Raw genomic sequence first — 57,671 nt, forward strand, 5'->3', positions numbered from 1 at the left:
CGCTGATCCCGGAGCATGTGCGGATGGTGCCGGTCGGCAAGCGATCGGGGCGGCATTCGAAGGATCAGTGCTCGATCAACGACCTGCTGGTCGAAGCGGCGCTCGACGGCGAGCGCGTGGTGCGGCTGAAGGGCGGCGACCCTGCGGTGTTCGCGCGGTCGATGGAGGAAGTCGCCGCGCTTGCCGAAGTGGGCGTGACGGCGCGCATCTGCCCGGGCATCACCGCGGCAAGCGCGGCAGCGGCATCGGCAGGCGTGTCGCTGTCGCTGCGCGGGCTGGGCCGGCACGTGCAATTCGTGACTGCGCATGTCCAGGCGGGCGAACCATTGGCGCTTGACTGGTCGCGGCTGGCCGATGCGCAGGCGACCACCGCCTTCTACATGGGGCGCTCGGCCGCGAGCGAGATCAGCCGCGAGCTGATCGCCGCCGGGCTCGATCCGGCAACGCCGGTGCTCGTCGCATGCGACGTGAGCCTCCCGAGCGAACGCCTGTTCCGCACGCGGCTCGATCTGCTGCCGATCGCGGTCAAGGCCGTGGCGGAGGACAAGCCGACGCTCATCCTGATTGGCGAGGCAGTCGCGGGCGGTGCAATACGCGAAGCGCGGCAGGCGATGCGCGCGCTTGGAACGACCTAGCCAGCCCAACCTTTTCCCCTTAGCGGTCTCTCAGTGCTCCTGCGAAAGCAGGAGTCCAGGATAGCGGAGCACTGCACTACCCTGGGCTCCTGCTTTCGCAGGAGCGCGAAGACTTGGCAGCTCACCACCGCTTCCCGCCACGGGCACCTGCGTCCCTCAATTCCGCGCGCCAGGCTCGATCTCCCGGTTGACATCGCGCACCCTTCCTCACAAATCATCAGACAATTACACGAGGGAGGATGCGAGTGTCGGGTGTGACGCTGGCGGACGTCAGCAAGGCCTATGGCGCGCAGAGCGTAGTCGATCGGCTCTCGCTCGACGTTGCGCCGGGCGAGTTCGTCGTTTTCCTCGGTCCCTCGGGATGCGGCAAGTCCACGCTGCTGCGCATGATCGCCGGGCTCGAGACGGTCGACTCCGGCGAGATCCGCATCGGCGAGCGCCGCGTCGATACGCTGCCGCCGGGCGAGCGCGGCGTCGCAATGGTCTTCCAGCATTATGCGCTCTACCCGCACATGAGCGTGCGCGAGAATATGGCGTTCGGGCTGCGCAATGCGCGCGTGCCCGCGGACGAGATCGCCGAGCGGATCGCCGCTGCCGCCGCGAGCCTCGAGATCGAGCCGCTGATCGATCGCAAGCCGGGTCAGCTTTCGGGCGGGCAGCGCCAGCGCGTCGCGATCGCGCGCGCGATCGTCAAGCAGCCGGAGGTGTTCCTGCTCGATGAGCCTCTCTCGAACCTCGATGCGGCACTGCGCGGACGCACGCGAGTCGAGCTCGCCCAGCTCCATCGGCGGCTGAATACGACGATGATCTTCGTGACGCACGACCAGGTCGAGGCGATGACGCTCGCCGATCGGATCGTGGTGCTCAACAAGGGCGGGATCGAGCAGATCGGCACGCCGATGGAAATCTATCGCCGCCCGCGCACCGAATTCGTCGCGACCTTTGTGGGGTCGCCACGGATCAACCTCCTTCCCGTCGCGGCCGAAGCCAATGCCGGCGGCGCGGCGCGGGTGCGACTGGGGGACGGGACCGAGCTCGATACCGCGGTGCCCCTCCCCTCCACCGGACCGCTGACACTGGGATTGCGTGCCGAATGCGTGCGCATCGCGGCACCCGAGGGCGCGTCGGCTCAGGGCACCGCCGAAGTCGTCGAGCGGCTGGGCGAACGGACGCTGGTGCACGTCTCGCTGGGCGATGGTTCGCGGCTGGTCGCCGAGGATTCGGGCCTGTCGACGGTGCGCGCGGGCGAGCGCGTGGGGCTGGCGATCGACGGGCGCTCGGCGCACCTGTTCGATTCGCAGGGCCTTGGCCACCACGCACGCCAGGCTGCCTGATGGCGACGGTCGCTGCCGCCACGCCTGCGCTCGCTTCGGGTACGCGGCCACTCCGCGCCCGGCGCACCGGCGAATGGCGCAACCTCTGGTTCGTGGCACCCTATCTGGTGGTGTTCGTGGTGATGCTGGTGGTGCCTTTGCTCTGGGGCATGTGGCTCTCCACCACCAAGAGCGACCTGTTCGGAACCGAGGCCGGGGTAGGTGCCCGCAATTTTGTCCGACTTATTCGCGATCCGTTCTTCCTCCAAACCGTGGGCAACACCTTCTATTTCGTGCTGCTCACCGTCCCCGCGCTCACCCTCTCCGGCCTCGGCCTCGCGCTGGTGCTCAACCGGCAGGAGCGCTGGGCGGCGGTGCTGCGGACGATCTTCTTTGCCTCCACCGTGCTTTCGGTGACCGTGGTCACGCTAGTCTGGCGGCTGATCTTCCTGCCCGACGGCGGGCTGCTCGGAGTGACGGCCGAAGCGCTGGGCAGGACGCCGCTCGCCTTCCTCAACAACGAAGACCTCGCGATGCCGGCGATCGCGATCACCACGATCTGGTGGTGCATCGGGCTGCCGATGGTGCTGTTCCTGGCGGCGCTCCAGCAGGTGCCGCGCGACCTCTACGAAGCCGCGGCGCTCGACAATGCCTCGCGCTGGACCACGCTGACGCGGATCACCTTGCCAGCGATCCGGCGGACCTTCTTCCTGGTGATCATCATCGAAGTGATCCTGCAGTTCCAGCTGTTCGGCCAGCCGCAGCTGATGACGCTCGGCGGACCGAACAACGCCACGCGGCCGATCGTGCTGTTCATCTACGAGACCGGCTGGCGGCAATGGGAGCTGGGCTATGCCGCCGCCGCCGCGCAGGTGCTCTTCGCGATGATCCTGGTCGCGGCGATGATCCAGTACCGCATCTCGGCGCGGAAGGACGCGGCATGACGCGCAGCCGCTTTGCCATCGCGCTGGTCGTGCTCGCGGCGGTGCTGATGCTCGTGCCCTTGCTGTGGGTGCTCGCACTCTCGCTCAAGGCCAATGCCGAGCTGATGACCGACACCGCATCGGTGTTCAACGGCCGCTACACGCTGGAGAATTACCGCAACCTGTTCGGTAACGGCGATGTGTTCCGCTGGATCGCCAACAGCCTGATCGTGTCGCTGGGAATGACCGCGGGGGTGCTCGCGCTCGCCTCGCTCGCGGGCTACGGCTTCGCGCGGCTCGAATTCCCCGGGCGCGACGTGCTGTTCGTCGTGGTGCTGCTCGGGCTTGCGGTGCCCGAGCAGGCCGTGATCATCGCGCGGCACCAGATGTTCAGCCTCGCCGGCATGCACAACAGCTACCCTGCGCTGATCCTGCCGGGCCTCTCGGCGCCGTTCGGCGTGTTCCTGATGACGCAATATTTCCGCGCTATCCCCAAGGAGATAGACGAGGCCGCGCTGCTCGACGGAGCCTCGCGCTTCCGAATCTTCTGGAAGCTGCTGCTGCCCCTCACCATCCCCGCGCAGGCGACTTTGGGCATCTTCACCTTCCTTCACGGCTGGAACGACTATTGGTGGCCGCTGATCTCGGCGACCAACAAGGACATGTTCACGCTGACGGTGGGCATCGCCTCCACCCAGATGAACTTCGCCCAGACCGAGGGGCTGGGCTTCCTGATGGCGCAGGCGGTGTTCGCGGGCGCGCCGATGCTGATCGTGTATCTGTTCTTCCAGAAATACATCGTCCAGGCAGTGGCGGGAGCGGCAGGTCGATGAGGGCGCTCTGGCTCCTCCCGCTGGCGCTGCTCGGCTCGTGCACCCAGCCGGGGCCCGAGAAGACGCGGCTGGTGATCCAGCGCTTCTTCGGCGCGTGCGAGGCGCAATACGGCCGCGCCACCGACATCGCCAGGGCAGAGGGCGAGTGCGGGATCATGACCACGATGATCAACCGCTTCGAAGCCGAGAATCCGGGCATCGAGGTGGTCGAGAACATCGTCTTCTGGCCCGGCTACGACCAGCTCACCGCGCAGCTCGCCGCCAACGACGCGCCCGATCTGGTGACGATGCACGGCTCGGTGATCCCGGACTATCAGGCGCGGAACCTGCTCGAGCCGCTCGACGGCGACCTCGCGGCGATCGGCGCGCCCGCCGCCGGCTTCACCAATGCAGCGCGCGCGGCGGTGAGCGTCGACGGGCATGTCTGGGGCCTGCCGATCGATACCTGGGCCCCGCTGTGGCACATCAACATGAACCTGTTCCGCAAGGCCGGGCTGGTGCGCGGCGGCAAGCCCGTGCTGCCCCGCTCGCCCGAGGAGCTCTACGCCCAGGCGCAGCAGTTCCGCGAGCGCACCGGCAAGCCCTATCTCGTCCAGGGTGCGGCCAACGAATACGCCGGCTTCACGCGCAACTTCTACACCTTCGTGATGCAGCAGGATGCGCCCTTGTTCGCCGGCGATCCGCTCCGCGCCAATTTCCGCACCGATGCCGGGCGCAACGCGCTCCAGCTGTTCAAGACGATCTACGATCGCGACTTCACCACCAAGAACCAGGATTACAGTGCAGCCGTCGCGGGGTTCCTCAACGGTGACGGCGGCGTGTTCCTCGTCGGCACCTGGATGGTCGGGACCTTCGACGCAAAAGCGCGCGAGCGCGAAGGCACGCTCGCGAACGGCGGCTATGCGGTGGTCCCCTACCCCAGGCTTTTCCAGAAGGACGCGACCTTCGCCGACGGGCACAATTGGGTGATGCCGCGCGATTCGAAACGCTCGTCCGAAGAGCGCGCAGCGGCACTCAAGTTCCTCAAATTCTTCGCCGGCAACGCCGCGCACTGGGCGCGCACCGGCCACCTCCCTGCCTTCCAGGCGATTATCGACAGCCCCGAGTGGCGCGCGCTGCCGCACCGCGAAGGACTCGCTATCCTCGCCACCACCGGCCAGCCGCTGCCCAAGGGCGTTCGCCGCCAGTTCCCGCTCGAGACGATCGTCGGTACCGAGGCCGCTTCGGCGATCTCGGGCGCCAAGCCGATCGACCGCACCCTTTCCGACATGGAGCGCCGCGCGAACGCCGTGCTCGAAAACCTCTAGCCCTCCCAGGAGCCCCAATGCTCAAGTCTCATGTGATTGCCGACCGCGACTTCGTGATCGCCCCGCTCGACCGCCGCGTGTTCGGCACCTTCGTCGAGCATCTCGGCCGCTGCGTGTACGGCGGCATCTACGAGCCCGGCCATCCGACCGCCGACGAGAACGGCTTCCGCGGCGACGTGCTCGCGCTCACCCGCGAGCTGGGCGCGACGATCGTCCGCTACCCCGGCGGCAACTTCGTCTCCGGATACAATTGGGAAGACGGCGTCGGCCCCAAGGACCAGCGCCCGGTGCGGCTCGATCTCGCCTGGGGATCGACCGAGACCAACCAGTTCGGCACCAACGAGTTCATCACTTGGTGCCGCAAGGCCGAGATCGAACCGATGTTCGCAGTCAACCTCGGCACGCGCGGCCCCGCCGAGGCCCAGAACCTGCTCGAATATTGCAACCACCCCGGCGGCACCCACTATGCCGATCTGCGCATCGCACATGGCTATCCCGAGCCGCACAACATCAAATTCTGGTGCCTGGGCAACGAGATGGACGGCCCGTGGCAGACCTGCGCCAAAACCGCGCAGGAATATGGCCGTGTCGCCAAGGAAACCGCCAAGGTGATGCGCTGGACCGACGGCGGGCTCCAGCTGGCGGCGTGCGGATCGTCGTTCCGCGACATGCCGACCTATGGCACCTGGGAATACACCGTCCTCGATCATTGCTTCGAGGAAGTCGATTACATCTCGCTCCACCAGTATTTCGAGAATTACGAGGACGAGGTCGATCGCTTTCTGACCGTGATCGACAAGCTCGAGCGGTTCATCGTCGAGGTTGCCGCGATCGCCGACGCAGTCGCCGCCAAGCGCCGCTCCCCTAAGCGGATCATGCTCTCGCTCGACGAATGGAACGTCTGGTACCGCGCCCGCGCCGGCGAGCAGCTGCGCGGCGTCGGCTGGCCGCAGGCACCCGCGCTGCTCGAGGAAATCTATAATTTCGAGGATGCGCTGGTCGTTGGCGGCGCGCTGCTGACGATGATGAACAATGCCGATCGCGTGAAATCCGCGTGCATCGCGCAGCTCGTCAACGTGATCGGCCCGATCATGACCGAAACCGGCGGCCCGGCGTGGCGCCAGACGATCTTCCACCCCTTCGCCCAGGCCTCGCGCCACGGCCGCGGCAACGTGCTGCGCACCAAGGTCCAGACCGGCAGCTTCTCGGCGGGCGGCGTGGAGGATGCGCCGCTGCTCGTCACGTCGGTGATCGAGGACCCCGAAACCGGCGAAGCCACCGTCTTCGCGCTCAACCGGAGCCAGGACCAGGAAATGGAACTCACCGTCGAGCTGCGCGGAATGGGCGATCGGGTGCTCGGTGCCGCCGAGGAGCTCCACCATGCCGATCTCAAGGCGATCAACAGCAAGGATACGCCCGATGCCGTCGCGCCGGTCGCCCATCCCGCTGCCCGCATCGACGGCAGCACCCTCACCGCCACGCTCAAGCCGCTTTCGTGGAACGTCTTCCCGACGCGCCGCGCATGATTGTCTAAAGCCGAGAGGACGCTAAACATCTAGCATGAGCACCAAGCCCATCAAGAAAGCGCTCGATGCCCGCGCCCGCCGCAAGTCGCTGCGGCTGCACGGCACGATCGCGCGCGACCTGGGCATCCTGATCGTCTCGGGGCGCTATCACCCGGGCGAAGTGCTCAGCAACGAAGTCGCCGCGAGCGACCGGCTCCACGTCTCACGCACCGCCTATCGCGAGGCGCTGCGCATCCTGGCCGCCAAGGGTCTGGTGGAATCACGTCCCCGCGCTGGCACCCGGGTGAGCGAGCGTGCCAAATGGCATCTGCTCGATCCCGACGTGCTCTCATGGATCTTCGAGTTCGAGCCTGACGACGCGCTGCTCGCCAGCCTGTTCGAGCTCCGGAAGATCTTCGAGCCGGAGGCCGCGCGCCTGGCGGCCGAACGCCGCACCCAGGACCATCTCGATCGCATGGCGGAGGGGCTGCAGGGCATGGCCGAGCACACGCTGGCAGTGGAGGAAGGCCGAATCGCCGACCAGAAGTTCCACGCCGCGCTGCTGGAAGCTTCGGGCAACCCCTTCCTCGCGACGCTCACCACCAGCGTCGGTGCCGCCGTCGCCTGGACGACGATCTTCAAGCAGCGCAACAGTCCCCTGCGCCGTGATCCCGTTCCCGACCACCAGCGCGTCTATGACGCGATCGCTGCGGGCGATGCCGAGGGAGCGCACCACGCGATGGCCGAGCTGGTCGACATGGCCTTCCTCGACACCGCCAATTCGCGGACGTCCAAAGGTAGCCGGGCGAAGAGGACGGGCTAGCGGGCGTCGGCGTTCGCGAATGCCTGAACCCGCAGGCGGGGAAAAACTTCCTCGATCGGCTTGGTGTCGGGCAGCACGTAAACATACCCGCCCTTCTTCTGGAAAAGCGGACGCACGCTCTTGCCATAGAAGGCCCTGGGCACGTTGATGCAGCCGAATGTTATGCGGTTGTCGTCCGAAGTCGGTGACAGCATCCGCTCGCGGCGCCGTTCCTTCTTGCTCGCCCCCTTGGGGATCGGATGGAGCGCCACGGATGTGGCATAATCGACCCAGAGTACTTTCTCGTTTCCAGCGGCCAGTCCGTATTTCGCAAGGAACCGTCCCGCAGGTGTCGTCTTCTCCGCGGGCCCGATCTCGGCAAGATTTTTGCTGCCGATCCCGGGAGTTGCATCATCGCCGGCGGCAACGCCGATCAATACCGGGACCTGGCCTAGCGGCTTCCCCTTTGCACTGAACAGCAAGAGTGAAGCAGTCGTCTTGTCGACAATGATATACGGCAGGGAGCCGTTGTCGCCTGACGCGCCGATCCAGTCCGCAACGCGCATGGCGGCCGCCGAAGGGCCCGGCTTCGCTCCGGCTTCCGCAGTTCCAGTCTGCGATTGGGTTGGCACCAATGCCGGCCCCGGCGGTGGCGCGCTCTCCGCTGCCGGAACCATCAGCGCGAGTCCGGCAAGCGCCACGAAGATATCGATCATTGCTCAAGGCGCTCGAAATGAATTGGCGGCCGCACGGAGACGGCCGCCACGGGAAATCACGGTTCGATCAGCATCTGCTGCCTTGCGGCATCAATTGCGCGGCCGCTTCGGCTGCTTCTCCTGCGCCTGCATCCGCTGCTCGATGCCATCCACCCGGGCATTGAGCTGATCGATGCGCTGACCATTGTTCTGCGCCTCGCCGGACGCGGCCTGTGCTGCTGCCAGTGCCGATTTGGCCGTGTTGTCAGTTTCCTGCAATCTCGCCTCGAGCGCATCGACGCGCTGGCTCACAGGAGCGATCTGCTCTCTGACATAGGATTTGGAGGCGCAGCCGCCCAGGCCCACTGCGCCCACCAAGATCACAACCGCCGGAGCAAGCTTCGTCACAGATGGCGTCATCGCATCCTCTTCTAATAGTTAACCAAGTGGAACAACCCAAGCCGAGCGCTGATGTTCCAACAATCCCGATTGTGCCCGGCTGTGCATCTGCTCGGCCCAGTGGATGGCTGGATCGCCCGAATGGTCTGAAATGACGGGGGTCGGGTGGATATTGCCGAACGGCAGATCGATGCTTCCGCGCGCGCTACGCCGGTCACCGCTCGGCAAACGGGTCCTTCGGTATGGGGGTGGAGCGCCCCTTATCGAGCACGCGGTCCGCGGGATTCGTCCTGTAGAAGGCGACGCATCGGCGCAGCTCTGCGACTGCCGCGCTGCTTCCAGCCAGACTCAGCTGGTCGACCGGCACCTTGCCGCGATAGATGTGGAGAAACCTGGACGCGGCGAAATAGGTGGGGAACTTCGCTTCGAAATTCGTGACGAACCCCTTCTTCCCTTTCGACACCATGCCCACGGCGGCATGGTTGGAATAGCCGCCGTTGGAGAGGCGGAAATTCAGCTTCAACCGGTCCTTTGGCTTGATCGACCAATTGTCGTTCAGAACCGAGAGATGGTTGGTGCCGTCGATATCGAGGCCGAGAAGGAGCGTCGTTTCCCCGTCCCCGTCATATTCGGTCGTAATGAAGCAGCCCCTTTTGTCGCTGCTTGCCGCCACCGTCCAACCGCCTACCTCCCGCGCAGCATAGTCCTGGGCGGACGCATGCGCGCTCGCGAACAGCCCGGCGGCGAGAGCCGACCGGAAGAAGGCTCGCCGGACCCCCGCCGGAACCCGGGCGTGGAGCGACTCACGCATTCGGTACGAGCTCGATATCGGTAGCAGGCGCAGAAGCAGGTTCGGGCGTATCCGCCAACCTTGCGCAATCGGGCTCGCACGTTCGACCGGCTGTCGCGACATTGCCATGAGCTCCATTCTCCACGACGATTTTAACCGACGGCTACACCGTTGGCCGCGGCTCGCAAACCGGGTCGATAGCGGACACGCAGCCGCCGCCTGAACGAATGACCGACATCGGCGCACATTCGCCGCCACAAGCCAGGCCGTCGTGCCCCGCCTTCTTCCTTGCAATGTAGGATTTCGCCTGCTCCACATCTCTCCCCGGCCAGCCGGGTGCGCTCTTTGACATTGCCGCGACACTTGCATCGCAGGCGCAATAAAGTTGCGAGATGAATCGCGTTTCCGTGAAAAGAGTCAAAACTGGCGCAGCGGAATTTGGCCGTCAGAGCGCCACCGGCCATCCGTCTTCGCTCCATCCGAGCGGCTGGATGCGCAGCGTCGGGACGCCGTCCTTCTTCACGTCATAGGCGTGATAGACGATATGGTGGCGCCCGCCCTGCTCCAGGATCGCGGGATGGCCGGGGCCGGCGAAGCGGCCGGTCTTGTCCAGGCTAGCATGCAGCACCGGGAAGCCGCCGCCGTCCATCATGTCCTTGCCCTCGCGGTCCTTGTACGGACCGGTAGGCGAGCTGGAGCGGCCGACGACGGTGGAGTAGGTGCTCTTCGCCCCGCGGCAGCAGAAGTCGAACGAGACGAAGAGATAATAGTAATCGCCGCGCCGGATCACGAACGGCGCCTCGACCGCGCCGGGGCTTCGCCGGCGCGCGAGCGAATAGACCTTGCCGTCCTCGGTCGAACGCATCCCCGTAGCCCGATCGAGCCGGACCAGCTTGATCCCCGTCCAGAAGCTTCCGAACGCCATCCACTGGCGCCCCTCGGCATCCTCGAAGGCATTCGGGTCGATCGCGTTGAAATCGTTGCGACTGTCCGATCGGACCACCGCGCCCTTGTCGGTCCACACCGGCTTCTCGAGCGATGGCGTGGTGACCAGCCCGATCGCAGAGCGGTTCTTTCCGAAGGTCGAGATCGAATAATAGAGGCGATATTCGTTGCCCGTTTTCGAGATATCGGGAGCCCAGATGCCGCGCGTGCCGGGCACTGCCTCACGCGCCCAGCCAGGCATCGCCGCGAACACCGGGTCCGCGCGCGCCCAGGTCGCCAGATCCTTGGAAGTGCGGACATGGATCAGCCCCTTGCCCTCACGCTCCTGGCTGGTGCTGAAGAGATAATAAGTGTCACCCTGCTTGATGATCGCGGGGTCGTGAACCGGCGAGATGTCCCCCGCGATCCGATCGCCCGGCGGCGACGCCGCCGACTGGCCCCAGCCGACGCCGCCCGCCGCGAGCGCAGCGAGCAGCGAGACGGCAAGGAGCGCGGCAGCCCGCACTCGTATCACTCGAACGAGTAGCGCAGACCGACCGCGAACGTGCGGCCGATGATCGACGAACCGAAGTTGTGCGTGTCCGGACCACCGGCGTCGTCGAAGGCATAATAGGACTGGCTGAGCTCGTCGGTGAGGTTCACAGCGTCGAAGGTCACCGCGAAACGATCGGTGAGCTTGGCGGTGAGCTGGAAGTCGAGGCTCTTCTCCGGTCGGCGCCAGATGCCGATCGGATTGGCGAAGAGCGAAGCCTCGTTGTTGTTGAGGAACTCCTTGCGCCAGACATAGGAGAGGCGCGCGCCGAGCGGGCCGTTATCATAGGCGAGCGTGACGTTGTACGAGAGGTCCGACACGCCGAAGAACGAAGTCTCGACCTCGCCGGTGATGTTGCCCGCGGCGTCCTGGATCGGGATATTCTGCTTCGAATCGAGGAAGGTCACGCTTCCCTGCACGCCGAGACCGTTCAGCGCGCCGGGCAGATTGGGAAAATAAACCAAGCCGATCTCGGCACCCTGCAGGACGCCGTCCGAAGCGTTGGTGGGGCGGTTGATGATGAAGGTAGTGGTGTTGAGCCCAGTGTCCGCGACCTGCTCGATGCTGCGGAATGGTACCACCAGCCCGTCGATCTCGCGGCGGAACAGCGTGGCGTAGATCGCGCTGTCGTTCTGGAAATACCATTCGAGCGCGACATCATAGTTGGTCGCCTCTGTCGGCCTGAGGCTGGGATTGCCACCGCTGCCCGAGCCGTAGCCAACATTGGTGAGATCGCCGGTCAGCGTCAGATTGGGGTTGAGATCGACGAAGTTGGGACGACGCAGCGTCTTGCCGAAATTGAAGCGCAGGCGGAGGTCGTCGGTGATGTCATAGCGCAGCGTCGCACTCGGCAAGAACTTGTCGGTGCTCACCGAATCCGAGCTTGCGGTGCCCGTGATCGCATCGAGGAAGTTCATGTCGGTCTTGACGTTGACGTAGCGCACCCCCGCCTGGAGCCGCAGCGGTTGGCCGAACAGCGGCACTTCGAAGTCACCCTGGAGATAGGCTGCCCAGGTCACTTCATCGATGTTGAAATTCTCGTTGAGCTCGAGCGCATCGCTGGTCTCGATGCCAGGATCGACGGTGTCCTGATAGAGCGAGCGCACCTCGTCGGCATGGTCGAAAAGATAATAGCCGTTGGCGACTACCCAAGAGCGCGGCACGTTCGAGCGGGCGTCGAAGAAAGGCTTGTTGTAGAATTGATATCCCCGATCCAGCGAGGCGAAGGGCCGGTTCAATGCCGGGGCGTCCTGCGCGCGTGAGGCTTCGCTGGCGTTGCGGTCATCGTAGCGCGCGCCGAAACTGATGGTCCTAAGCCAAGTGCCCACTTCGTAATCGCCGTCGACCGAGACGGTGAACGCCTTGCCCTTGTTGCGATTGGCGTTGTCGTAGAACTCGCCGACGGTCCACTGCCCGGGATCGCGCAGCAGGGCGTTGTTGTCGAATTCGAAGGCAGTGAGACCGCCGCCCTGATTGAAATCGACGAACACCGAGTTCGCCACTCGCGTCGTCCGCATCGCCAGGAACTGGGTGTTGAACTCGCTGATCTGGTAGGAGGCGTCCGCCGCGAGCTTGAAGCTGTCGCCGATGTTCCACTTGCCGTTCAGCGCATAGACGAAGCTGTCGGTGCTCTGCTTGGTCGCATCGCCGCTGTTGAACTCGAACGGCGCACCGACCGTGCGGGTCTTCATGATGTTAGTGTCAGGGTAAAGAGTGAAGGTGGTGCCCGGATTGGGGCCAAGGTTCCCCCACCAGTCGACGAAGGTGAAGAACAGGTTGTTGAACGTCGTGTTGCGATAGCCGTCCCAGAAGAATTCGAAGGTATATTCCGAACTGTCGTTGGGCGCCCATTGCAGCGCTGCATTCACCGCAGGCCGCTCCCGCTCGCCATAGAGGTCGCTCATGAACACGGCGTCGCGCGAAAGATAATAGGGAACCTGCGCGCCGTTGATCGTGAGCGTCGAGCCTGCCTCAGTCGGAAGCCCGGGCTGGAGACCGGGCGTCCAGAGCTGCTGTCCAGGCGCACGGCCATCGGTCGGTTGAATGCGTTCCAGCGGCGTCCAGCCGGCAGGCGGATTGTCCGCGGTCGCGAAGGGCACCATCGCGCCCGCGGTCACACTCTGGTCGCGGTATTTGGTCTTGGCGTAGCTGAAGTTGACCAGCGCTCCGATGTCGCCAGCGCCGGTTTCCCAACGGTTGCTGATCAGCGCGCTGAGGTTGGGATTAATCTCGTCGGCCTGCTCGTTGTAGATGCCGCGGGCGACTGCTGAGAAGGCGAAGCCGTCGAAGTCGAGAGGCCGGCGCGTGAAGACGTCGACCTGGCCCGCGATTCCGGTCTCGATCTGCTCGGCGGCGCGCGTCTTGTAGACGTCGATCCGCTTGACGAGGTTGGCCGGAATATCGGCCAGTGCGAACTGGCGGCCCGACGCGGTGAAGATATTGCGGCCGTTCCAAGTCGTGGTGATGTCGGGCAGGCCGCGGATCGAGATCGCGGCGGCCTCACCGCCAGAGCGATTGGTCACCTGCACGCCGGTGACGCGCTGGAGCGCCTCGACCACGTTGTTGTCGGGAAGCTTGCCGACGTCCTCCGCGACCACCGACTCGATGATCTGGGTGGCTTCGCGCTTATTCTGAAGACCTTCGATCAGGCTGGCGCGCACGCCCGTGATGATCACTTCCTCATCCTGTGGCAGCGACGCATCGGCCTGATTGGCTGCGCTGTCCTGCGCCCAGGCGGGTCCGGTGAGCGCCATCAGCGCGACGAGCGACACCGAGCACAAAGATGGAATCCTGGCGGCCATTGCTATCTCCTCTCCCGATTTCCCCTCTTCGCCATCGCGGAGGGTTTTTATTAGTCAGACAAAAACTACTTCGAGCTTCGCCCGATGCAAGCGCTTTGTTTCAGGAGAACGCAGCTGCGACGTTATCCTTTGGATAGTAATGAATTTTTCTAACGCTCTAATTAGTCGGACCAAATTGCCACTCGTGCCGCGAGCCAACGAATCGGGCTTTTCACGCGATATAAGTCTGACTAATGGTGTGCCGATCAACTGAGGAGAGGATATGGCGGTTCGCCTTGTGCAGCTTCGCGGCCCGAACGGGGACCGTATGGTCGCAACCATCGGGGAAGACGGGGCAACTCGCCGAGTCGACGGCGTCGATACCAGCTACGCGCTTGCGCTCGCCGCGATTCGCGAGGGCGTGACGCTGGCCGAAGCCGCAAGCAGCCGCGCTTCCGATCCCGTGGATCTGGCCGCGGCCGAAGCCGAAGGGCGGCTGCTCGCGCCGATCGACCACCCCGATCCCGCCCATTGCCATATGACCGGCACAGGCCTCACCCACCTCGGCTCGGCCGAGGGCCGCGACAAGATGCACAAGGCGGCAGCGGGCGGCACGCTCACCGATTCGATGCGGATGTTCCTGATGGGCGTCGAGGGCGGCAAGACCGCGGACGGCACCCCCGGAGTCCAGCCCGAATGGTTCTACAAGGGCGACGGATCGGGGCTCGTGGGCACCGGCGCGCCCCTCGCCTCCCCCGATTTCGCGCTCGACGGGGGCGAGGAGCCCGAGATAGCCGGTATCTATGTGATCGACGACCAAGGCCGCCCGCGTCGGCTGGGCTTCGCGCTCGCGAACGAATTCTCAGACCATATCACCGAACGCGGCAATTACCTGTGGCTCGCCCACTCGAAGCTGCGCCCCGCGGCGCTGGGCGCAGAACTACTGATCGGCGCGCTGCCGGAGGACGTGCGCGGCACCAGCCGGATCGTCCGCGACGGCACGGTGCTGTGGGAGAAGCCCTTCCTCTCGGGCGAAGCGAACATGTCGCACTCGATCGCCAACCTCGAGCATCACCACTTCAAGTATGATCTGTTCCGCCGGCCCGGCGATATCCACGTCCACTTCTTCGGCACTGCGACGCTCTCGTTCGCCGATGGTGTGACCACCCAGGAAGGCGATGTGTTCGAAGTCGAGGCAGCGCCCTTCACCATTCCGCTGCGCAATCCGCTCGCACGCATGGCCCCTACTGACGCGACGGTGCTGCCGCTGTGAGCAGGACGCGGATCGCACTGGCCGGTATCGGCAAGATCGCGCGCGACCAGCATGTACCGACGATCGCCGCGAGCCCGGATTTCGAGCTGGTGGCCGCGGTGACCGGGCACCAGCCGCCCGAGGGCCTCCCCGGTTTCCGGACCATCGCCGAGATGGTGCAGGCAGTCGAGGTGGATGCCATCTCGATCTGCACACCGCCGCGCGGCCGGCTCGCGCTGGTGAAGGAAGCGCTGGCGCACGGGCTGGACGTGATGATCGAGAAGCCCCCGGCGGCGACGCTGACCGAGGCCGAGGGCTTCGCCGGGCTCGCGCACCGCGCAGGCCGCGTGCTCTACGCCACCTGGCACTCGCGCGAAGCGGCGGGAGTCGAGCCTGCGAGGCGCTGGCTGGAAGGCAAGCGCATCACCCGCGTCACCTGCAATTGGAAGGAGGACGTGCGCGTCTGGCATCCGGGACAGGCGTGGATCTGGGAGCCTGGGATCGGCGTGTTCGATCCGGGCATCAACGCGCTATCGGTGCTCACGCGCATCCTGCCGCGGCCGATGCTGCTCCAGGCGGCCGAGCTGCGCTTCCCTTCGAACCGTGACGCGCCGATTGCTGCGGACCTGGACTATGACCATGACGGCATTCCCGTTCGCGTCGAATTCGACTTCGACCAGCGCGGGCCCCAGACCTGGGACATCGACGTCGAGACCGACGGCGGGCATCTAAAGCTCTCGCTGGGCGCGTCGAAGCTGGCGATCGATGGTGCTCCGGTCGATGTGGGCGACGAGCCCGAATATGCCCGGCTCTACCGCCATTTCGCCGATCTGCTGGGGCGCCGCGAAAGCGACGTCGACCTCGCGCCCTTCCGCCATGTCGCCGATGCGTTCCTGCTCGGTCACCGGCGCGTGATCGGACCGTTCGAAGAAAACAGCTGATAAAAAAGGGGAGAATGCCATGAAGCTTCTGAAGCGATTTGCGCTGCCGATTGCTGCAGCGGTTGCGGCAGTGCCCGCGCAGGCACAGGCGCCTGTCGAGGCCACGCTGACCGTCGATCTCCAGAAGGCGGGTCCGAAGATCGAGCGCGCAGTCTACGGCCAGTTCGCCGAGCATCTCGGTACCGGAATCTACGAAGGCGTGTGGGTGGGGCCGAACTCGTCGATTCCCAACACCAACGGCTATCGTAACGACGTGCTCGCCGCGCTCAAGAAGCTCGACATCCCCGTGATCCGCTGGCCCGGCGGCTGCTTCGCCGACGAGTACAACTGGCGCGACGGCATCGGCCCGCGGGCGCAACGGCCCAAGCGGATCAACCATCACTGGGGCGGCGTGATCGAGGACAACAGCTTCGGCACGCACGAGTTCATGAACTATAGCGAGATGCTGGGCGCCGACGCCTATGTCGCGGGCAATATGGGTTCGCTGAGCCCGCTCGATATGGGCTATTGGTTCGAATATATGACCTACAGTGGCGACTCCACGCTCGCCGCCGAGCGCCGCAAGAACGGCCGCGACAAGCCGTGGAAGGTCAAATATTTCGGCGTCGGCAACGAAAGCTGGGGCTGCGGCGGCAACATGCGTCCCGAATATTCCGCCGATCTCCACCGCCGCTACCAGACCTTCGTCAAGACGCAGCGCGGCAACGATCCGGTGATCAAGGTCGCGACCGGCGCCAACGTTGACGACTATAAGTTCACCGAAGTGCTGATGCGCGAGGCGCGTCACACGATGCAGGCGGTGAGCATCCATTATTACACCTTCGCCAATAACTGGGACAACAAGGGCCGCGCACTCGGTTTCACCGAGGACGAATGGGCATCGACCCTAGCCAACGCGATCCGCATGGACGAGCTCGTCGCCAAGCACAGCGCCATCATGGACAAATATGATCCCGAGAAGCGGATCGGGCTCTATGTCGACGAATGGGGCACCTGGTGGCAGGACGAACCGGGTACGACCCCGGGCTTCCTCCACCAGCAGAACTCGCTGCGCGACGCGCATGTCGCAGCGCTGACGCTCAACATCTTCCACCGCCACACCGAGCGGGTGAAGCTCGCAGCGATCGCGCAGATGGTCAACGTCCTCCAGGCGATGATCCTCACCGACAAGGAGAAGATGCTGCTGACGCCGACCTACCACATCTTCGACATGTACAAGCCGTTCCAGGGCGCCAGGCCCTATGCGGCGAGCGTGCAGGGGCCGGAGTATGGCCGCGGCAAGTTCAAGATGGCGGCGGTCGATGCGTCGGTAGCGCGTGGGGCTGACGGCAAGCTTTATCTGTCGCTGGTCAACGTCGATCCGAACCGCCCGGCGCGGGTGACGACGAGCCTCAGCGGCCGCGCGACCGGGCGGCTGCTCACCGGCCCGGCGCTCGATACGCACAACAGCTTCGATCGGCCGAATACGATCCAGCCGGTCGCCTATTCGGGCCGGAACGTGGGGGGCAAGCTGGTGTTCGACCTGCCGGCCAAGTCAATCGCGGTGGTCGCGGTCGAATAGGTGCTGAGCCGGCGCGCCTTCCTGGGTTCGGCGAGCCTATTGGCGCTCGCCGGCCCGGCTATTGCCCAGGTCCGGGTCGAGGAGGTTCCGATCAAGGTTCGGCCACTGCCGCTCTCCGCGGTGCGGCTGAAGCCATCGGTGTTCCTCGACGCGGTGGAGACGAACCGGCATTATCTGATGGGGCTTTCGCCTGAGCGGCTGCTCCACAATTTCTACAAGAGCGCGGGGCTCCCCACCAAAGGCCCGAGCTATGGCGGCTGGGAGGCACGCGGGATCGCCGGGCACACGCTCGGCCATTATCTCTCGGCGCTGTCGCTGCTCTTCGCCCAGACCGGGGACGCCGCGGTGCGCGAGCGGCTGCGCCACACGATCGCCGAGATGGCGCGCATCCAGGCCACGCACGGCGATGGCTATGTCGGCGGGACCACGGTCGAGCGCGACGGCAAGGTGGTCGATGGCAAGATCGTCTTCGAGGAGATCCGCAAGGGCGACATCCGCACCAGCGGGTTCGACATCAACGGCGGCTGGGTACCGATCTATACCTGGCACAAGGTCCACGCCGGGCTGATCGACGCGGTGCGACTGGGCGACGTGGCGGAGGCGATGCCGGTGATGCTGGGCATGGCCGGCTATCTCGCCACGATCCTGGAAGGACTGAGCGATGCGCAGATGCAGAAGCTGCTCGCCGCCGAGCACGGCGGGCTGAACGACAGCTATGCCGAGACCTATGCGCTGACCGGCAACCCGCGCTGGCGGCGGATCGCCGAGCGCATCTATCACCACAAGGTGCTCGACCCGCTTGCGGCTGGGAGGGACGAGCTCGAAGGGCTCCACGCCAACACTCAGATCCCCAAGCTGATCGGCCTGGCACGGCTCTACGAGCTGACCGGCGAGCAGCGCCACGCCGATGCGGCGCGCTTCTTCCACGAAACCGTCGTCGCGCATCACAGCTATGTGATCGGCGGCAACAGCGAGCGCGAGCATTTCGGTCCGCCGGGCCAACTCTCGACGCGGATCACCGAGCGTACCTGCGAGGCGTGCAACAGCTACAACATGCTCAAGCTGACGCGGCACCTCTACGGCTGGAAGCCCGATGCGGCGCTGTTCGACTATTATGAGCGCGTCCACCTCAACCATCTGATGGCACACCAGCATCCCGAAACGGGGATGTTCGTCTATTTCATGCCGCTCAGCGCCGGTGCGCGGCGGACCTATTCGACGCCCGAGGACAGCTTCTGGTGCTGCGTCGGATCGGGGATGGAGACGCACGCCAAGCACGGCGAGAGCATCTGGTGGCACGACGATGCTACGCTGTTCGTCAACCTGTTCATTCCCTCAACTGCCGAGTGGAAGGAACGGGGAATGAAGGTGGCGCTGGAGACGCGTTATCCTTTCGGCGAGCAGGTGTCGCTGCAGGTCATGCAGGCTCCGCGCTCGGCTACCACGATTGCGCTGCGCCTCCCCGGCTGGTGCGATGCGCCGGCGCTGCGGGTGAACGGCGCCGCCGTCCGGGCTGAAAAGACGGAAGGTTATGTCCGGCTGACGCGGCGCTGGAAGGCGGGCGACCGGATCGAGCTCGACCTGCCGATGCAGGTACGGGTGGAACCGACCCCGGACGATCCGCGGACCGTCGCCTATCTGCACGGCCCCGTCGTCCTCGCGGCCGATCTGGGTCCGGCGGCGGAGGCGTTCGACGGTCCCGTGCCCGCTCTGGTGACCGCCGATCCGGCCGCCGCGCTGGTGGCGGAGAACGCCGCCGAGCACCGTTTCCGCTTGGCCGATGCGCGGCCATCAGCGCTGACGCTGGTGCCCTTCTTCCGCCAATACGACCGGCGCACCGCAGTCTATTTCCCGCGCTTCACCGAGACGCAGTGGAAGGCCGAGGAAGCGACCTATCTGGCTGCGCAGCGCGAGAAGGCGGCACTGGAAGCGCGCACCGTGGACGTGCTCCACTTGGGCGAGATGCAGCCCGAGCGCGACCATGACTATCGCTCGAACCACAGCGACCTCTTCTCCTGGGGCGGGCGCAGTGCGCGGCAGATTCCCTGGGGCGTGGGCAATTACATGGAGTTCACGCTCGCAGTGCGGCCCGGCCCGATGCTGCTGCGGGCGCTCTATTGGGGCGAGGAAGTGAACAAGAATTTCGACGTCTCGGTAGAGGGAACGCGGATCGCCAACGAGCGCCGCGCCGTGCCGCCGGTGAAGCGCTTCGTCAGTGTCGATTATCCGATTCCCGAAGCGCTGACACGGGGCAAGGACAAGGTGACGGTGCGGTTCGAAACCAAGGGAAGCGACGCACTCGTCTACGAAGCACGGATGCTGGAGGGGCAATGAACAGAATCGATCGCCGTACCGCACTTGGCCTGTTCGCGGCGACGCCGATCGCCGCGCACGCCCGGCCCCAGTCCAACTTTCGCGACCTCGCTCCGACCCCGCCGATGGGGTGGAACAGCTGGAACAGCTTCGCGACGACGATCAACGAGGAACAGGCGCTCGAGACCGCGCGGATCATGGCCGAGAAGCTGCTGCCCTTCGGATACGACATCTTCACCGTCGACATTCAGTGGTACGAGCCGGAAGCTAGGAGCTACACCTATAACTCCAATCCCGAACCCGTGATGGACGGCTACGGCCGGCTACTACCCGCGCCCAACCGCTTCCCCTCGAGCGCCGGCGGGAAGGGCTTCGCGCCGCTCGCGGCGGAGGTGCACAGGCTCGGCCTCAAGTTCGGCATCCATCTGATGCGCGGCATCCCCCGGCTGGCGGTGAAGCAGAACCTTCCGATCTTCGGCACGCGCTACCGGGCGCAGGATATCGCGGACACGAGCAGCATCTGCCCGTGGAACCCGGACATGTACGGCGTCGACATGCGCAAACCCGGCGCCCAGGCCTATTACGACAGTGTCTTCGCCCTCTACGCCTCCTGGGGCGTCGACTTCGTCAAGATGGACGATATGAGCCGCCCGTACGACGCCCACGCACCGGAGATAGAAGCGGCGCACAAGGCGATCGTCGCGACCCGCCGGCCCATCATCCTCAGCCTTTCGCCGGGCGAGACTCCGGTGCCGCGCGCCGACCACGTTCGTCGCCATGCGCAGATGTGGCGGATCAGCGATGATTTCTGGGACGAATGGCCCATGCTCGAGGCGCAGTTCACGCGGCTCGAAAATTGGAACCCGCACCGCCGATCCGGCGGCTGGCCCGACGCCGACATGCTCCCGCTCGGCCGCCTGGCGCTTGGCGAGCGGGACACCAGGTTCACCCCGGCCGAGCAGCGCACGGTCATGACCTTGTGGTCGATCGCGCGCTCGCCTTTGATCATGGGCGGCGACCTGCGTCACCTCGACGCGCCGACGCTAGCGCTTCTCACCAATCCGGAAGTGATCGCGGTCAATCAGGCCAGCACGGACAACCAGCCGCATTTCGTCGAGGACGGGATGCGCGTGTGGACGGCGCGACACGCGAATAGTGCCGATCGCTACCTCGCTTTGTTCAATATGACAGACAAGGAACGGGAGATCGGCGTCGACTTCCGCTGGCTTGGCATCACCTCGACCGTCCGAGTGCGCGATCTGTGGGAGCGCAAGGACATCGGCCCCGCCAGTGGCCGCTTTGCCGCGACACTGCCAGCGCATGGATCGGGGCTGTACCGGCTCGATTAGCGCGGTTTCGTCTTCGTGGCAGCCGGCTGCCAGTTTTGACTCTTTTCACGGAAACGCGATTCATCTCGTAATTTTATTTCGCGCTTTCGAGCGATCGATCTGCGATGTCAAAGAGCGGGCGGCACGAGGCCGCTGATCCAGCGAAGCAGGCGAAATCCTATTTTGCAAGCCCCGGTACAAGCGGACGGACGTTTGTCCGACGCGGATTGCGAACACCACCACCCCGTTCGCCCTGAGCCTGTCGAAGGGCGCTTCTCCAACCGGCAACGGGTAGTGGGCAGCGCCCTTCGACAGCCTCAGGGCGAACGCGTTTGGGGGAAGGCCCAACCTCGGGATGACGAAGACGTCAGTGGTTGTGCCGCGGCACGCCGATCGTCTGGGCCAGCTTCTGATACTTGACCGCAGGTTCGAGCACCGCGCCGGTTTCCGCCTGCCCCACGTCGCGGCGCTGCATTTCCTGCCATGGCGTCTGGCTCGCTGGATAGGCGAAGCCGCCTGCTGCCTCGAGCTCCGCCCGGCGCTGCGCCAACTCCTCGTCGGAGACGAGCATGTTGGCGGTACCCTTGCGCAAGTCGATCCGCACCCGATCGCCGGTGCGGAGCAGCGCGAGCCCGCCCCCCGCCGCCGCTTCGGGCGAGGCGTTGAGGATCGAGGGGCTGCCGCTGGTCCCCGACTGGCGCCCGTCACCGATGCACGGCAGCGCGTGGATGCCCTTCTGGATGAGCTGCACCGGCGGGCGCATGTTGACCACCTCGGCGGCGCCCGGATAGCCGATCGGCCCCGCGCCGCGCATGATCAGCAGCGTCTTCTCGTCGATGCCGAGCGCAGGATCGTCGATCCGGGCGTGATAGTCCTCCGGTCCGTCGAACACCACGACCGGACCTTCGAACGCGTCGGGATCGGCGGGATTGGAAAGATAACGCTCGCGGAATTCGGGCGAAATCACGCTGAGCTTCATGATCGCACTGTCGAACAGGTTGCCGCGCAGCACCGAGAAGCCGGCAGCCGGCTTGAGCGGTTCCTCGAAGCGGCGGATCACGCGATCGTCCTCGATCGTCGCGTCGCGGCAATTGTCGCCGATGCTGCGGCCGTTGACGGTCAGCGCACCTTCATGGATCAGCCCCTGGCGCATCAGCTCGGCGACCACCGCGGGCACGCCGCCCGCGCGATAGTAATCCTCGCCCAGATATTCGCCCGCCGGCTGCAGGTTGACGAGCAACGGCACGTCGCGCCCGAACGCCTGCCAATCGTCGATGTCGAGCTCGACGCCGACGTGACGCGCGATCGCGTTCAAATGGATCGGCGCATTGGTCGAGCCGCCGATCGCCGAATTGACTCGGATCGCGTTGACGAAGGCCTCCCGCGTCAGCACGTCCGAAGGCTTGCGATCGGCGGCGATCATCTCGACGATCTGCTTTCCGGTTTCATAGGCCGATTCCTGCCGGTCGCGGTACGGCGCGGGGATCGCCGCCGATCCGGGCAGCGACATGCCCAGCGCCTCGGCAAGCGAGTTCATCGTCGTCGCCGTGCCCATCGTGTTGCAGTACCCGGTCGATGGGGCCGAGGAAGCGACGAGCTTGATGAAGCCCTGATAATCGATCTCGCCCGCGGCGAGCATCTCGCGTGCCTTCCACACGATCGTGCCCGAGCCGGTGCGCTCGCCCTTGTGCCAGCCGTTGAGCATCGGCCCCACCGACAGCGCGATCGCGGGGATGTTCACGGTCGCTGCGGCCATCAGGCAGGCCGGCGTGGTCTTGTCGCAGCCGATCGTGAGCACCACGCCGTCGAGCGGATAGCCGAACAGTATTTCGACGAGGCCGAGATAGGCGAGGTTGCGATCGAGCCCCGCAGTGGGACGCTTGCCGGTCTCCTGGATCGGATGCACCGGGAACTCGATCACGATGCCGCCCGCCTCGCGCACGCCCTCGCGCACGCGCTCGGCGAGCACCATGTGGTGGCGATTGCAGGGGGAAAGATCGCTGCCCGTCTGCGCGATGCCGACGATCGGCTTGCCCGACTGAAGCTCGGCCAGGCTGAGGCCGAAGTTCATGTAGCGCTCGAGATACAGCGCTGTCATGTCGGCGTTCGAGGGATCGTCGAACCAGGCCCGCGAGCGCAGCTTGCGGGAATTGTCCGGAGTGCCGGGGCCGGTCATCAGCGCGCCACCTGCGAAAAGCGCAGCAACATCGTGTTCACATACTCCATTCCGGGATCGAGCCGGGGTGAGGGAAATTCAGGCCGGTTGGGCGAATCGGGAAAGGTCTGCGGCTCCAGCGCCAGCCCGTCCGACTGGCGATAGACACGGCCGCGCTTTCCCGCCACCGTGCCGTCGAGGAAATTGCCCGAATAGACCTGGAGCCCCGGCGCGGTGACGAGCATCTCCATCGCGCGGCCGGAAGCCGGATCCTCGAGCCGCGCCGCCGGACGCAGCGTGCCGGGCGCGCCGTCGATCACGAAATTATGATCATAGCCGCGGCCGATGCGGATCTGCGGATCGTTGCCATCGCGGATTCCGTCACCGATGGCGCGCGGGGCGCGGAAGTCGAAGGGCGTGCCTGCGATCGGCGCGAGCTCGCCCGTGGGGATCAGGGTCGAGTCGACCGGCGTGTAGCTGGAAGCGTGGAGCATCAGCCGCTGCGCCAGTACGTTGCTCCGTGCGCCCTCGCCCGCCAGATTGAACAGCGCATGGTTGGTGAGGTTGACGATCGTCGGTGCATCGGTGGTCGCGCGATAGTCGATGCGGAGCTGGTCGCGATCATCGAGGGTGTAGCGCGCGGTGACGCGCAGCGTTCCTGGATAGCCGCCCTCCCCGTCCGGGCTGACGAGCTCTAACTCGACATGCGCCTCGTCACCCTCGCCGACCGAGACGATCGTCCAGAGCGCCTGATCGAACCCGGCTCCGCCATGAAGATGGTGCGGTCCGTTGTTGATCTCGAGCCGGTACTCGCGCCCGTCGAGGCTGAAGCGCCCGTGCGCGATGCGGTTCGCATAGCGGCCCACCGACACGCCGAAGAAGTTGCGCTGCGCCAGATATTCGCCGGGCGTGTCATGCCCGAGCACCACATCGTCGAGTACGCCATCGCGGTCCGGCACAATGAGCGACTGGAGCGTCGCGCCGAGCGTCATCAGCGTTGCGGAGACGCCGTTGCCATTGGCGAGCGTGACCTTCTCGACGACGCGGCCGTCGTCCAGCGTGGCCATCGTCTGACGGACCGCACCGACGCGCAGGCGCGCTGTCGCCTCGCCCCCTGTCGCGCTGCCGCCTTCTAGCCCTCTCATCGTCATTAGTCAGACAGTTACAATCATTGAACTTGAGAACAAGTAAAAACCACGGCTTCCGTCCTGCGGCTCGACGCCACGGTGCGACCCCGGCAGTAGCATAAAACCAGCAGATTTCCGCGAACCCACGGCAGGGTTTTGCGCTTGGACTCCATTGGCCGGAAGAGCAACCCGGAATAACCCAGACAATGTATTTCTTTGCTGACGCACCTCCCGCCGGCGAATGCTTGCGCTTTTTCCGAATTTCGCTGATGAAATGACATTGCGTCTATGAGGAGTGCGGATGATCGACGCGCACCAGCATTTCTGGCGGATCGGCGCGAAGGATTGCAGCTGGCCGACGGCAGCCGAAGCCGCGATCCACCGCGATTTCCTGCCCGAGGATTGGTGCGCGCTGACCGCTCCGCTCGGAGTGACCGGCAGCCTGGTCGTCCAGAGCCAGGAAAGCGCGCGCGACACCGAATGGCTGCTCGAACTCGCCGATGCGCACGGCTTCATCCTGGGCGTCGTCGGCTGGGCCGATCTCAAGGCGGGTGCGGCATGGCCGGCGAGCCGCTGGCTCAAGGGCCTGCGCCCGATGGTGCAGGGTTACGCGCACGACTGGCTCGACGATCCGGCGCTCGATCCCGCACTGCACGCGATGGCCGAGCAGGGGCTGGTGTTCGACGCGCTGGTCCGCCCGCGCCATCTGGAGGCGCTCGAGCGGATGGCGCGGCACCATCCGCGTCTGCAGATCGTGATCGACCATGGTGCCAAGCCCGAGATCGCCGGCGGCAAACTCGGCGAGTGGCGCGGGGCGATGGAGCGGCTGGCGATGCTCCCCAATGTCGCATGCAAGCTCTCCGGCCTGCTCACCGAGGCGGCGGCCGGACAGGAGGTGCAGGTGGCGGAGGTCGGTGCGTGGCTGTTCGCGCGGTTCGGGCCCGAGCGGCTGGTCTGGGGCAGCGACTGGCCGGTGGTCGAGTTGGCCGGCACCTATGCCGGCTGGCTCAGGCTGGCGCGGGCAACCGTCCCCGCCGCCGCGCACGAGGCCGTGTTCGGCGGCAACGCGCGGCGGATCTACGGTCTCACGGCCGCGGGACCATGATCTAAAATCGGCTCAACGATAGGTGCCCATCGTCACCTTGAGCAGCACCGGCTCGCCGGTGAAGTTGAGACCGTAATCGATCTGGTCGCCGTTCCAGCGGCGGCGCATCTGCCATTTGCCGTCGACGAACGTCCCCTCCTCGACGCTGATGATCTGGCCATTCTCGCCCTTCTCGGGCCTGGCGAGCCCGATACGCATCCGCACATGCTGGCCGGTGACCAGGAACGTGTCGGGGCCGAGCCGCGCGACCAGCGCGCCGCCCACGGCCTCGTCCTTCAGCGGGTGCGGATCGACCTTGAGCCAAGTCCAGTCGCTTTCGCCCATCTGCCATTGGCCGAACTGGGCTGTGACACGCCAGCGGCCGAGCTCGGTCGACTGGTCCTTGCCGTCGGGGGCCTTGGCCACACCCCAGGTCGGATGCTCGAAGGCGATCTTCGCCCAGTCGCGCGCGATCGGCTTGAGCAGTCGATAGGGCGCCGCGAAGGCCTCCGCCTCGTCGTGGCTGCGGGCGCCGAGCGGATAGTTGAAGAAGCCCGTCTCATCCATTCCGAACGGCGCGAAGCCGATCCCGCCACGTCCCAGCGTCGGCCAGAGGAAGCGGGCATATTCGCGCGCATTGCCGATCTCGGGCACCATCAGCGCATTGTCGGGCCGCGCATATTTGTCGAGGATCGAGATCACCGCAGCATGGTCGCGGATGTAGATGTCGGGCGCCGCGAGATCGATATGCGGTGCGGCCGCCTTCCACACCGGAATCACGTTCCAATTTGGCCCGCCCGAGGGACCGACGTTGCCGCCCTCGTCGGTGAAGGCGTCGCCGAGCGCGGCGTTGACGTACATCGGCAGCGGCTTCACGGCCTTGCCCGCCGCGGCAATCTCGTCGACGTAGCGGGCAAGGTGCCAGGTCTGGAAGAACTGCTCGGCGCGCTTGCCGAAGACCTGCGTCCAGCTGCCCGGCTGCTTGCCGAGCGCGCGGACCAGCTCGGCGGGCACCGGCGCCTCGAACAGCCGCACCGCCTCGGGCGCATGATCGCGCGCGAGGCCGTAGCTCCCGGCCTCGTTCTGCGGCTGGACCATGATCACGGTGTTGTCGCGATCGATCTCCGCGAGGCGACGCATCAGCGCCACGAAGGCGCGCTTGTCGGCCTCCAGCGTGTTCCGCCCGTGCGGGCTCAGCGCATAATGCGCGCTGCCGTCCGGCTTGCGCATCCGCGGGAAGCGCTTCGTGTCGTTCTTGACCCAGGCGGGCGCGTAGCTGGGGCTGGTGTTCTTCCAGGTCGCGAACCACAGCAGCACCAGCCGCACCTTGTGCTCGCGCGCCTGCGCTACGAGCGCGTCGAGGAAGCTGAAGTCGAACCGTCCCTCCTCGGGCTCGATCTGCTCCCAGGCGATGGGCACTTCGACGGTGTTGGCGTGGATCCGCTCGACCATCGGCCAGACCTGCGGGAGCATGGCCGAATAGTTGGTCGAATTATGGACCTGCGCCCCGAGCATCAGGAAGGGCGCGCCATCCACGATCAGAGCGTGCTTGCCGTTCTTGGAGGCGAGGCGAGGCGTTTCCTGTGCTGCGGCCATTTGGCTCACTCCGGCAAGGGCGATCAGACAACAGGCAAGAGTTCGAGCAATCCGCCGCATCGTTTCCCCGTTCCGAGCTGAAATATACGAGGCGCCAGCCTAGCCGGCGCCTCGCGAAGAGGCACTAGAATTTGAACCGCAAGCTTCCGCCGATGCGGCGATCGTTGAGAATATAGTCGCGGGGGCGGTTGGGCGTGAACTGATAGCTCTTCTCGAGCGTGTTGGTGAGGTTCACGCCCTGGATCGCGACGGTGACATGCTCGTTGATGTCATAGGCGAGCAGCGCATCGAGCTGCCCATAGGCGGCCGAGAAGATCGGCAGATTGCCCGTGCCGGTCCCCGCCGTGGTCTTCACCCACGCATCCCGCCAGTTATAGGCGACGCGCAGCGAGAAGCCGTATTTTTCATACAGCCCGATGAGGTTGTAGCTCCACTTGGAGAGGCCCTCCAGCGGCACGATCAGCGGGTTGCCTGAGGTGTCGGTCGCGGTCGGGCTGGGCGCCGAGCTGTCGACATAGGTCAGGTTCGCCTGAATGCCGAGGCCCGAAAGCGCGCCGGGCAGGAAATCGAAGAAGGTGTTGCCGCCGATCTCGAAGCCCTTGATCGTGCCGTCGGTGCCGTTGACCTGCTGAGTGATCCGATAGGGCACCGTTCCGCGATTGGGCGTGTCGATCGTGGACTCGAAGACCCCGTTCTGGATGAAGTTCTGCACCTTCTTGTAGAAAACGGTACCGTACAGCATCGTCGTCGACTTGGGATACCATTCGAGCGCCGCGTCCGCCTGGCTCACGGTCATCGGCTCGAGATAGGGGTTGCCGCCGCTTCCTTCGTAGCGGAAGAACACGCCGGGGTCGGGCGTCTCCGGCGGAGGCGGCGGCGTCGAGGCCCGATAGACTTCGCTCACCGCATAGTTCGCAGTGATCTGATCGAAGTTCGGACGCGCCAGCCCGCGCGAAGCGGCGAGACGAAGCTGCAGCTTGTCGGCCAGGAACGCCCGGATGTTCAGGCTAGGAAGCCAGTGATCGTAATCGCGCGAGACGCTGAGCGGTTCGAACAGCACCACATTGGCGCTGTTCGGGTTCGAAGGATCGCTGCGGTAGGTGAACGACGCGAAGCCGTCGGCCTCCGTCTTGGTCTTGACGTAGCGGACGCCGATGTTGCCATCGAACCGAAAGCCCTCGTCATTCCCGAACCGGAGCATCGCATAGCCGGCATAGGTCCGTTCGCCCTGGGTATTGGTGTCGATCGGCGTGAAGGGGGTGAGCCCGCGATCCGCGAAGCTCGGCGTGGGGTTGAACGCGTCGCTCGAAAAATAGCGGACGGTGCTTTCGATATCCCTCCCCAGCGCCGGATTCATATAAGGTGCGACGCCGATGATGTTCGTCCCTGCGCCGCGGAAGAAATCGGCGGAATAAGGGTTCATCACATAAAGGTTGGGCCGCTCGGCGAAAGTGACCGCGCCGCCGCCGGGGCTTGCGGGATCCGACACCGATCCGATCATGCCGCTGCCGTCCCACGTCGCGGAAACGCCGCTCCAGCTCGTGCCCCAGCTTGTCGAACGATTGGTGGCGCTGCGATCAGTGTACCGCGCGCCCGTGCTGAGCGAGCGGAGGAAGCTTGCGTCGTCGAATTCCCATTCGAGATCGAGCCGCGCTGCCCATTCATTCCCGTCGTTATCGTCGCGGTGATCCTGGATCGCCGAATAGAAATAGTTGGAAGGATCGGTAACCAGCGCGTTCGGCGAGATCGAGATCGCGGGGGTATCGCCGGTCAGGTCCATGTTGAACGTACCGCCGTTGAGCGCTGCCCCATACAGGATCAGGTTCTGCGCCCGCGTGCTCGAATCGATGCGCTGCAGGTCGCCCTTGAGCTTGAGCCGATCGTTGATCTCCCACTTGAACCCGCCTGCGATATCCGTGGTGGTGGTCCACTGCTGGGGGAAGCCGGAGTTGTTGTTGACCGGGATGTTCAGGAACGAGCCGCGTTCCATGTTCCCGTCTTCGTCGAATGCGAAGCTGCCGGGAACGGGCGTCAGGGTGCCGCCGCTGCCGGAAGGACCGAAGCCGAAATAGCTGAAGTCCGGCGTGGTGATGTAATAGCGGCTCTGGAAGCCGGTCGCATAGAATTCCAGATTATGGGCGGGCTTCCACTGGAGCGCGCCGTAATAGCCTTCGCGCGTGCGCTCGCCCCAGGCCGTCGAGACGCCGGCGCCTGCCGCCACCGATCGCGTCTCGCCGATGAAGCCGGGAATGTCGGTGCGATCCCAGAAGGGCTCGACCGTCACGGTGTCGGTGCGGAAGGCACCTTCGAAATAGGAGGCGGAAAGCAGGATGCCGACTTCGCCGATCCCGGTCTCCCAGCGTTGCGACACCAGCCCGGAGATGTTGAGCTTAAGCTCGTCGATCAGGTCGTAATAGTTGGTGCCCAGCGTGACGCTGTACAGGTTGCCGCTCTGATCGAAGGGCATCCGCGTGCGCAGGTTGACGAGGCCACCGATCCCGCCCTCGATCAACTCGGCGGAAGGATTCTTGTAGACGTCCACTCCCGCCAGCAGCTCCGACGGCACATCCTCGAAGCTCAAAGCGCGGCCATTGTTGGCGGAGAAGCTGTCGCGACCGTTCACTTCGGTGCGCACCTGCGTGAGGCCGCGGATGGCGATCGACGAGCCTTCGCCCCGGTTGCGGGTGATCTGGATGCCGGAAACGCGCTGCAGCGCTTCCGCCACGTTCACGTCGGGCAGCTTGCCGATGTCGATCGCAGTGATCGAATCGACGAATTGATCGCTGTTCTGCTTGATCGACTGCGCCGATGCGAGGCTCGCGCGCAGCCCGGTGACGACGATCGTGTCGTCTTCAGCCGCCGTCGTATCGCTGTCCTGCCCGGCGGGCGTCTGGTCTCCCTCCGCAGTCTGCGCGAGTGCCGGTGCGGCAATGCCGAGCGCCACTGCCGACGCCCCCAGCAGAAGCCCGTTCCGCCACGCGGCGCCCATAGCCCGTTCGTTGAGATCAGCCATCTTCACCTCCCCAATTCATCGCCGCGACGCGTTTGGACGCGCTCGCAACGATTTGTGTCGGGAGAGAGGGACTGCGACGCTAGCGCGCTGGGCTCATCTCCCTACGCCGGGCCTGGTATTTTTCGCAGGTACAAAGCACTTTCCAGGCATTCTCAGCGTGTGACCGCTAACACCGAAAGTCGGTAGTCGTCTACGAAAAAGTTAGGCACATATGAAAATGAGAGCGCGACATCGCCTGGGAGAGATCGAATGAGCGGATCGGCGATACGCAAGATCGTGATCGTTGGCGGCGGCACCGCCGGCTGGATGGCGGCGGCGGCGCTGGCGCGCACCTTCGCTTCACGCCAGGTGGAGATCGCACTGGTCGAGTCCGAAGCGATCGGCACCGTGGGCGTGGGCGAGGCGACCATCCCGCCGATCCTGCAGTTCAACCAGTTGCTGGGGATCGAAGAGAACGAGTTCGTCCAGCGCACCAATGCGACGTTCAAGCTCGGCATCGAATTCGTGGACTGGAAGCGGCCCGGCGAGCGCTATTTCCATCCGTTCGGCCGCTATGGCGCCGACATCGACGCGCTGTCCTTCCACCATTTCTGGCTTCGTCTCCGCGCCGAGGCAGCCGGGCAAGCGGGCGCGCTCGCCGACTACAGCCTTCCCACGATGGCCGCACGTTCCGGCAAGTTCTGCCGACCGTCCGCCGATCCGAAGAACACGCTCGCCAACATCGCCTATGCCTTTCAGTTCGATGCCTCATTCTATGCCGCCCTGCTGCGCGACTATGCCGAAAAGCGCGGGGTCGTCCGGCACGAGGGTCGTGTCGCCGAGGTGCCGATGCACGAGAACGGATTCGTGCGCGGCGTGCGGCTGGAGCAAGGCGAGACGATCGAGGCGGACTTCTTCATCGACTGCTCGGGCTTCCGAGGCCTGCTGATCGAAGGGGCAATGCAATCCGGCTACGAGGACTGGACGCACTGGCTGCCCTGCGACCGCGCAATCGCACTGCCCTGTACCAGCGCGGGCCCGCTCACGCCGTACACGCGCTCGACCGCGCATGCGGCCGGGTGGCAATGGCGCATCCCGCTTCAGCACCGGACCGGCAACGGCCATGTCTATTCGAGCGCGTTCACGTCCGACGACGAAGCGGAAACCATCCTGCGCGCCAATCTGGACGGCGAGCCGATGGCCGAGCCCAACCGGCTCCGCTTCGTCACCGGGCGGCGCCGCAAATTCTGGAACAGGAACGTGCTGTCGCTGGGGCTCGCGTCCGGATTCATGGAGCCGCTCGAATCCACCAGCATCCATCTGGTGCAGACCGGCATAATCAAGCTGCTCAGCATGTTCCCGGACCGGAACTTCCACCAGGCCGACATCGACTTCTACAACCGGATCACCGCGCTGGAATATGAGCACATCCGCGACTTCCTGATCCTCCACTACCATGCCAACGAGCGTTCCGAGCCGTTCTGGGCGCATTGCAGGAACATGGAGATTCCGGATTCGCTGAAGGAGAAGCTGGCGCTGTGGCGCAACCATGCCCGGGTGTTCCGGGTCGACGAGGAGCTGTTCGCGGAGACGAGCTGGATTGCCGTGCTCGAAGGCCAGGGCGTGCAGCCGCGGGGATATGATCCGCTGGCCGACACCATGCCCGCCGAGAAGCTCCACGACCTGCTTCCCCGCATTCGGGCCGCGATCGCCCGGGGGGCCGAGGCGATGCCGCGGCACGAGGATTTCATCGCGGCCAACTGCGCCCGCACCGCGCCCGCCGCCCAGCCCGTGCGCGCGAACTACTCGCTGAGCGCCGCGCGCGGGCCGGTGACGGGAACGCCCGCGCGATAGCGATAGGCCGCGAGCGAAGCCGGCTTCATTTCGATCGAGAAGCCCGGCGCTTCGGGTGCGCGATAAGCGCCATCGCGCACCTCGCAGGGATCGACGAAATGCTCGTGGAGGTGGTCGACATATTCGATCACCCTGCCCTCCAGCGTTCCGGCGAAGGCGAGATAGTCGATCATCGCGAGGTGCTGGACATATTCGCACAGCCCCACGCCGCCCGCGTGCGGGCACACGGGCAAATCATGTTTCGCGGCCATCAGCAGCACCGCGAGGACTTCGTTGACGCCGCCGAGCCGGCAGGCGTCGATCTGCACCACGTCGATCGCGCCGCGCATGATGAACTGCTTGAAGACGATGCGATTCTGGCACATCTCGCCGCTCGCCACCTGCATCGGCGCGATCGCTTCGCGGATCGTCCGATGACCCTCCACATCGTCGGGGCTGGTCGGCTCCTCGATGAACCAGGGCTCGGCGAAGGCGAGCGCGCGCAGATGCTCCACCGCCTCGCCCACTTCCCAAATCTGGTTGGCGTCGATCATCAGCTTGCGGTCAGGGCCGAGCACGCGCCGCGCAATGGAGACGCGCCGGACATCGTCTTCCAGGCTGCGGCCGACCTTGAGCTTGATATGGCGAAAACCTTCGTCGACCGCCTCGCGGCATAGCCGCTCGAGCTTCTCGTCCGAATAGCCGAGCCAGCCCGCCGAAGTGGTATAGGCCGGATAGCCCTGTTCCTCGAGGCGCCGGATGCGGTCGGCCTTGCCGCTCTCGCGCGCCCTGAGCAGCTCCAGCGCCTCGTCTGGCGTGATGCAATCGGTGATGTAGCGGAAGTCGATGAGGCGGACGATCTCCTCGGGAGTCATCTCGCCGATCAGCCGCCACAGCGGCTTGCCCTCGGCCTTCGCCCAAAGGTCCCAGACGGCGTTGACCACCGCACCGGTGGCGAGATGGATCACGCCTTTCTCGGGCCCGATCCAGCGGAGTTGGCTGTCGCCGGTTACATGGCGCCAGAAGCGCGCGCCATCGGCACGGATCCAGTCGAGGTCGAGCCCCTCGACCAGCGGCGCGAGCGCTTCGATCGCGGCGCAGCAGATGTCGTTGCCCCGGCCGATCGTGAAGGTAAGGCCGTGGCCGGCGAGCCCCGGCTGATCGGTCTCGAGGATGCAATAGGCGGCGGAATAATCGGGGTCCGGGTTCATCGCGTCGGAGCCGTCGAGGTGCTGCGACGTGGGGAAGCGGATATCGAGCACGCGGAGTTTGGTGATGACGGTCATCGCGCCGCCCCTCCCCGGCCGCCTGCTCCTGTTTTCCGATCCGGCCGGCCGGTGTTGCGCGTCAACTGGATACCCCTTCTCGCCTGCGGCCTCGCGCTCGGCGGGCATTGCATATCTGTTCGTAGATGATAACGGTTTTCATATTTGCCAACCCCCTCTGGCACAAGCAATTGCGATCTGCTTAATTTACGGCCAGCGTTTGACGGGAGTTGTAGCATGGCAAGGCGGGTGTGCTTCGCGCTGGATCTCGTCGACGATGCGCGGTTGATCGCGGAATATGAGGCGCGGCATGCGCCCGGCGCGGTGTGGCCCGAGGTGATCGCCCATATCCGCGCGCAGGGCGTGGAATCGATGGAGATATGGCGCACGGGCGACCGGATGGTCATGATCGCCGAAGTGGCGGACGACTATCCCCGCGCGGTGACGGAGCCTCCAGAGGTCGAAGACTGGGAAACCCTGATGTGGCGCTTCCAGCGGCCGCTGCCCCACGCGGCCGAAGGCGAGAAATGGGTGCCGATGCAGTGCATCTTCCGGCTGGACGATCAATGATCCAGCGGCCCGAGCGGATTTGGCAGCCCGGACCGGATCGCGTATGCCCGGCGCCGGAACGGGGATGAGGTGGCAGTGGCGGACATAGACGAAGAGGGCGAGACGGAAGGCGGTCGCCGCTATCGCGCGCCCGCGCTCGAGAAGGGGATCGACATCCTCGAGCTGCTCGCCGCCGAAAGCCAGCCGATGACGCTGACGGGCATCGTCAATCGGCTCGGCCGCTCGCACGGCGAGCTGTTCCGCATGGTCCAGGTGCTCGAATTCCGCGGCTATATCGAGCAGGACCCGGCGAGCGACGGCTATCGTCTGACCGACCGGCTGTTCTCGCTCGGCATGCAGCAGCCGCGCACGCGCAACCTGATCGAGGCGGCGCTGCCGGTGATGCGGCAGCTGGCGCTGGCGATCGGCCAGTCGTGCCATCTGGCGCTGCACACGCTGGGCGAGATGGTGGTGGTGGCGCGGATGGAATCGAGCGAGCAGCTCGGCTTCTCGGTGCGCGTCGGCTACCGCCGCCCGCTGCACCTGACCGCGTCGGGCGCCGTGCTCTACGCGTTCCAGCCCGACGATGTTCGCCGCCGCTGGGAGCAGCTGTTCAATCCCCCGCTCGATGCGGCGGCGCTCGCGGAATTCCGTGCGCATGCCGACGCGGTCCGCGAGCGCCATGTCGAGCTCACGCCGAGCAAGTTCGTCGCGAGCGTGACCGATATTTCGGCACCGGTGCTGCGCGGGGGCATGGCTGCGGCGGCGCTGACGGTGCCCTATCTCAAGAAGCTCCAGCCCGCAGTCTCGCGGCGGGAGACTGCCGAGATGGTGCGCGAGGCGGCCGATCGCATCTCTGCCCAGCTGGTGGAAGGCGATAGCCGGCTCTGAGGCGACAGATCCTATTTTACCAGCCTGTGCTTTTCGAGCGATAGCGTTCTGGTGACTGCCCGCCTGAGGACCGGCGTTTTCGATCCGGTACCAAAACCGTTCAATCCTCCCCCGCCAGGGGGAAGTGGCGCCGAAGGCGTCGGAGGGGGCGGACGCTAGAACATGAGCGGCGTGCTTCCTCCCCCTCCGTCAGGCTGCGCCTGATACCTCCCCCTGGCGGGGGAGGATTAAGGCCGCCGGCGACCTCAACGCTTCTTCGTTCCGCGGACCCTGCGGAAATATCCCGGCCTCGACCAGTAGTTGTGCTGATAGCGACCGCGTGCGCCGGCGGTGATTAATCGGGTCGAATACAGGGGAGAAGCCCGATGAGGACATTCGCCAAGTTTGCGGCAATCGGCCTGATGGTTGCAGTGGCCACGCCGATCGCAGCGCAGGACGCGCGCAGCTGGGACAATCTGCTGCGCATCAAGGCCAAGAAGCTCGACGCAGTCTATCTGCTGCCCCATGCCGACTTCCGCGGCTACACCAAGGTGATGCTCGATCCCACCGAAGTGGCGTTCCGCAAGAACTGGCAGCGCGACCAGAACAGCATGGTCGACGGAGCATCACGCGACGTCTCCGATTCCGATGCGCGCCGGATCATCGACGAGGCGAAGCAGGGCTTCGACAAGATTTTCCACGATGCCTATACCAAGGCCGGCTATCAGGTGGTGACCCAGCCCGGGCCCGACGTGCTCCGCATCCGCACCGCGGTGCTCAATCTCGATATCGAGGCTCCGGACACCGCAGTTGGCATCACGCGCTCCTATACCCACGAGGCGGGCAGCGCGATGCTGGTGGTCGAGGCGCGCGACTCGGTGAGCGGCGCGGTGCTCGGCCGCGCAGTCGATGCGCAGGAAACCGACGATTTCGGCCCCTATATCCGCAACCGCGCGACCAATGCCGGCGAGTTCGAGCAGCTGTTCAGCCGTTGGGCGAAGGAAAGCACCGACGGGCTCGCCGAGCTGAAGGCGCTCTCCCCGGTTGATCCGGCGGGCCGCCCCTACAAGAAGTAACGCCGCGCACGAACTTCAGCCGCCGATAGGCTCACGGATTGGCCGACGCCGCGCGCTTCTTGTCATAGGCGGCGATCACCTTGCGCGGACCGGTGCCGAACCAGCTGTAGCCGTTGCGGCGCGCGGGGCTGAGGTCGTTGACGTCGTCGTGGATCGAGCGGTCGCGGTCGCCGAAGATCGGACGCATCGTCTTGATGTCGTAGAAGCGCGCCCAGATCGGGCCTGCTCCGGGCTTGGGCACCAGCCGGCGGCCCTCGCCGGGCGTGGCCGCAGTCCATTCGACGTCGTGGACCGCGATGCTGCGCAGCCAGGCGATGCCTGCGTCGATCGCTGCATCGATCCGGGGCGAACGATCGGGCAGCCGCATCAGCAGCGCGAGCAGCGATGCGCTCTCGTTGCTCGAGAGCGACACGGGCTCGAAATTGCGTGCGCCCACCGGCGCGAGCGTCAGCGCATCGTGCTGCTGGCCCCAGCCGGTCCGCTTGCCGCCGGTGACGATCTGCGTGGTGAGGATCACTTCGATCCCGCGGTCGACCGCCGCACCCGCCTCGGCAGCGAGCGCGGCGGGAACGAAGGCATAGTCGCCCTGCCGTCCGGATGCATCGAGCAGCAGCTCGATCACCTCGGCCATGGCATCGTCGTTGTAGGTGATCGCGTCGTGGTAGCCACCCTCGAGCGGCCAGATCTGCGGCCAGCCGCCGTTGGGATATTGCGCCGCGAGCAGATAGCGTACTCCGCGCAGGAACGCCGCCCGATAGGCTTCGCCCGCGGCGCCGGCACGCTCGCGCTGGGTGCGTGCGAGGAAGCGCAGCTCGGTGGTGGTCGCGCCATTGTCGATGGTGCCCACATAGACCCAGGACGCATCGCGCGCCTGGATGTCACCCTTGGCCATCGGCGGCAGATGCTCGACGATGACGAAGCTCTGTCCCTTGGCGCGCGGCGGCGCGGTGCGATCCTGGTTCTTGCCCCAGCCGCCGGCAGGTGTTTGGAAGCTCACGATATTGTCGGCGATGCGCTGCGCTTCCGCGCTCGCATACCAGCGCGCGTCCTTGTCCAGCGGCATCGTTCCGCCGCGGGATTCGGGTGGCGGTGTGGGGACATTGCCGCCCAGCGACGCCCGCTCCGCCGAGAGCACGGCGCGGTCGCGACGCATCTGCTCGCGCGAGCGGGCGAGATATTCGGTCCATGCCGGCTGCTGTGCCGGCGGCAGCGTAGCGACGCGCGCCTCGTCGAGCGGCAAGGCGGGCGTCATGTGCCCGATCACTTCCGCTACCGCTGGCGCCGCGACCAGCACCACCGCGGCGAGGGTTGCAAGGCTGCGCATGGCTCCGCTCCTCACAGCGCGCGGAAGCGGAAGTCGCGGAATTTGGCCTCGCCCTCTCCCGCCGAATAAAGGCCGGGCCGCAGCATCAGGAATCCGCCGCGGACATTGTGGTGGTAGCCCGAGACCTCCATCCCGCGATCGAAGCGCTTCCAGGTCGCGCCGCCGTCGCCACTGGTGTGGAAGGAGATGATGTGCCGATCGTTGGTGACGCGCATGCGCATCCGGCGGCCGTGCGGGTTGGCCGGGCGGCCGCGCTCGATGCCATATTGGTGCGTGACGAAGCGCTTCTCGTCGAAGCCGAGGCCGCAATAGAGCTTCTCGTCATAGAAGAGGACGAGCCCGGCGACACCGCCGGGCGCGATCTCGATATCGCATTCGAACTGATAGGCCTGGTCGCCCGCGATCAGGAGCAGCGGCGAGGAGCTGCTGGGGGCGACACCGGTGGCCTTGAGGAACAAGGTACCGTCGGCCACCCGCGCACGCGCGGCCTCGTCGGGTGCGGGCTTGAAGAAGTTCCACTTGCTGCCGAGCTGGAGGGGCTTCGAGAAGTCGTCCGACAGCGGCTGGCCGTGCGGGAGCGCGCTGCCGCCCCTGGGCTTGCGGATCGGCTGCGACAGGTCCCCGCCCTTCATCCGGAACCAGCCGTCCTTCGTCCATTCAATGGGATCGAGCAGAGTCTGGCGGCCGAGCGTCCAATAGCCGTTCTCGAAGCCGTGGTAGACCGACCACCAGCTCCCGTCGGGCGCCTCGACCAGCGATGCGTGGCCCCGCGACCACCATTTCTCGTCTATGCTCGTAGTGCGGACCAGCGGGTTGTGCGGGCAATTCTCCCATGGCCCGTGGATCGAGCGCGACCGCGCTGCGATGACCATATGTCCGGTGGGGGGACCTGCGGTGCCGCCGACCGCGGTGATCATGTAGAACCAATCGCCGTGGCGATAGAGCTTGGGTCCCTCGGGAGCGAACCCCTCGACCACCCAGTCCTCCGGGTAGCGCCAGGGATCGTAGACGTGCTCGACCTGGCCCACGGTCGAAAGCCCGTCGTCCGCCAGCCGGATGCGGTCGCCGCCCGACAGGAACAGCCAGCGCGATCCGTCTTCGCCCACGACGTGGCACGGATCGATGTGTGCGGGGAGCTTCAGGTCGATCGGGTCGCTCCACGGTCCGTCGATATGATCGGCCCAGATGACGAAGATCGAGTTGGGCTTCGCCTTGACGGGGATGTAGAGGAAATAGCGGCCCTCGTGCTTCTCGAGGCTGACCGCCCACACCGAGCCGATGTTCTTGTTGAGCGCAGCCTTGCGCGGCTGCCAGTTGATCAGGTCGCGGCTGTGCCAGATCGTGAGCCCCGGATAGGAATCGAAGCTCGAGAAGGTCATGTAATAGTCCGCGCCGTCCTTGAGGATGGCGGGATCGGCGCGGTCGCCCGAGACGAGCGGGTTGAGGAAGCGGCCGTCGCCCAGATCGGCGATGCGCTGATTGTCGAAGCCGCGCTTCCAGTTGTCGGCGGCCTTCGTCTCGGCCTTCGCCGCTCCCGGCAGCAGCGTGGCGGCGGTTCCGGCGAGCGCCGTTCCGAACGTGGCGCGTCTTGTCAGTTGCATCGGCTCTCCCTCGCTCGGCGCTCGTTCCCTGGCGCCGTGCGTGGTGATGATACCGGTGTCAATTCCTGCGTCAAGGACGCGGCCATGCGCGATATCGAATGGTTCAGCCTAAGCTGGGGAAATGCGCTCGGCGTTCTCGGCTGCCGGGCCGGTAGGCCGCGCCCAATCCTTGTTGATCGCGAGCGCCACCAGCGTGCAGATCGCGCCGGAGAGCAGATAGGCGCCGACCGACCACAGCCCGAAGCTGCTGGCGAGCGCGAGCGCGACCAGCGGGGCGAAGCCCGCGCCGATCAGCCAGGCGAGATTGGCGGTGGTGGCCGCGCCGGTGTAGCGCCGCTCGCTCGAGAAGCTGCCGTTCACCGCCCCTGAGGACTGGCCGAACGCCAGCCCGAGCAGCACGAACCCGCCGATCATGTAGACGGTCTCGCCGAAGCTTCCGGCACCCAGCAGCTGGGGCGCGAAGCCGCTATAGGCGCCGATCAGCACCGCGGATACGCCGAGCACCGCGCGCCTGCCGACAATGTCGGCGATCAGCCCCGAAGCCAGGATCGAGAGCACGCAGACGCCCGCGCCGACGATCTCGATCACCAGGAAGCGGACCACCGCCTCGTCCGTATTCAGCGCCACCCAGGACAGTGGGAACACCGTGACGAGGTGGAACAGCGCGAAGCTGGCAAGCGGCGCGAAGGCGCCCAGCACGATCGTCCGCCACTCCACGCGCACCGTCTCCCAGAAGGGTGCCGGCTGGAGCTCGCGGCTCTCGAACAGCCGCTCGAACTCGGGCGTCGCGACCAGCCGCAGCCGCGCGAACAGCGCCACCACGTTGATCGCAAAGGCGACGAAGAAGGGATAGCGCCAGCCCCAGCTCAGGAAATCCTGCGTGCTGAGGGTCGAGAGGAAGAAGGCGAACAGGCCCGAGGCGACGATCAGCCCAAGCGGCGCCCCCAGCTGCGGAATCATCGCATACCAGCCGCGATGCTTCTGCGGCGCGTTGAGCGAGAGCAGCGACGGCAGCCCGTCCCAGGCGCCCCCCAGCGCCACGCCCTGCCCTATCCGGCACAGCGCGAGCAGCCAGATCGCGACCGGCCCGACCTGAGCGTAGGACGGCAGGAACGCCATCGCCATCGTCGAACCACCCAGCAGGAACAGCGCGATCGTGAGCTTCACCCCGCGTCCGTGGTTGCGATCGACCCACATGAAGATGGCCGATCCGAGCGGCCGCGCGATGAAGGCGAGCGCGAACAGCGCGAACGAATAGAGCGTGCCGGTGAGCGGATCGACGAACGAGAATACCAGCGACGGGAACACCAGCACCGACGCGATCGCATAGACGAAGAAGTCGAAGAACTCGCTCGTGCGGCCGATGATCACGCCGATGGCGATCTCGCCCGGCGCGATCTTGTGATCGCGCGCATTGATGAGACGGGCATCGCGCTCCAGGGGCGTCGAACTAGACGCGGCGATCGGTGCACTCATTCGGTTCGCTCCGGCGGCCTGATTTCATGTTATTGCCTTTGAACGTCCCTTGCACCAGAAAAGCGCCAGGGCGGGGATAGGACAAAATGTCCAATGTCGGCGCAAGGGGGCGCCGGGATAGGCGGAGGTCCATGCGCGAAGCCAAGCGAACGTCCACGACACGCCGGATCCTCAGCCTTCTGCCGCTGGCGGCATTGCTATCGGCGTGCAACCACGCCGTTCTCGATCCCGCCGGCGACATCGCACTCCAGCAGCGCGACATCATCTATATCTCGACTGCGCTGATGCTGCTGATCATCGTTCCGGTGATGGCGCTGATCGTGGTGTTCGCGTGGCGCTATCGCCAGGGCAACAAGGACGCCACCTACGATCCCCATTTCGATCACTCGACCGCGCTGGAGCTGGTGATCTGGTCGGCGCCGCTGCTGATCATCATCTGCCTCGGCGCGCTGACCTGGTGGAGCACCCATTTGCTCGACCCGTTCCGCCCGCTCAACCGCGTCTCGGCGGCGAAGCCGGTGGATCCCAAGGTGAAGCCGCTCACCGTCCAGGTCGTCTCGCTCGACTGGAAATGGCTGTTCATCTACCCCGAGCAGGGCGTCGCGACCGTCAACGAGCTGGCGCTGCCGATCGATCGGCCGGTGCGGTTCGAGCTCACCTCCACCAACATGATGAACACCTTCTACGCGCCGACGCTGGCGGGGATGATCTACGTCATGCCCGCGATGCGCAGCACGATCCACGCGGTGCTCAACCGCCCGGGCGAATTCCACGGCATGTCCGCCAACTATAGCGGCGCGGGCTTCTCCGACATGCGTTTCAAGCTCTATGGCGTCGATCAGGCCGGGTTCGATGCCTGGATCGCGCGCGTGAAGGCCAGCGGCCCCGCGCTCGACACCAATCGGTTCCTCGCGCTCGAAAAGCCGAGCGAACGCGTGCCGGCGATGTATTTTTCGAGCGTCGAGCCCGCCCTGTTCGACCGTGTCTACAACCGCTGCGTCCGCCCCGGCACGCCGTGCATGACCGACGTGATGCGCCGCGACATGGAAGCCGGCGGCGGGCATCCGCACGATCCGCGCGCAGGCGCCGGAATGCCCCCGGGACGCAGCGCGCCGCCGCCTGCCGGCCAAAGGCCCGAGGGCGGGCTGTTCAAGGAAGGCGAGGAGAAGGGCACGGCTCCGCACTACACCAAGCCGCCCGAGCCGGGTACGCCGGGCAGCACCGAGCCCGCATCGCACAAGAACCGCGACATGTCGCACAACCTCCTCCCCGCCGCGCCGCGCGCCCTTCGCGCCGACGCAGCCTGAGCCGCCGGAGCCACCATGTTCGATGAGCCGATCACCAAGGCGATCTTCGGCCGCCTGGGCTTCGAATCCTTCCCCCTCCACGAGCCGATCCTGCTCGTGACCTTCGTCGTCGTGATCCTGGCGGGGCTCGGCATCCTAGGCGTCGTGACCAAATACCGGCTGTGGGGCTGGCTGTGGCGGGAGTGGTTCACCACCGTCGACCACAAGAAGATCGGGATCATGTACATGATCCTGGGCATCATCATGCTGCTGCGCGGCTTCGCCGATGCAGTGATGATGCGCACCCAGCAGGCGATGGCCTTCGGGGGGAACGAAGGCTATCTGCCCCCGCACCATTACGACCAGATCTTCACCGCCCACGGGACGATCATGATCTTCTTTGTGGCGATCCCGCTGATCGTGGGAATCGTCAACTATGTCATGCCGCTGCAGATCGGCGCACGCGACGTGGCCTTCCCCTTCCTCAACAACCTGAGCTTCTGGCTGACGGTGGCGGGCGCGCTGCTCGTGATGATCTCGCTGTTCGTGGGCGAATTTTCGACCGCGGGTTGGCTCAACTATGTGCCGGTCGCCAATCTGCAGAACAGCCCCGGCACCGGGCCGGATTACTATCTTTGGGCGCTCCAGATAGCGGGTATCGGCACGACATTGTCCGGCATCAACATGGTCGCGACGGTGATCAAGATGCGCGCGCCGGGCATGACGATGATGAAGATGCCGATCTTCGTATGGACCGCCTTCTGCAGCAACATCCTGGTAGTCGCGATCTTCCCCGTGCTCACCGCGGCGTTCGCGATGCTGATGCTCGATCGCTATGTCGGCACCAACTTCTTCACCAACGATCTCGGCGGCAACCCGATGATGTACTGGAACCTGGTGTGGATCTGGGGCCATCCCGAGGTGTACGTCCTGATCCTGCCGGCGTTCGGCATCTATTCGGAGATCACCTCCACCTTCACCGGCAAGCGGCTGTTCGGCTATTCGTCGATGGTCTACGCGACGGTCGTCATCACGATCCTGTCGTGGCTGGTGTGGCTCCACCACTTCTTCACCATGGGCTCCGGCGCCAGCGTCAACAGCTTCTTCGGCATCGCGACGATGGTCATCTCGATCCCCACCGGCGCCAAGATATTCAACTGGCTGTTCACCATGTACCGCGGCCGTATCCGCTTCGAGCTGCCGATGCAGTGGGTGATCGCCTTCATGCTCACCTTCACGGTGGGCGGGATGACCGGCGTGCTGCTCGCGGTGCCGCCGGCGGACTTCGTGCTCCACAATTCGCTATTCCTGGTGGCGCATTTCCACAACGTCATCATCGGCGGTGTCGTGTTCGGCCTGTTCGCGGCGATCGAATATTGGTTTCCCAAGGCCTTCGGCTTCAAGCTCGATCCGTTCTGGGGGAAGATCCACTTCTGGGGCTGGGTGATCGGCTATTGGGTCGCCTGGACGCCGATGTACGTGGCGGGCCTGATGGGCGTGACCCGGCGCCTGCAGCACGTCGAGGATGCCGCGACCCAGCCGCTGTTCCTGATCGCAGCGGTCGGCGTGGCGATCATCGCGGTGGGCATCCTCGCGTTCATCATCCAGATCGCGGTCAGCATCAAGAATCGCGAGAAGCTGCGCGACACCACGGGCGATCCCTGGAACGGCCGCACGCTCGAATGGGCGACCTCGTCGCCGCCGCCTGCCTATAACTTCGCCTTCACTCCGCAGGTGCACGATCTCGACGCCTGGTACGACATGAAGGAGCGCGGCGCGCAGCGGCCGACCAGCGGCTTCCGGCCGATCCACATGCCGCGCAACACCGGCGCGGGCGTGATCCTCTCGGCGCTGGCGCTGGCGCTTGGCTTCGGGATGGTCTGGTACATGTGGTGGCTGGCGGCGCTGTCGGCAGTGGGGCTGCTCGTCGTGGGGATCGTCCACACCTTCAACTACAACCGCGATTATTTCATCCCGGCGGATGAAGTGGCGCGGGCAGAGGACGCGCGCACCCAGCTGCTCGCGGCGGGAGCCTGACATGGCCGCTGACGCATTGAACGACGATCGGATGCGCGAGCCGACCTTCTACCTGGTGGAAGAGGACGACCATCACCACGAGACCGGCGGCAGCACGCTGCTCGGCTTCTGGATCTATCTGATGAGCGACGCGCTCATCTTTGCGACGCTGTTCGCCACCTATGGCGTGCTCAGCACCAGCTACGCCGGCGGCCCCGCGCCGCGCGAGATTTTCGAGCTGCCGCTGGTGGCGCTCAACACTGCGATCCTGCTGGTATCGTCGATCACCTATGGCTTCGCCATGATCGCGATGCAGGAAGGCAAGCTGCGCGGCACCCAGGCGTGGCTGGTGGTGACCGGGCTGCTCGGTATGGCGTTCGTGGGAGTCGAGCTTTTCGAGTTCGGCAGTCTGATCGCCGAGGGCGCGACGCCGCAGCGCAGCGCCTTCCTCTCCGCCTTCTTCACGCTGGTGGCGACGCACGGACTGCACGTGACCTTCGGCGTGATCTGGCTGGGCGTGATGCTGGTCCAGCTCGCCCAGCGCGGATTGCATGCCGAGAACCAGCGCCGACTGATGTGCCTCAGCATGTTCTGGCACTTCCTCGACGTCGTCTGGATCGGCGTCTTCACCTTCGTCTATCTGCTCGGGGTCCTGCGATGAGCGATGCCACCCATGCCGCTGCCCATGCCGACGCGGCGCACGATCACGGCGAGACGCACAGCCATCTCACGCGGCGCGGCTATGTGATCGGCTTCCTGCTTTCGGTAGTGCTCACTGCCGTGCCGTTCTGGCTGGTGATGACCGGCCCGCTGGACCCGCAGCTGACGTCGATCCTGATCATCGGCTTCGCAGTGGTGCAGATCCTGGTGCACACCGTCTGCTTCCTCCACGTCAACACCCGTGCCGAGGGTGGCTGGACGCTGATGGCCTATACCTTCACCGCCGTCATCGTCCTGATCGTGATCGCGGGATCGCTGTGGATCATGTACCATCTCAACAGCAACATGATGCCGATGACGGCGCCTATAGCGGAAACGGGCCAGCTGCCCTGAAACGTGCGCTGCTGATCGCGCTGGCGCTGCTCGCGGCAGCAGGCTTCGCGGCACTCGGCATCTGGCAGATCGAGCGGCGCGCATGGAAGCTGGACCTGATCGCTCGAATGGAGGCACGCATCCACGCCCCTGCCGCACCGCTGCCCGCTGCGGTGGAATGGCCCCGTCTCGATCCGCGCACGATCGAATATCGCAAGGTGCGCGCGGCAGGTGTTTTCCTGCACGATCGCGAGACGCTGGTGCAGGCGCTGACCGAGCGCGGCGCGGGGTTCTGGGTGGTCACGCCGCTGCGCACACCGCAGGGAATCGTGCTCGTGAACCGCGGCTTCGTCCCCGGCGAACGCCGCGCGCCCGCAACGCGACTGGCCGGGCAAGTCTCCGGACCCGTGACCGTCACCGGGCTCCTGCGGCTGACCGAGCCGAAGGGCGGTTTCCTGCGCGCCAACGATCCCGCGCATGACCGCTGGTTCTCGCGCGACGTCTCCGCAATCGCGCAGGCGCGGCGGCTGGGCGCGGTGGCGCCGTTCTTCGTCGATGCCGATGCCGCTCCCAATCCCGGCGGCTATCCGCTAGGCGGACTCACCGTGGTCCGCTTCCGCAACACGCACCTGGTCTATGCGCTCACCTGGTTCGCGCTGGCGGGGCTGAGCGCGTTCGCCGTCTTCTTCCTGCTGCGCATGCCGGTGCGCCGTTGATGGACGCGCCGATCCTCGCGCTCACACGGCATTCCGATGCGCCGAGCGGGCCTTCCGCCGAGACGGCGGCGGCGGCGAACATGCGCCAGCTCGTCCAGTTGCGCTGGATCGCCGTAGCGGGGCAGACCGGCGCCATCCTGCTCGTCCATTTCGGGCTGCGCGTGCCGCTGCCGATCGTCGAGATGCTCGCCGTCGCGGCGCTCCTCGCGGGGGCCAATCTGCTCGCGCTGCTGGCCGTGCCGCGCCACCGCGTGCACGAGGGCGAAGTGATGGCGGCGCTGCTGATCGACATGGCCGCGCTGACGCTCCAGCTCTATTTCAGCGGCGGCGCGACCAATCCGTTCATCTCGCTCTACCTGCTGCAGGTGGTGCTCGGCGCGATCCTTCTCCCCGCGACGCTGGTCGCGGTCCTCGTCGCCGCCACCTGCCTCGCTTATGCGCTGCTCAGCGTGCGCTACGTGCCGCTCGCCCTTCCCCCGCGACTGGCCGACGACAGCACCGATTTGTTCGCGATCGGCCACTGGATCGCCTTCGCCATGGTCGCGGCGCTGCTCGTGCTGTTCATCACCCGGATCAGCCGCAACCTGCGCGCTCGCGACGCTCATGTCGCCGACCTGCGCCAGCACGCTGCGGAGGAGGAAGGCATCGTGCGCATGGGGCTCTTCGCATCGGGCGCGGCGCACGAGCTCGGCACTCCGCTGGGCACGCTTTCGGTGATCCTGGGGGATTGGCAACGCATGCCGCAGATCGCAAGCGATCCCGAACTCGCCACCGAAGTCGAGGAAATGCAGACCGAAGTCCGGCGTTGCAAGACGATCGTATCCGACATCCTTCATTCAGCCGGCCAACCGCGCGGGGAGGCGATGGAGCGCATCGGGGCCGACGCCTTCGTGGATGCCGTGGTCGATGCGTGGCGTTCGACCCAGCCGCAAGTCCCGCTCGATTATCGCGACGGCGGTGTCGGCGAGGCCATTATCGCGATCGACCCCGCGCTTCGCCAGGCGATCTGGAACCTGCTGGACAATGGTGCGGAAGCCTCGCCCGCGGGCGTCCGGCTGACCGTAGGGGTCGAGGGCAACATGCTTGCGATCGCGGTCCGCGACTGGGGCGACGGTTTTGCTCCCGAAACGCTCGCGCAAGTCGGCAAGCCGCTCCAGTCGGCCAAAGGCGCGGGGCACGGGCTGGGACTGTTCCTGGCCACCAATGTTGCGCGCCGGCTGGGAGGCCGGCTCGAAGCGCGCAACATGGTGGGAGGCGGTGCCGAGGTGCGGCTGCTGCTCCCGCTCGCTATTCATCAGGAGAGGCGCTGATGGACGACCTCAGGCTGGTGATCGTCGAGGACGACGCGACCTTCGCACGCACGCTGCAGCGTTCGTTCGAGCGGCGGGGATATCATGTGCAGGTGGCGGCGAGCCCCGCCGAACTCGATTCCCTGCTCGATGCGGAAGCCTTCGATCGCGCCGTGGTCGACCTCAAGCTCGGCGGCGCATCCGGCCTGCCCTGCGTGGCGAAGCTCCATGCTCATGATCCGGAGATGCTGATCGTGGTGCTGACCGGCTATGCCAGCATCGGCACGGCGGTGGAGGCGATCAAGCTCGGCGCGTGCCACTATCTCGTGAAGCCATCGAGCACCGACGACATAGAAGCGGCATTCGGCCGCACCGCCGGAGATGCGGAGGCGCCGGTCGGCAACCGATCGACATCGATCAAGACGCGCGAGTGGGAGATGATCAACCAGACGCTCGCCGAAACCGGCTTCAACATCTCCGAAGCCGCCCGGCGCCTGGGCATGCACCGCCGCACGCTGGCGAGGAAGCTCGAGAAGCGGCCGGTGAAATGAACCCGGAGCGTGTCTCCGAGATGCAATCCTAGGGACGTAGATTGGTCCTTTCCGATCTCGCTCAGGACATCTCCCCGCCCCTGCCATGAAGACATATCTCTCGATTCTTGTCGCCCTCGCCTCCATGGCGCCTGCCCATGCCATGACCCAGCCGATGCCGGACCTGCCGCTCAGGCAGAACGGCGGGACCTTGAATTCCGGCCATGTGCAGGGCGTCGCCGTCGATGTGCAGGGCGGCTACATCTATTATTCCTTCACCAATCTGCTCGCGAAATATGATTTCAGCGGGAAGCTGATCGGGACGCTGATCGGCTGGACGGGGCACCTTGGCGACCTCGACTTCAACCCGGCGGACGGGAAGGTCTACGGCTCGCTCGAATACAAGAAGGACAAGGCGTTCTACATCGCGGTGATCGACGTGAGCCGGTTGGACCGCGTCGGCGTCGATGCGAGTAGGACGGAGATTTTCCGCACCGTCTATCTCCCCGAGGTCGTGAAGGACTATTCCGCCGACCTGAACCGCGACGGCAGCTTCGATGGCGACGACGGCAAGTTCCGCGGGGATGTCACGGCATCGCCCGATCACCGCTACGGCTGCTCGGGCATCGACGGCGTGTCCTTCGGCCCAGCATTCGGCCGCACCGACGGGCGGCGCTACCTGACTATCGCCTATGGCATCTACGGCAATGTCGCGCGCAGCGACAACGACCATCAGGTGCTGCTGCAATACGACATCACCGACTGGGGCCGCTACGCCCGCCCGCTCACCGAGGCCGCGCCGCATCGGCAGGGGCCCGCGGCGGTGCACGGCAAATATTTCGTCCGCACCGGCAACACGCGCTACGGCGTTCAGAACCTCTCCTATGACGAGACGCTCCAGCGCTGGTTCATGGGCGTCTACCAGGGCGAGAAACCGGCCTTTCCCAACTATCTTCTGTTCGCGGTCAATGCCCGCGAGCGGCCGGTGCTCGCCGATCTGGTCGGCGTGCCCGCGCCGGAAGGCAGCGGCTGGGAGCAGGGCCAGCTGCTCGCGCTCGCGCCGGACGGTCTGAACGACGCCGCCACGGGAATTCGCGGATGGAACCAGAAAGCCGATGTCGGCATCCAGTCCGTCGGCAAGGGCCTCTTTTACCTCGCAACGAACTCCGGCGGCAAAGGCGCCCAGACCGCGGACCTGACGCTCATGCGCTGGACCGGAGACGCGCAAGCGCCCTTCGTACCGGTCGGGGCGGATGAACCGCGCGGGGCAAAATGAGACCAGTCGCGCGTGCCCGCGGTGGGTTCGAAGAAGCCGGAGTGTCACAATTGAAGTCTAGGCGTCGGCTCGAATCGTAGCGGCGCAATCCTGGTCGGTCCCGGCCCGGTCCGCGCCGCGACAAGGGCATTGTCCGATCAGCGGATTGGGAATGAACGGTACCGACAGGGAAAGGGCGCGCTGGCTCCTGCGCAACGTTCTGCCGCACGAGCCTGCGCTCAGGGGCTGGCTGTCGCGTCGCGCCCTGCCCGGCCTCGATCCCGACGATATCATCCAGGAAGCCTATACCATCCTGGCCGAGCTCGAGACCGTCGACACCATCCATTACCCCCGCGCCTATCTGTTCCAGGTGGCACGATCGGTGATCACGCGCCACGTTCGCCGCACGCGCATCGTTCCGATCCACGCGGCCGAGGATTTCGACCGGTTCGACCAGCCGGACGACGCGCCCTCCCCCGAGCAGCACGCGATCGATCGCGACGAACTGCGCCAGCTCGCCCGCGCGATCGCGGCGATGCCGCAGAAGACGCGCGAGGCCTTCATCCTCCGGCGCGTCGAAGGCTTGCCACAGCGGGAGATCGCGGCGCAGATGCGGATATCTGAGAATACGGTCGAAACGCATATCTCGCGAGGCATTCGATTCTTGATTGATTGGTTTGGTCGTGGCGGAAAGGCATCCGCTCAAACCTCTAGGAGCATGGAATCGGAGATTGCCTGGGCAGATGGCCGAACGAGAAACCAGTCGAGACATTGATCGGGCGGCGTCCAGCTGGACGGCGCGGCTGGATCGTGGGCCGCTGACACCACAGGAAGAACAAGCCTTTGCGGCCTGGCTGAACGGCGACTCCCGCCGCAAGGGCGCGTTGCTGCGTGCGCAGGCATTGTCGATGATGAGCGAGTCCGCGCAGGCGCTCGGCCCCGGTTTCGATCCGGCTCCATTCGCGGAGCCCAGCCGATCCCTGCTGTCGGGAATGTCCCGCCGCCGCGCGCTGACCTGGACGGGCGGCGCGGCTGCCGCGGCTTCGCTGGTGGCGCTGGGAGTCAGCATCCCCGCGGCCGGCGCCGTCGTCAGCACGGCGCGCGGAGAGATCCGCCTGGTTCCGCTCAAGGACGGCTCGACCGTTCTCCTCAACACCCAGAGCAGCATCAGAATCGAATTCGACGAGCGCGAGCGCTTTGTGGCGCTGCTCAAGGGCGAGGCCTATTTCTCCGTCGCGCGTGACGAGGGGCGACCTTTCGTCGTGGAAGTGGACGGGCGCCGCCTGCGCACGGCACAGGCCGGCTTTCGAGTCCGCAAGCTCGACGCCAAGCCGACCGACGTGCTGGTGGACCGCGGCCAGGTGGGGCTCACCGCCCTCGATTCCATGGCTTCTGCAAATCCCGTGGTGCTCGGCGCCAACACGCAGATGATCCTGTCCGATCCGGCCGCGCTGCGATCGATCGTCGAACATCCGCAGCCGATCGGCGTGGAGGCAGTCGCTCGCGAGCTTGCCTGGCGCGAGGGGAAGCTCGCCTTCGAAGGGGAGACGCTGAAGCAGGCTGCGGAAGCTTTCGCGCGCTACAGCGACACCCAAATCCAGATCGGCGATCCGGAGCTCGCGCGCGAGCCTGTCACCGGCCTTTTCGCCGCGAACGATCCGGTCGGCTTCAGCCGCGCCATTGCCCATGTGTTCGACGCCCGGCTCGAACAGCAACCCGATCGCGTCATCCTGACGCGAAGTGCTGCGGCGCAGTAAAAATTTTCAGGACCGATAGCGGAACCGATCGGCCGACGGCTCTCAACCCCCGAACGTCCGCAACCAATGCGGCGAATTGGGGGTCAGCCGATGTATTCTCGATATTCCATCCTCACTTGTGGGGCTTCCGTCGTCGCGCTCGTAGTTGCAGCACCGGCGCATGCGCAGGAGCGCGTCTTCGATGTTGCGGCACAGCCGGCGGTTCGCGCCATTCCGGAGCTTGCACGCCAGGCCCAGGTGCAGATCGTGGCCCCTGCGCGCGATCTCGAGGGGATTTCGACGCCCGCGGTCAAAGGCCGGATGGACGTGCGCACTGCGCTTCGCCGGCTGATCGCCGGAACGCCGCTGCAGATCGACTCGGATGACGGCCAGGTCATTACGCTGCGGTCTTCGCGCCAGGGCGCATCGGGCGGCCGTCCCGCCGCCGCAGTCGGCACCGGCGGGGTGCGCGGACGCGTGCTCAACACCGCGACCGGCGAATATGTGCGCAACGCCGAGATCCGCGTCGAGGGTACGCCGATCGTCGCCTATTCCGAGGAAGGCGGCAGCTTCCGGCTGAGCGGCGTCCCGGCCGGCGAAACTACCCTGGTGGTCAACTACGCCGGCCTGCAGGAGACGCGGACCGTCGCCACGATCGTGCCGGGACAGGTGACCGCGCTGGACTTCGAGCTGAACGCGCTTTCCTATGCCGCTTCTGCCAGCGAGGAAGCCGAAGCAGTGACGATCACTGCCCGGCGTGACGGCCAGGCGGGCGCGATCATGGAGCGCCGCGCCGCGCTCAACGCCAAGAACGTCGTGGCTGCCGACAATTACGGCATCCAGACCATGGGGGACGTGGGCGAGTTCATGAAGAACATGCCCGGCCTCTCGCTCGACTATACCGAGGTGGACGCAACGGCGGTGCGCATCGGCGGTCTCGATCCCAAATACTCGACCTTCACGACCGACGGCGAGCGGATGGCGACGGCCACGTCGAACAACAACAACGGCCGCCAGAACTCGTTCGAGCAGATGTCGATCACCGGCATCGCCTCGATCGAGCTCAACAACACCCTCACTGCGAGGATGGATGCCGATTCCCCGGGCGGCAACATCAACCTGCGCAGCAAATATGCGTTCGAGCGCGACGGCCGCCAGCTCCGCTTCCAGCTCGGCGGCGTGGGGACTTCCGATTCCGGCCTCTCCTCGATCTATCTGCCCGACGACAAGAAGCACGCGCGCATCTATCCTTCCGCGCAGATCGGCTATGCCGACGTGTTCCTCGATGGCCGGCTCGGCATCTCGTTCGCTGCCAGCTACAATGCCAACTACGTCCAGCAGGACCGCGTCCAGGTCGACTGGTCCTATCTCCCGAACGGCAAGATCATTCCCTATCAGGTGATGTGGCGCCCGGGCCCGAAGCTCACCAGCCGGACCGCCGCCAATCTCGCGGCGGACTATAAGATCACCGATGACCTCACCTTCTCGCTGCGCAGCAGCTATTCCTACTACGATGTCGAATATTTCAACCAGTACACGTTTCTGATCTTCGGGACGGCCACCGCCTCGCGCGCGACGCCGGATTCCTCGCCCACGCACATCGTCGTAAACCCCAGCGGCACCAATACCCGCCTCCACACCCAATATTCGCACCGCTACGCCGGGACGCCCGCGACGCTGGTCGCGCCGAAGCTCGAATATAAGGGCGAGACCTGGGAGGCGGTGCTGCGCGGCAGCCATTCGACTTCCGAATTCAACTTCCGCGACAACAGCAAGGGCTTCCTCCAGCGCACCGACAGCTATCTGACCCGCATCGGCTTCACGCTCGACCGCGCGTCGGAGGATTCGACTGCCTGGTACCTCACCCAGACCGCGGGCCGGCCCTGGGGCGACCCGACCAGCTTCAATCGCGACGACGATATCGGCAACAACATCCGCACGTCCGAATCCGATGCGCGCAACCGGATGTACGGCGTCAACCTCGACCTCAAGAAGAAGCTGGATGTCGATGGCGCTCCGATCACGCTGATGGGCGGATTCGGCGCGCGTACCAACGACTGGAGAACGAACGAGGGCTCCTGGAACCAGTTCCAATATGTCGGCCCGACCGGCGACATCAACCAGACCTCGCCCCAGGCAGTGATCCCCTGGACGCAGAACTATCAGTTCCAGATGCTCGGATTCGACGCCGGCAACATGAACGCGCAGGGCTGGCGCGCGGACAGCAACTATGCCGTCTATGACATCTATCAGGAGCACCCCGAATATTTCGTCCCGGACGAGCTGGGCAACCTGAAGCGCGATCTCGACAACAACAAGCGCGTCAAGGAAGACATCTACGCCGCCTATCTGGAGTTCCAGACGCGCGTCGGCCGAGCCGCGTTCGACTTCGGCCTGCGTTACGAGAAGACCAAGACCGGGGCGCGGGTCGCCGATACCCGCCCGATCTCGGAGGTCGCGGCTGCGGGATTCCCGGTGAATGCTGCCGGCACCGCGGCCACCACGGTCGACGGCCTGCTCTACCAGTATAACGGCGGCACCTATTCGACGCGCCGCGGCGACTATGAGGACTGGTTCCTGAGCGGCGGCATCAAATACGACATCACCGACAAGCTGGTCGCGCAGTTCGCCTACAGCCAGTCGATCCTCCGCCCCGACTACGGCAATCTCGGCGGCGTCACTTCGGTGAACGACGAGACGCAGATCGTCACCGTGCCGAACCCGCAGCTCAAGCCCGAGCATTCGGTCAAATTCTTCGGACGGCTGGAATATTTCCTCGAACCTTCGGGTATTGTCGCGGTTTCCGCCTACAAGCTCGACATCAAGGACATGCAGGTCACCGGCATCACCGTGAACCCGGAGGATGTGGGCTACGATCCCGAGGAATATGCCGGCTACACCTTCCGCAGCGCGCAGAACGCGCCGGGGATCAGCACGAACAACGGCGTGATCCTGGAGTATGACCAGCAGCTCACTTTCCTGCCGGGCGCGCTGAAGGGGCTGGGCCTGCGCGGCTCGGTCACGTTCGTCGATCCGGACGGCGAACGACAGAACATGCCCAAGACCGCGGCCAACTGGGGCGTCCGCTACAGCCGCGGCGGCTTCGACTTGCAGCTCACCGGCAATTGGCAAGACAAGTACCGCACCAGCGCGCTGAGCAACACGCCGACCACCGCCAACAACGGCATCCTCTACCACGCCCCGCGCGAGCTGTGGAACCTCAGCGCCAGCTACAAGGTGTCGAAGAACTTCGAGCTGATGCTCGCCGGGCGCAACATCTTCAACGCGCCCGATGTCATCTATTCGAACGTGCCCAGCCGCCTGCAGCAATACAGCATCTACGGCTCGATGTGGAACGTCGGGGTCAAGGGCACCTTCTGATACCCCGCTTCATCTTCCGCGGCTGCACCGGTTCATCGGAGCAGCCGCGGGTCATCCATCACGTGGAGGAACCCGCATGGTCCTGAATATCGATCGTCGCAGCCTGATCGTCGGCGGCAGCCTCGGCCTCGGGGCGCTCGTCCTGCCGGCGGGCCGTGGCCTCGCGGCGCAGCTGCTGGGCGCCAGCGGGTTCACGCACAATGTGGCGAGCGGCGAGCCGGGCGCGGATTCCATGCTGCTCTGGACGCGCTACGTGCCGGCAGCGGGCGACGCCGTGATCCGGCTCGACGCCGAAGTCGCACTCGACCCGGATTTCACGAAGCAGGTCGCCGGCGGCACGGTACGCACCGGCGCCTATCGCGACTGGACCGCCAAGATCACGGTGGACGGGCTGAAGCCGGGAACCGTCTATTGGTATCGTTTCGTGGCTCCCGACGGCAGCAAATCGCCCGTGGGGCGCACGAAGACGCTGCCCGAAGGCAATGTTTCCCGCTTCAACCTGGGCGTCTTCTCCTGCTCGAACCTGCCCAACGGCTGGTTCAACGCCTATGGTCATGCGGCCGAGCGCGACGACCTCGACCTGTGGCTCCACGTCGGCGACTATATCTACGAGTATGGCAACGCCTCTTATAAGGGCAAGGCGCTCCCGGGGCGGGTCGTGGAGCCGGACCACGAGATGGTCGCGCTCGCCGACTATCGGCTGCGCCTCGCCTGCTATCGCGCTGATCCTGATCTCCAGCGGCTGCACCAGATGGCGCCTATGGTCGCGCTCTGGGACGATCATGAGTCGACCAACGACAGTTGGGAGGGCGGCGCGCAGAACCATCAGGCCGACAAGGAAGGCGACTGGAACGCACGCCGCGCGGCCGCGATACAGGCCTATCGCGAATGGATGCCGATCTCCGACGAGCCGTGGAAAGCCTATCCGATCGGGACGCTCGCCACGCTCTACCGCACCGAATCGCGCCTGCTCGGCCGCACCCAGCCGGCGGACATCGGCGCCGCATTCCGGACGGAGGATCCCGACGCTGCGCTCAAGGTGTTCCGCGACGGCGCGTGGCAGGACCCCTCGGCAACCATGCTCGGCTCGACGCAGGAAAGCTGGCTCGCGCATGCGCTGAAGGCCAATGCACGCTCCACCGCCTGGCAGCTGGTCGGCATGGGGACGATCATCGGGCGGACGCTGATGCCCGCGGATGCGCTGTCCTGGCTCCGGCCCGACACCAACGACCGCACCGCCAGCCGCTTCAAGAACGACATCCGCGCCGCCAGACAGGGATTGCCGATGTGGATGGATCGCTGGGACGGTTATCCGGCGGCGCGTGCGCGGCTGCTGAAGGCGGCGCAGCACGCGGACGCCGATCTCGTCATGATCGCAGGCGACAGCCACAATGCCTGGGCCTATTCGCTCGCCCAGGACGGCAAGCCTGCCGGCGTCGAGTTCGCGGGCCATGCGGTCACCTCCGGCGGCATGGAGGGTGGCTTTGCAGCTGATCCCAGAATCGTCGCGAAGGGGTTCATCGCCACCAACCCCGAGCTGAAATGGGCGGACACGAGCCAGCGCGGCTACATGATGATCGGGATCACGCCCGATCGAGTCACCGGCGAGTGGCTGTTCATGCAGACGATCCAGTCCCGCACCACCACCCTCGCCGGCACCCACCGGATGCACGTCGAGCGCGGACGGAGGGCATTCGCGGGGTAGGTCAACGCCCCCTCCCCTGGGCCGGTCATGCCCGCGGCGCATGGCTGATGCTGACTGCGCATTGGACCGCCGCTGCGGCGTGCGTCACAAATCGCAAAGCAGCCCCGCCGGTGTCGGCGAGGACCAACCTTGCGGAAAGTGCCCGTGACGCAAGACGTAGACATCGTTGTTATCGGCGGAGGAATCGCCGGTCTGTCGTGCGCGGCCCGCCTCGCCAGCCAAGCTTCCGTCGTCGTCCTGGAGCGCGAAGACGCCGTCGGCTATCATTCCTCGGGGCGCAGCGCGACTTGGCTGCATCTGGGCATCGGCACGGATCAGGTGCGCGCGCTCACCATGGCCAGCCGTCCCTTTTTCTGCGAGCCGCCCGCGAGCCCCGAGCTTCCCCCGCTGTCGGTGGCCCACCCCGCCTTGTTCATCGCGAAGACCGCCGATCTGGAGCAGCTCGCCACGCTCGAACGCTCGATGCGAAGCGTTTCGAACGAGGTTTCGCATGTGGAGGCTGCCGATCTCGCCGATCGGGTGCCCGTGCTCCGGGTCGGCGAGGAGCATTTCGTGCAGGGCGTCTGCGATGACGGAGCTCGCCGTATCGACTCGCATGCGCTGCTCCAGTCGCACTTCCGCACAATTGCCTCGCATGGCGGGAGGGTCGTCACGGGCGCCGAAACCCTCTCGATCCGCCGGTCGGGCGAGCGCTGGATCGTCGATACCGCTTCGACGAGTTGGTCCGCAAAGACGCTCGTCAACGCCGCGGGCGCATGGGCAGACAGTGTCGCATCGTCGGCGGGCGTACGACCGCTCGGGCTGCAGGCGCTGCGCCGGACGATCATCGGATTCGACGCCCCGAAAGGCGAGAAGGTCGATTCATGGCCGTTCACCAAAACGGTGATCGACGACGGTTTCTACATGCTGCCGGATGCCGGCAGGCTGCTCGCGTCGCCGATGGACGTGACTCCGTCCGATCCGACCGATGCACAGGCCGAAGAGTTCGACGTGGCGCTCGCCGCTTGGCGCGTGGAAGAGGCGACTACGCTGGAGATCCGGCGCATCGCCTCGCGCTGGGCCGGCCTGAGGTCCTTCTTCGCCGATGGAAGTCCCGCAGTGGGATATGATGCCGCGGCGGAGGGCTTTTTCTGGCTGGCAGGTCAAGGCGGCGCTGGTCTGCAGACTTCGCCTGCGCTCTCCGCCGCCGCCGCAGCGCTGATCCTCGGAGGAGAATGGCCCGAAAGCCTCGAGGAAATGGGAGTCGATGCGGCCGCGCTTTCACCTGCGCGGTTTTGACGCGGGCAATGAGGGGGGATCGATGAGACGGACCAAGGCGATCGCGGCAATTGCGTTCATGGCGCTGGCATCGGCCGCGCCCCCGCAAATGCGCCTGCGGGAAGCCGGCGTCGTCATAGGCGTCCTTCCTCCTGGGCCGCTCAATGCGATCACCGACGTTGCCGACGTGCGGGTCGGTCATGTGACGATCGAGGAAGGCAAGGACGTGCACACCGGCGTCACCGCGATCCTCCCGCACGGAGGCAATATCTTCCGATCCAGGGTCCCTGCCGGCTTCGTGGCGTTCAACGCCTTCGGCAAATTCGCCGGATCGACCCAGGTTGCCGAGCTCGGAGAGTTGGAAACGCCCATCCTTCTCACGAACACGCTCAACGTTCCCGAGGCTGCGGCGGCCTCGGTAGAATGGACGCTCTCTCAGCCCGGAAACGAGGCGGTGCGCTCGGTCAATGCGGTGGTGGGAGAGACCAACGATGGATTGCTCAACGATATCCGCCGGCGGCGAGTCACGATCGCCGATGCACGCCGCGCGATCGAAAGCGCGAAAACCGGCGCGGTTCAGGAAGGATCGGTGGGCGCGGGCACCGGCACGGTGAGCTTCGGCTTCAAGGGCGGCATCGGCACGGCATCGCGCAAGCTGCCGGCATCGCTGGGAGGATGGACGCTGGGCGTGCTGGTCCAGACCAATTATGGCGGAGTTCTGAGCATCGCCGGCGTGCCCGTGGGCGTCAAGCTCGGCCGCTACGAGTTCAAGGGCGCAATCGATAGCGGGACCGCCGACGGCTCGGTCGTGGTGGTGATCGCGACCGATGCGCCGGTTTCGGACCGCAACCTGCGCCGCATCGCGGAGCGCGCCTTCGTGGGCATCGGCAGGACCGGATCGTCCTTCTCGAACGGATCGGGCGATTATGCGATTGCCTTTTCGACGAGTCCGGCAGTGCGCCGCCAGGAAGGAAGCACGGCCGCCGCGCAGATCGCGGACCTGCGCAACGAGGCGCTTTCACCCCTTTTCCAGGCGGTCGCGGAGGCAACGGAAGAGGCTGTGATCAACTCGCTCTTTGCCGGCAAGACCGTGGAAGGCCACCGCGGCACGGCAGAGCGCCTGCCGGTGGAGAACATATTGCCCTGGCTGACCGCCGGCTCCAGGTGATCGAACCGCGCGAGCCGGCAGCGCGCGATGAACGTACTCGCTTAAAACGCCCAACCGTGAAGCCGAACGCGTTCCCCATGCGTTTCTCGCGTGAGGAGAGTGCCATGACTGTGGCAGCGAGCCTCCGCAGAGTGATGGTAGACACGCAACTCGTGTCCCGCGGCGTGCGGGATACGCATGTGCTGAGCGCGATGCGTGCGGTTCCGCGCGAGCAATTCGTCCCCGAGCCGATGCGCGAATTCGCCTATGAAGATACGCCGCTGCCCATCGAGGCCGGTCAGACGATCTCCCAGCCCTATATCGTCGCCCACATGATCGAGAAGGCCGAAGTCAGGCCCGGCGAGCGGGTGCTCGAGATCGGCGCCGGCTCCGGCTATGCCGCCGCAGTGCTGGGCCGCATCGCCGGCCAGGTCTATGCGATCGAGCGCCATGAGCAACTCGCACGGCTTGCGCGCGAGCGGATGGCGGCGCTGGGCTACGACAATGTCGAGATCCGCG

General features: G+C 65.7%; 45 protein-coding genes (2 of these 45 running past the window's edge). 32 read left to right on the forward strand and 13 right to left on the reverse strand.

Annotation, left to right across the window (positions count from 1 at the left end; all coding sequences use genetic code 11):
* The 7 genes from cobA to ACMGDH_RS16180 form a co-directional block, all read left to right on the forward strand.
* Positions 1-635: the 3' portion of a uroporphyrinogen-III C-methyltransferase gene (cobA, locus tag ACMGDH_RS16150; protein WP_436829004.1), read on the forward strand. Its footprint begins 148 nt before the window's first position; 635 of the gene's 783 nt are visible here — the last part of the coding sequence; its start codon lies off the left edge, out of view; its stop codon occupies positions 633-635.
* A 239-nt stretch (positions 636-874) separates the two neighbouring features.
* On the forward strand, positions 875-1,969 hold the full coding sequence (locus tag ACMGDH_RS16155) for an ABC transporter ATP-binding protein (RefSeq protein WP_436829005.1): 1,095 nt from the start codon (positions 875-877) through the stop codon (positions 1,967-1,969).
* On the forward strand, positions 1,969-2,892 hold the full coding sequence (locus ACMGDH_RS16160) for a carbohydrate ABC transporter permease (protein ID WP_436829006.1): 924 nt from the start codon (positions 1,969-1,971) through the stop codon (positions 2,890-2,892). Before ACMGDH_RS16155 ends, ACMGDH_RS16160 begins: the two co-directional genes overlap by 1 nt.
* The gene (locus ACMGDH_RS16165) at positions 2,889-3,704 is read left to right on the forward strand and encodes a carbohydrate ABC transporter permease (protein WP_436829007.1); all 816 of its coding nucleotides are present in this window, start codon (positions 2,889-2,891) and stop codon (positions 3,702-3,704) included. The genes ACMGDH_RS16160 and ACMGDH_RS16165 overlap by 4 nt, the downstream gene beginning before the upstream one ends.
* Entirely contained in the window at positions 3,701-5,011 is a 1,311-nt protein-coding gene (locus ACMGDH_RS16170) for an extracellular solute-binding protein (protein WP_436829008.1), read from the forward strand. Before ACMGDH_RS16165 ends, ACMGDH_RS16170 begins: the two co-directional genes overlap by 4 nt.
* Positions 5,012-5,028: 17 nt before the next feature.
* The gene (gene arfA / locus ACMGDH_RS16175; RefSeq protein WP_436829009.1) at positions 5,029-6,537 is read left to right on the forward strand and encodes an arabinosylfuranosidase ArfA; all 1,509 of its coding nucleotides are present in this window, start codon (positions 5,029-5,031) and stop codon (positions 6,535-6,537) included.
* A gap of 34 nt (positions 6,538-6,571) precedes the next feature.
* A complete protein-coding gene (locus tag ACMGDH_RS16180; protein ID WP_436829010.1) occupies positions 6,572-7,339 on the forward strand; it encodes a FadR/GntR family transcriptional regulator in 768 nt (255 codons plus the stop codon).
* Here the strand turns inward: ACMGDH_RS16180 and ACMGDH_RS16185 are convergent.
* The 5 genes from ACMGDH_RS16185 to ACMGDH_RS16205 form a co-directional block, all read right to left on the reverse strand.
* Positions 7,336-7,995 (reverse strand): hypothetical protein, encoded by a 660-nt coding sequence (locus tag ACMGDH_RS16185; protein WP_436829153.1) that lies wholly within the window; start codon positions 7,993-7,995, stop codon positions 7,336-7,338. The genes ACMGDH_RS16180 and ACMGDH_RS16185 overlap by 4 nt on opposite strands.
* Positions 7,996-8,124: 129 nt before the next feature.
* Entirely contained in the window at positions 8,125-8,433 is a 309-nt protein-coding gene (locus ACMGDH_RS16190; protein ID WP_436829011.1) for a hypothetical protein, read from the reverse strand.
* Positions 8,434-8,626: 193 nt separating this feature from the next.
* Entirely contained in the window at positions 8,627-9,223 is a 597-nt protein-coding gene (locus ACMGDH_RS16195; protein WP_436829012.1) for a hypothetical protein, read from the reverse strand.
* A 424-nt stretch (positions 9,224-9,647) separates the two neighbouring features.
* A complete protein-coding gene (locus ACMGDH_RS16200) occupies positions 9,648-10,652 on the reverse strand; it encodes an arabinan endo-1,5-alpha-L-arabinosidase (protein ID WP_436829013.1) in 1,005 nt (334 codons plus the stop codon).
* A 5-nt stretch (positions 10,653-10,657) separates the two neighbouring features.
* Entirely contained in the window at positions 10,658-13,480 is a 2,823-nt protein-coding gene (locus ACMGDH_RS16205; protein ID WP_436829014.1) for a TonB-dependent receptor, read from the reverse strand.
* 262 nt (positions 13,481-13,742) lie between these two features.
* Between ACMGDH_RS16205 and araD1 the strand changes: the two genes are divergently transcribed.
* Genes araD1 through ACMGDH_RS16230 form a run of 5 tightly spaced genes read left to right on the forward strand, consistent with a single transcriptional unit; the run spans position 13,743 to position 20,875 of the window.
* The gene (araD1, locus tag ACMGDH_RS16210; RefSeq protein ID WP_436829015.1) at positions 13,743-14,732 is read left to right on the forward strand and encodes an AraD1 family protein; all 990 of its coding nucleotides are present in this window, start codon (positions 13,743-13,745) and stop codon (positions 14,730-14,732) included.
* The gene (locus ACMGDH_RS16215) at positions 14,729-15,652 is read left to right on the forward strand and encodes a Gfo/Idh/MocA family protein (RefSeq protein WP_436829016.1); all 924 of its coding nucleotides are present in this window, start codon (positions 14,729-14,731) and stop codon (positions 15,650-15,652) included. The genes araD1 and ACMGDH_RS16215 overlap by 4 nt, the downstream gene beginning before the upstream one ends.
* 19 nt (positions 15,653-15,671) lie before the next feature.
* Entirely contained in the window at positions 15,672-17,213 is a 1,542-nt protein-coding gene (locus ACMGDH_RS16220; RefSeq protein ID WP_436829017.1) for an alpha-N-arabinofuranosidase, read from the forward strand.
* Positions 17,214-19,547 (forward strand): beta-L-arabinofuranosidase domain-containing protein, encoded by a 2,334-nt coding sequence (locus ACMGDH_RS16225; protein WP_436829018.1) that lies wholly within the window; start codon positions 17,214-17,216, stop codon positions 19,545-19,547.
* Positions 19,544-20,875: a glycoside hydrolase family 27 protein gene (locus ACMGDH_RS16230; protein WP_436829019.1), complete on the forward strand. Its 1,332-nt coding sequence runs from the start codon at positions 19,544-19,546 to the stop codon at positions 20,873-20,875. Before ACMGDH_RS16225 ends, ACMGDH_RS16230 begins: the two co-directional genes overlap by 4 nt.
* A gap of 346 nt (positions 20,876-21,221) precedes the next feature.
* On the opposite strand, the gene ACMGDH_RS16235 is transcribed toward ACMGDH_RS16230, so the two are convergent.
* Both ACMGDH_RS16235 and ACMGDH_RS16240 read right to left on the reverse strand, forming a co-directional pair.
* Complete coding sequence (locus ACMGDH_RS16235; protein ID WP_436829020.1) at positions 21,222-23,030, reverse strand: IlvD/Edd family dehydratase; 1,809 nt, start codon at positions 23,028-23,030, stop codon at positions 21,222-21,224.
* Entirely contained in the window at positions 23,030-24,154 is a 1,125-nt protein-coding gene (locus ACMGDH_RS16240; protein WP_436829021.1) for an aldose epimerase family protein, read from the reverse strand. Before ACMGDH_RS16240 ends, ACMGDH_RS16235 begins: the two co-directional genes overlap by 1 nt.
* Positions 24,155-24,437: 283 nt before the next feature.
* Here ACMGDH_RS16240 and ACMGDH_RS16245 point away from each other — a divergent pair, with 283 nt between their 5' ends.
* Positions 24,438-25,241, forward strand: a complete 804-nt coding sequence (locus ACMGDH_RS16245) for an amidohydrolase family protein (RefSeq protein WP_436829022.1) — start codon at positions 24,438-24,440, stop codon at positions 25,239-25,241.
* A 12-nt stretch (positions 25,242-25,253) separates the two neighbouring features.
* Here ACMGDH_RS16245 and ACMGDH_RS16250 read toward each other — a convergent pair whose 3' ends face one another.
* Together ACMGDH_RS16250 and ACMGDH_RS16255 are read right to left on the reverse strand one after the other, a co-directional pair.
* Positions 25,254-26,876, reverse strand: coding sequence for a DUF5597 domain-containing protein (locus ACMGDH_RS16250; protein WP_436829023.1), 1,623 nt, complete (start codon positions 26,874-26,876; stop codon positions 25,254-25,256).
* Positions 26,877-26,940: 64 nt separating this feature from the next.
* On the reverse strand, positions 26,941-29,829 hold the full coding sequence (locus tag ACMGDH_RS16255) for a TonB-dependent receptor (RefSeq protein WP_436829024.1): 2,889 nt from the start codon (positions 29,827-29,829) through the stop codon (positions 26,941-26,943).
* A 249-nt stretch (positions 29,830-30,078) separates the two neighbouring features.
* On the opposite strand from ACMGDH_RS16255, the gene ACMGDH_RS16260 reads away from it, so the two are divergent.
* Positions 30,079-31,662, forward strand: a complete 1,584-nt coding sequence (locus ACMGDH_RS16260; RefSeq protein ID WP_436829025.1) for a tryptophan halogenase family protein — start codon at positions 30,079-30,081, stop codon at positions 31,660-31,662.
* On the opposite strand, the gene ACMGDH_RS16265 is transcribed toward ACMGDH_RS16260, so the two are convergent.
* On the reverse strand, positions 31,611-32,927 hold the full coding sequence (locus tag ACMGDH_RS16265) for an L-fuconate dehydratase (protein ID WP_436829026.1): 1,317 nt from the start codon (positions 32,925-32,927) through the stop codon (positions 31,611-31,613). The two genes, ACMGDH_RS16260 and ACMGDH_RS16265, sit on opposite strands and share 52 nt — an antisense overlap.
* 216 nt (positions 32,928-33,143) lie before the next feature.
* On the opposite strand from ACMGDH_RS16265, the gene ACMGDH_RS16270 reads away from it, so the two are divergent.
* The 3 genes from ACMGDH_RS16270 to ACMGDH_RS16280 all read left to right on the forward strand — a co-directional run bounded on the left by ACMGDH_RS16270 (position 33,144) and on the right by ACMGDH_RS16280 (position 35,401).
* The gene (locus ACMGDH_RS16270; protein WP_436829027.1) at positions 33,144-33,476 is read left to right on the forward strand and encodes an L-rhamnose mutarotase; all 333 of its coding nucleotides are present in this window, start codon (positions 33,144-33,146) and stop codon (positions 33,474-33,476) included.
* 75 nt (positions 33,477-33,551) lie between these two features.
* The gene (locus ACMGDH_RS16275) at positions 33,552-34,346 is read left to right on the forward strand and encodes an IclR family transcriptional regulator (protein WP_436829028.1); all 795 of its coding nucleotides are present in this window, start codon (positions 33,552-33,554) and stop codon (positions 34,344-34,346) included.
* Positions 34,347-34,711: 365 nt separating this feature from the next.
* Complete coding sequence (locus ACMGDH_RS16280) at positions 34,712-35,401, forward strand: DUF3313 family protein (protein WP_436829029.1); 690 nt, start codon at positions 34,712-34,714, stop codon at positions 35,399-35,401.
* A gap of 31 nt (positions 35,402-35,432) precedes the next feature.
* Here the strand turns inward: ACMGDH_RS16280 and pelA are convergent, their stop codons facing one another.
* The 3 genes from pelA to ACMGDH_RS16295 all read right to left on the reverse strand — a co-directional run bounded on the left by pelA (position 35,433) and on the right by ACMGDH_RS16295 (position 39,802).
* The gene (pelA, locus tag ACMGDH_RS16285) at positions 35,433-36,725 is read right to left on the reverse strand and encodes a pectate lyase (protein ID WP_436829030.1); all 1,293 of its coding nucleotides are present in this window, start codon (positions 36,723-36,725) and stop codon (positions 35,433-35,435) included.
* Between the two features lie 11 nt (positions 36,726-36,736).
* Positions 36,737-38,326, reverse strand: a complete 1,590-nt coding sequence (locus ACMGDH_RS16290; protein ID WP_436829031.1) for a family 43 glycosylhydrolase — start codon at positions 38,324-38,326, stop codon at positions 36,737-36,739.
* Positions 38,327-38,434: 108 nt separating this feature from the next.
* Entirely contained in the window at positions 38,435-39,802 is a 1,368-nt protein-coding gene (locus tag ACMGDH_RS16295; RefSeq protein WP_436829032.1) for an MFS transporter, read from the reverse strand.
* Positions 39,803-39,933: 131 nt separating this feature from the next.
* Here ACMGDH_RS16295 and cyoA point away from each other — a divergent pair, with 131 nt between their 5' ends.
* The 15 genes from cyoA to ACMGDH_RS16370 all read left to right on the forward strand — a co-directional run.
* On the forward strand, positions 39,934-41,109 hold the full coding sequence (gene cyoA, locus ACMGDH_RS16300) for a ubiquinol oxidase subunit II (RefSeq protein ID WP_436829033.1): 1,176 nt from the start codon (positions 39,934-39,936) through the stop codon (positions 41,107-41,109).
* Between the two features lie 15 nt (positions 41,110-41,124).
* The gene (gene cyoB, locus ACMGDH_RS16305) at positions 41,125-43,125 is read left to right on the forward strand and encodes a cytochrome o ubiquinol oxidase subunit I (protein WP_436829034.1); all 2,001 of its coding nucleotides are present in this window, start codon (positions 41,125-41,127) and stop codon (positions 43,123-43,125) included.
* A 1-nt stretch (position 43,126) separates the two neighbouring features.
* Positions 43,127-43,765, forward strand: coding sequence for a cytochrome o ubiquinol oxidase subunit III (gene cyoC / locus ACMGDH_RS16310; RefSeq protein ID WP_436829035.1), 639 nt, complete (start codon positions 43,127-43,129; stop codon positions 43,763-43,765).
* Positions 43,762-44,157: a cytochrome o ubiquinol oxidase subunit IV gene (gene cyoD / locus ACMGDH_RS16315; RefSeq protein ID WP_436829036.1), complete on the forward strand. Its 396-nt coding sequence runs from the start codon at positions 43,762-43,764 to the stop codon at positions 44,155-44,157. The genes cyoC and cyoD overlap by 4 nt, the downstream gene beginning before the upstream one ends.
* A complete protein-coding gene (locus tag ACMGDH_RS16320; RefSeq protein WP_436829154.1) occupies positions 44,154-44,852 on the forward strand; it encodes an SURF1 family protein in 699 nt (232 codons plus the stop codon). The genes cyoD and ACMGDH_RS16320 overlap by 4 nt, the downstream gene beginning before the upstream one ends.
* Positions 44,852-46,162: an ATP-binding protein gene (locus ACMGDH_RS16325; protein ID WP_436829037.1), complete on the forward strand. Its 1,311-nt coding sequence runs from the start codon at positions 44,852-44,854 to the stop codon at positions 46,160-46,162. The genes ACMGDH_RS16320 and ACMGDH_RS16325 overlap by 1 nt, the downstream gene beginning before the upstream one ends.
* A complete protein-coding gene (locus ACMGDH_RS16330) occupies positions 46,162-46,692 on the forward strand; it encodes a response regulator transcription factor (protein WP_436829038.1) in 531 nt (176 codons plus the stop codon). Before ACMGDH_RS16325 ends, ACMGDH_RS16330 begins: the two co-directional genes overlap by 1 nt.
* Positions 46,693-46,834: 142 nt before the next feature.
* Positions 46,835-47,947 carry a hypothetical protein gene (locus ACMGDH_RS16335; RefSeq protein WP_436829039.1) on the forward strand — a complete coding sequence of 371 codons (1,113 nt, stop codon included), beginning with the start codon at positions 46,835-46,837 and terminating at the stop codon, positions 47,945-47,947.
* A 151-nt stretch (positions 47,948-48,098) separates the two neighbouring features.
* Positions 48,099-48,701 carry an RNA polymerase sigma factor gene (locus ACMGDH_RS16340; protein ID WP_436829040.1) on the forward strand — a complete coding sequence of 201 codons (603 nt, stop codon included), beginning with the start codon at positions 48,099-48,101 and terminating at the stop codon, positions 48,699-48,701.
* Positions 48,670-49,683: a FecR family protein gene (locus tag ACMGDH_RS16345; RefSeq protein WP_436829041.1), complete on the forward strand. Its 1,014-nt coding sequence runs from the start codon at positions 48,670-48,672 to the stop codon at positions 49,681-49,683. Before ACMGDH_RS16340 ends, ACMGDH_RS16345 begins: the two co-directional genes overlap by 32 nt.
* 90 nt (positions 49,684-49,773) lie before the next feature.
* Positions 49,774-53,043 carry a TonB-dependent receptor domain-containing protein gene (locus ACMGDH_RS16350; RefSeq protein WP_436829042.1) on the forward strand — a complete coding sequence of 1,090 codons (3,270 nt, stop codon included), beginning with the start codon at positions 49,774-49,776 and terminating at the stop codon, positions 53,041-53,043.
* Between the two features lie 76 nt (positions 53,044-53,119).
* Positions 53,120-54,748, forward strand: a complete 1,629-nt coding sequence (locus tag ACMGDH_RS16355; protein WP_436829043.1) for an alkaline phosphatase D family protein — start codon at positions 53,120-53,122, stop codon at positions 54,746-54,748.
* Positions 54,749-54,892: 144 nt separating this feature from the next.
* Positions 54,893-56,026 carry an NAD(P)/FAD-dependent oxidoreductase gene (locus ACMGDH_RS16360; protein ID WP_436829044.1) on the forward strand — a complete coding sequence of 378 codons (1,134 nt, stop codon included), beginning with the start codon at positions 54,893-54,895 and terminating at the stop codon, positions 56,024-56,026.
* Positions 56,027-56,048: 22 nt separating this feature from the next.
* Positions 56,049-57,173 carry a DmpA family aminopeptidase gene (locus ACMGDH_RS16365; RefSeq protein ID WP_436829045.1) on the forward strand — a complete coding sequence of 375 codons (1,125 nt, stop codon included), beginning with the start codon at positions 56,049-56,051 and terminating at the stop codon, positions 57,171-57,173.
* A 104-nt stretch (positions 57,174-57,277) separates the two neighbouring features.
* On the forward strand, positions 57,278-57,671 hold the beginning of the coding sequence (locus tag ACMGDH_RS16370) for a protein-L-isoaspartate(D-aspartate) O-methyltransferase (protein ID WP_436829046.1). The gene runs 1,580 nt beyond the window's last position; only the first 394 of its 1,974 coding nucleotides appear in the window; the start codon lies at positions 57,278-57,280; its stop codon lies beyond the right edge, outside the window.

The sequence above is a fragment of the Sphingomonas radicis genome (assembly GCF_051400635.1).
Classification (GTDB): domain Bacteria; phylum Pseudomonadota; class Alphaproteobacteria; order Sphingomonadales; family Sphingomonadaceae; genus Sphingomonas.

Bases quoted from the DNA above. Each gene is read 5' to 3' on its own strand.
- ACMGDH_RS16325 (WP_436829037.1), top strand. From the start codon at position 44,852: ATGGACGCGCCGATCCTCGCGCTCACACGGCATTCCGATGCGCCGAGC.
- cyoB (WP_436829034.1), top strand. From the start codon at position 41,125: ATGTTCGATGAGCCGATCACCAAGGCGATCTTCGGCCGCCTGGGCTTC.
- ACMGDH_RS16250 (WP_436829023.1), bottom strand. From the start codon at position 26,876: ATGCGGCGGATTGCTCGAACTCTTGCCTGTTGTCTGATCGCCCTTGCC.
- ACMGDH_RS16345 (WP_436829041.1), top strand. From the start codon at position 48,670: ATGGCCGAACGAGAAACCAGTCGAGACATTGATCGGGCGGCGTCCAGC.
- cyoD (WP_436829036.1), top strand. From the start codon at position 43,762: ATGAGCGATGCCACCCATGCCGCTGCCCATGCCGACGCGGCGCACGAT.
- cyoC (WP_436829035.1), top strand. From the start codon at position 43,127: ATGGCCGCTGACGCATTGAACGACGATCGGATGCGCGAGCCGACCTTC.
- ACMGDH_RS16330 (WP_436829038.1), top strand. From the start codon at position 46,162: ATGGACGACCTCAGGCTGGTGATCGTCGAGGACGACGCGACCTTCGCA.
- ACMGDH_RS16340 (WP_436829040.1), top strand. From the start codon at position 48,099: ATGAACGGTACCGACAGGGAAAGGGCGCGCTGGCTCCTGCGCAACGTT.
- ACMGDH_RS16290 (WP_436829031.1), bottom strand. From the start codon at position 38,326: ATGCAACTGACAAGACGCGCCACGTTCGGAACGGCGCTCGCCGGAACC.
- ACMGDH_RS16295 (WP_436829032.1), bottom strand. From the start codon at position 39,802: ATGAGTGCACCGATCGCCGCGTCTAGTTCGACGCCCCTGGAGCGCGAT.
- ACMGDH_RS16195 (WP_436829012.1), bottom strand. From the start codon at position 9,223: ATGCGTGAGTCGCTCCACGCCCGGGTTCCGGCGGGGGTCCGGCGAGCC.
- ACMGDH_RS16190 (WP_436829011.1), bottom strand. From the start codon at position 8,433: ATGACGCCATCTGTGACGAAGCTTGCTCCGGCGGTTGTGATCTTGGTG.
- ACMGDH_RS16170 (WP_436829008.1), top strand. From the start codon at position 3,701: ATGAGGGCGCTCTGGCTCCTCCCGCTGGCGCTGCTCGGCTCGTGCACC.
- ACMGDH_RS16180 (WP_436829010.1), top strand. From the start codon at position 6,572: ATGAGCACCAAGCCCATCAAGAAAGCGCTCGATGCCCGCGCCCGCCGC.
- ACMGDH_RS16265 (WP_436829026.1), bottom strand. From the start codon at position 32,927: ATGACCGTCATCACCAAACTCCGCGTGCTCGATATCCGCTTCCCCACG.
- ACMGDH_RS16350 (WP_436829042.1), top strand. From the start codon at position 49,774: ATGTATTCTCGATATTCCATCCTCACTTGTGGGGCTTCCGTCGTCGCG.
- ACMGDH_RS16260 (WP_436829025.1), top strand. From the start codon at position 30,079: ATGAGCGGATCGGCGATACGCAAGATCGTGATCGTTGGCGGCGGCACC.
- ACMGDH_RS16270 (WP_436829027.1), top strand. From the start codon at position 33,144: ATGGCAAGGCGGGTGTGCTTCGCGCTGGATCTCGTCGACGATGCGCGG.
- ACMGDH_RS16335 (WP_436829039.1), top strand. From the start codon at position 46,835: ATGACCCAGCCGATGCCGGACCTGCCGCTCAGGCAGAACGGCGGGACC.
- pelA (WP_436829030.1), bottom strand. From the start codon at position 36,725: ATGCGCAGCCTTGCAACCCTCGCCGCGGTGGTGCTGGTCGCGGCGCCA.
- ACMGDH_RS16255 (WP_436829024.1), bottom strand. From the start codon at position 29,829: ATGGCTGATCTCAACGAACGGGCTATGGGCGCCGCGTGGCGGAACGGG.
- ACMGDH_RS16355 (WP_436829043.1), top strand. From the start codon at position 53,120: ATGGTCCTGAATATCGATCGTCGCAGCCTGATCGTCGGCGGCAGCCTC.
- ACMGDH_RS16365 (WP_436829045.1), top strand. From the start codon at position 56,049: ATGAGACGGACCAAGGCGATCGCGGCAATTGCGTTCATGGCGCTGGCA.
- ACMGDH_RS16280 (WP_436829029.1), top strand. From the start codon at position 34,712: ATGAGGACATTCGCCAAGTTTGCGGCAATCGGCCTGATGGTTGCAGTG.
- ACMGDH_RS16235 (WP_436829020.1), bottom strand. From the start codon at position 23,030: ATGACCGGCCCCGGCACTCCGGACAATTCCCGCAAGCTGCGCTCGCGG.
- ACMGDH_RS16220 (WP_436829017.1), top strand. From the start codon at position 15,672: ATGAAGCTTCTGAAGCGATTTGCGCTGCCGATTGCTGCAGCGGTTGCG.
- ACMGDH_RS16205 (WP_436829014.1), bottom strand. From the start codon at position 13,480: ATGGCCGCCAGGATTCCATCTTTGTGCTCGGTGTCGCTCGTCGCGCTG.
- ACMGDH_RS16165 (WP_436829007.1), top strand. From the start codon at position 2,889: ATGACGCGCAGCCGCTTTGCCATCGCGCTGGTCGTGCTCGCGGCGGTG.
- araD1 (WP_436829015.1), top strand. From the start codon at position 13,743: ATGGCGGTTCGCCTTGTGCAGCTTCGCGGCCCGAACGGGGACCGTATG.
- ACMGDH_RS16185 (WP_436829153.1), bottom strand. From the start codon at position 7,995: ATGGTTCCGGCAGCGGAGAGCGCGCCACCGCCGGGGCCGGCATTGGTG.
- ACMGDH_RS16245 (WP_436829022.1), top strand. From the start codon at position 24,438: ATGATCGACGCGCACCAGCATTTCTGGCGGATCGGCGCGAAGGATTGC.
- ACMGDH_RS16160 (WP_436829006.1), top strand. From the start codon at position 1,969: ATGGCGACGGTCGCTGCCGCCACGCCTGCGCTCGCTTCGGGTACGCGG.
- ACMGDH_RS16230 (WP_436829019.1), top strand. From the start codon at position 19,544: ATGAACAGAATCGATCGCCGTACCGCACTTGGCCTGTTCGCGGCGACG.
- ACMGDH_RS16155 (WP_436829005.1), top strand. From the start codon at position 875: ATGCGAGTGTCGGGTGTGACGCTGGCGGACGTCAGCAAGGCCTATGGC.
- ACMGDH_RS16240 (WP_436829021.1), bottom strand. From the start codon at position 24,154: ATGAGAGGGCTAGAAGGCGGCAGCGCGACAGGGGGCGAGGCGACAGCG.
- arfA (WP_436829009.1), top strand. From the start codon at position 5,029: ATGCTCAAGTCTCATGTGATTGCCGACCGCGACTTCGTGATCGCCCCG.
- cyoA (WP_436829033.1), top strand. From the start codon at position 39,934: ATGCGCGAAGCCAAGCGAACGTCCACGACACGCCGGATCCTCAGCCTT.